The 57,671-nt window shown below is 46.6% G+C and carries 49 protein-coding genes and 1 riboswitch (2 of these 50 cut by a window edge); of the genes, 19 read left to right on the plus strand and 30 right to left on the minus strand.

The genetic code is table 11. The annotated features are described in order from the left end of the window. Positions 1-168: the 3' portion of a uracil-DNA glycosylase gene (ung, locus tag ACRC53_RS08975; RefSeq protein ID WP_438643111.1), read on the plus strand. The gene continues 504 nt to the left of window position 1, outside the view; only the last 168 of its 672 coding nucleotides appear in the window; its start codon lies beyond the left edge, outside the window; its stop codon occupies positions 166-168. A 109-nt stretch (positions 169-277) separates the two neighbouring features. Here ung and cra read toward each other — a convergent pair whose 3' ends face one another. After that, positions 278-1,297 carry a catabolite repressor/activator gene (cra, locus tag ACRC53_RS08980; protein ID WP_438643112.1) on the minus strand — a complete coding sequence of 340 codons (1,020 nt, stop codon included), beginning with the start codon at positions 1,295-1,297 and terminating at the stop codon, positions 278-280. A 297-nt stretch (positions 1,298-1,594) separates the two neighbouring features. Between cra and ACRC53_RS08985 the strand changes: the two genes are divergently transcribed. After that, a complete protein-coding gene (locus tag ACRC53_RS08985; protein ID WP_438643113.1) occupies positions 1,595-2,278 on the plus strand; it encodes an FCD domain-containing protein in 684 nt (227 codons plus the stop codon). Between the two features lie 235 nt (positions 2,279-2,513). On the opposite strand, the gene ilvN is transcribed toward ACRC53_RS08985, so the two are convergent. From ilvN to ACRC53_RS09010, 5 genes are all read right to left on the minus strand, one after another. Further along, positions 2,514-3,008 carry an acetolactate synthase small subunit gene (ilvN, locus tag ACRC53_RS08990; RefSeq protein ID WP_438643114.1) on the minus strand — a complete coding sequence of 165 codons (495 nt, stop codon included), beginning with the start codon at positions 3,006-3,008 and terminating at the stop codon, positions 2,514-2,516. After that, positions 3,008-4,726, minus strand: coding sequence for an acetolactate synthase 3 large subunit (ilvI, locus tag ACRC53_RS08995; protein WP_438643115.1), 1,719 nt, complete (start codon positions 4,724-4,726; stop codon positions 3,008-3,010). Before ilvI ends, ilvN begins: the two co-directional genes overlap by 1 nt. 394 nt (positions 4,727-5,120) lie before the next feature. Beyond that, positions 5,121-6,911 carry an AMP-dependent synthetase/ligase gene (locus tag ACRC53_RS09000; protein ID WP_438643116.1) on the minus strand — a complete coding sequence of 597 codons (1,791 nt, stop codon included), beginning with the start codon at positions 6,909-6,911 and terminating at the stop codon, positions 5,121-5,123. A 205-nt stretch (positions 6,912-7,116) separates the two neighbouring features. Then, a complete protein-coding gene (locus tag ACRC53_RS09005; protein WP_438643117.1) occupies positions 7,117-8,238 on the minus strand; it encodes an MJ1255/VC2487 family glycosyltransferase in 1,122 nt (373 codons plus the stop codon). After that, complete coding sequence (locus ACRC53_RS09010; RefSeq protein ID WP_438643118.1) at positions 8,235-8,741, minus strand: phosphatase PAP2 family protein; 507 nt, start codon at positions 8,739-8,741, stop codon at positions 8,235-8,237. Before ACRC53_RS09010 ends, ACRC53_RS09005 begins: the two co-directional genes overlap by 4 nt. A 421-nt stretch (positions 8,742-9,162) precedes the next feature. Here ACRC53_RS09010 and leuA point away from each other — a divergent pair, with 421 nt between their 5' ends. The 4 genes from leuA to leuD all read left to right on the plus strand — a co-directional run bounded on the left by leuA (position 9,163) and on the right by leuD (position 14,145). Further along, positions 9,163-10,731, plus strand: a complete 1,569-nt coding sequence (leuA, locus tag ACRC53_RS09015; RefSeq protein WP_438643119.1) for a 2-isopropylmalate synthase — start codon at positions 9,163-9,165, stop codon at positions 10,729-10,731. 5 nt (positions 10,732-10,736) lie between these two features. Next, positions 10,737-11,873, plus strand: a complete 1,137-nt coding sequence (leuB, locus tag ACRC53_RS09020; protein WP_438643225.1) for a 3-isopropylmalate dehydrogenase — start codon at positions 10,737-10,739, stop codon at positions 11,871-11,873. Positions 11,874-11,998: 125 nt separating this feature from the next. Then, positions 11,999-13,435: a 3-isopropylmalate dehydratase large subunit gene (leuC, locus tag ACRC53_RS09025; protein WP_438643120.1), complete on the plus strand. Its 1,437-nt coding sequence runs from the start codon at positions 11,999-12,001 to the stop codon at positions 13,433-13,435. 74 nt (positions 13,436-13,509) lie between these two features. After that, positions 13,510-14,145 (plus strand): 3-isopropylmalate dehydratase small subunit, encoded by a 636-nt coding sequence (leuD, locus tag ACRC53_RS09030; RefSeq protein ID WP_438643121.1) that lies wholly within the window; start codon positions 13,510-13,512, stop codon positions 14,143-14,145. A gap of 189 nt (positions 14,146-14,334) precedes the next feature. On the opposite strand, the gene ACRC53_RS09035 is transcribed toward leuD, so the two are convergent. Together ACRC53_RS09035 and ACRC53_RS09040 are read right to left on the minus strand one after the other, a co-directional pair. After that, positions 14,335-14,649 (minus strand): SMR family transporter, encoded by a 315-nt coding sequence (locus ACRC53_RS09035; RefSeq protein WP_438643122.1) that lies wholly within the window; start codon positions 14,647-14,649, stop codon positions 14,335-14,337. Then, entirely contained in the window at positions 14,649-14,993 is a 345-nt protein-coding gene (locus tag ACRC53_RS09040) for a DMT family transporter (RefSeq protein ID WP_438643123.1), read from the minus strand. The genes ACRC53_RS09035 and ACRC53_RS09040 overlap by 1 nt, the downstream gene beginning before the upstream one ends. Before the next feature lie 178 nt (positions 14,994-15,171). On the opposite strand from ACRC53_RS09040, the gene ACRC53_RS09045 reads away from it, so the two are divergent. Further along, on the plus strand, positions 15,172-16,053 hold the full coding sequence (locus ACRC53_RS09045) for a LysR family transcriptional regulator (RefSeq protein ID WP_438643124.1): 882 nt from the start codon (positions 15,172-15,174) through the stop codon (positions 16,051-16,053). Positions 16,054-16,082: 29 nt separating this feature from the next. Here the strand turns inward: ACRC53_RS09045 and ACRC53_RS09050 are convergent, their stop codons facing one another. The 5 genes from ACRC53_RS09050 to rapA form a co-directional block, all read right to left on the minus strand. After that, positions 16,083-16,655 (minus strand): cytochrome b/b6 domain-containing protein, encoded by a 573-nt coding sequence (locus ACRC53_RS09050; RefSeq protein WP_438643125.1) that lies wholly within the window; start codon positions 16,653-16,655, stop codon positions 16,083-16,085. A 225-nt stretch (positions 16,656-16,880) separates the two neighbouring features. Beyond that, complete coding sequence (locus tag ACRC53_RS09055) at positions 16,881-17,351, minus strand: Dps family protein (protein WP_438643126.1); 471 nt, start codon at positions 17,349-17,351, stop codon at positions 16,881-16,883. Between the two features lie 211 nt (positions 17,352-17,562). Continuing rightward, the gene (locus ACRC53_RS09060) at positions 17,563-18,468 is read right to left on the minus strand and encodes a manganese-dependent inorganic pyrophosphatase (protein ID WP_438643127.1); all 906 of its coding nucleotides are present in this window, start codon (positions 18,466-18,468) and stop codon (positions 17,563-17,565) included. A gap of 65 nt (positions 18,469-18,533) precedes the next feature. After that, entirely contained in the window at positions 18,534-19,271 is a 738-nt protein-coding gene (gene rluA, locus ACRC53_RS09065; protein ID WP_438643128.1) for a bifunctional tRNA pseudouridine(32) synthase/23S rRNA pseudouridine(746) synthase RluA, read from the minus strand. 21 nt (positions 19,272-19,292) lie between these two features. Then, positions 19,293-22,205, minus strand: coding sequence for an RNA polymerase-associated protein RapA (gene rapA, locus ACRC53_RS09070; RefSeq protein ID WP_438643129.1), 2,913 nt, complete (start codon positions 22,203-22,205; stop codon positions 19,293-19,295). A 230-nt stretch (positions 22,206-22,435) separates the two neighbouring features. Between rapA and ACRC53_RS09075 the strand changes: the two genes are divergently transcribed. Continuing rightward, a complete protein-coding gene (locus tag ACRC53_RS09075; RefSeq protein WP_438643130.1) occupies positions 22,436-23,815 on the plus strand; it encodes a PhoH family protein in 1,380 nt (459 codons plus the stop codon). Between the two features lie 161 nt (positions 23,816-23,976). After that, entirely contained in the window at positions 23,977-24,744 is a 768-nt protein-coding gene (locus tag ACRC53_RS09080) for a DedA family protein (RefSeq protein ID WP_438643131.1), read from the plus strand. A gap of 182 nt (positions 24,745-24,926) precedes the next feature. Here ACRC53_RS09080 and thiQ read toward each other — a convergent pair whose 3' ends face one another. The 3 genes from thiQ to thiB are packed head-to-tail and all read right to left on the minus strand — an operon-like array spanning position 24,927 to position 28,215. Continuing rightward, complete coding sequence (gene thiQ, locus ACRC53_RS09085; protein WP_438643132.1) at positions 24,927-25,637, minus strand: thiamine ABC transporter ATP-binding protein ThiQ; 711 nt, start codon at positions 25,635-25,637, stop codon at positions 24,927-24,929. Next, positions 25,634-27,244, minus strand: a complete 1,611-nt coding sequence (gene thiP, locus ACRC53_RS09090; protein WP_438643226.1) for a thiamine/thiamine pyrophosphate ABC transporter permease ThiP — start codon at positions 27,242-27,244, stop codon at positions 25,634-25,636. Before thiP ends, thiQ begins: the two co-directional genes overlap by 4 nt. A gap of 2 nt (positions 27,245-27,246) precedes the next feature. Then, positions 27,247-28,215 carry a thiamine ABC transporter substrate binding subunit gene (thiB, locus tag ACRC53_RS09095; protein ID WP_438643227.1) on the minus strand — a complete coding sequence of 323 codons (969 nt, stop codon included), beginning with the start codon at positions 28,213-28,215 and terminating at the stop codon, positions 27,247-27,249. Positions 28,216-28,430: 215 nt separating this feature from the next. Further along, positions 28,431-28,520, minus strand: a riboswitch (TPP riboswitch). A gap of 295 nt (positions 28,521-28,815) precedes the next feature. On the opposite strand from thiB, the gene ACRC53_RS09100 reads away from it, so the two are divergent. Further along, the gene (locus ACRC53_RS09100; RefSeq protein ID WP_438643133.1) at positions 28,816-30,978 is read left to right on the plus strand and encodes a GGDEF domain-containing protein; all 2,163 of its coding nucleotides are present in this window, start codon (positions 28,816-28,818) and stop codon (positions 30,976-30,978) included. 298 nt (positions 30,979-31,276) lie between these two features. Here the strand turns inward: ACRC53_RS09100 and djlA are convergent, their stop codons facing one another. Then, positions 31,277-32,095 carry a co-chaperone DjlA gene (gene djlA, locus ACRC53_RS09105; protein ID WP_438643134.1) on the minus strand — a complete coding sequence of 273 codons (819 nt, stop codon included), beginning with the start codon at positions 32,093-32,095 and terminating at the stop codon, positions 31,277-31,279. 243 nt (positions 32,096-32,338) lie between these two features. Here djlA and lptD point away from each other — a divergent pair, with 243 nt between their 5' ends. The 5 genes from lptD to apaH all read left to right on the plus strand — a co-directional run bounded on the left by lptD (position 32,339) and on the right by apaH (position 38,798). Continuing rightward, a complete protein-coding gene (gene lptD, locus ACRC53_RS09110; protein ID WP_438643135.1) occupies positions 32,339-34,648 on the plus strand; it encodes an LPS assembly protein LptD in 2,310 nt (769 codons plus the stop codon). Between the two features lie 101 nt (positions 34,649-34,749). After that, positions 34,750-36,045 (plus strand): peptidylprolyl isomerase SurA, encoded by a 1,296-nt coding sequence (surA, locus tag ACRC53_RS09115; RefSeq protein WP_438643136.1) that lies wholly within the window; start codon positions 34,750-34,752, stop codon positions 36,043-36,045. After that, positions 36,014-37,033 carry a 4-hydroxythreonine-4-phosphate dehydrogenase PdxA gene (gene pdxA, locus ACRC53_RS09120; RefSeq protein WP_438643137.1) on the plus strand — a complete coding sequence of 340 codons (1,020 nt, stop codon included), beginning with the start codon at positions 36,014-36,016 and terminating at the stop codon, positions 37,031-37,033. The genes surA and pdxA overlap by 32 nt, the downstream gene beginning before the upstream one ends. Continuing rightward, positions 37,030-37,875 carry a 16S rRNA (adenine(1518)-N(6)/adenine(1519)-N(6))-dimethyltransferase RsmA gene (gene rsmA / locus ACRC53_RS09125; protein ID WP_438643138.1) on the plus strand — a complete coding sequence of 282 codons (846 nt, stop codon included), beginning with the start codon at positions 37,030-37,032 and terminating at the stop codon, positions 37,873-37,875. The genes pdxA and rsmA overlap by 4 nt, the downstream gene beginning before the upstream one ends. A 107-nt stretch (positions 37,876-37,982) precedes the next feature. Next, on the plus strand, positions 37,983-38,798 hold the full coding sequence (gene apaH, locus ACRC53_RS09130; RefSeq protein WP_438643139.1) for a bis(5'-nucleosyl)-tetraphosphatase (symmetrical) ApaH: 816 nt from the start codon (positions 37,983-37,985) through the stop codon (positions 38,796-38,798). 58 nt (positions 38,799-38,856) lie between these two features. On the opposite strand, the gene folA is transcribed toward apaH, so the two are convergent. From folA to rplU, 7 genes are all read right to left on the minus strand, one after another. After that, the gene (folA, locus tag ACRC53_RS09135) at positions 38,857-39,354 is read right to left on the minus strand and encodes a type 3 dihydrofolate reductase (protein WP_438643140.1); all 498 of its coding nucleotides are present in this window, start codon (positions 39,352-39,354) and stop codon (positions 38,857-38,859) included. Between the two features lie 110 nt (positions 39,355-39,464). Beyond that, positions 39,465-39,932, minus strand: a complete 468-nt coding sequence (locus ACRC53_RS09140) for a threonine/serine exporter family protein (protein WP_438643141.1) — start codon at positions 39,930-39,932, stop codon at positions 39,465-39,467. Continuing rightward, positions 39,932-40,717 carry a threonine/serine ThrE exporter family protein gene (locus tag ACRC53_RS09145; protein ID WP_438643142.1) on the minus strand — a complete coding sequence of 262 codons (786 nt, stop codon included), beginning with the start codon at positions 40,715-40,717 and terminating at the stop codon, positions 39,932-39,934. The genes ACRC53_RS09140 and ACRC53_RS09145 overlap by 1 nt, the downstream gene beginning before the upstream one ends. A 189-nt stretch (positions 40,718-40,906) precedes the next feature. Further along, positions 40,907-42,085 carry an Obg family GTPase CgtA gene (gene cgtA, locus ACRC53_RS09150; RefSeq protein ID WP_438643143.1) on the minus strand — a complete coding sequence of 393 codons (1,179 nt, stop codon included), beginning with the start codon at positions 42,083-42,085 and terminating at the stop codon, positions 40,907-40,909. 30 nt (positions 42,086-42,115) lie between these two features. Then, the gene (locus tag ACRC53_RS09155) at positions 42,116-43,069 is read right to left on the minus strand and encodes a DMT family transporter (protein WP_438643144.1); all 954 of its coding nucleotides are present in this window, start codon (positions 43,067-43,069) and stop codon (positions 42,116-42,118) included. 77 nt (positions 43,070-43,146) lie between these two features. After that, a complete protein-coding gene (gene rpmA, locus ACRC53_RS09160) occupies positions 43,147-43,404 on the minus strand; it encodes a 50S ribosomal protein L27 (RefSeq protein WP_438623464.1) in 258 nt (85 codons plus the stop codon). An 18-nt stretch (positions 43,405-43,422) separates the two neighbouring features. Beyond that, positions 43,423-43,734: a 50S ribosomal protein L21 gene (gene rplU / locus ACRC53_RS09165; RefSeq protein WP_438623463.1), complete on the minus strand. Its 312-nt coding sequence runs from the start codon at positions 43,732-43,734 to the stop codon at positions 43,423-43,425. 262 nt (positions 43,735-43,996) lie between these two features. Here rplU and ispB point away from each other — a divergent pair, with 262 nt between their 5' ends. After that, on the plus strand, positions 43,997-44,965 hold the full coding sequence (gene ispB / locus ACRC53_RS09170; protein WP_438643145.1) for an octaprenyl diphosphate synthase: 969 nt from the start codon (positions 43,997-43,999) through the stop codon (positions 44,963-44,965). A gap of 288 nt (positions 44,966-45,253) precedes the next feature. On the opposite strand, the gene mdh is transcribed toward ispB, so the two are convergent. Beyond that, a complete protein-coding gene (mdh, locus tag ACRC53_RS09175; protein WP_438643146.1) occupies positions 45,254-46,192 on the minus strand; it encodes a malate dehydrogenase in 939 nt (312 codons plus the stop codon). 142 nt (positions 46,193-46,334) lie between these two features. Beyond that, positions 46,335-47,105, minus strand: a complete 771-nt coding sequence (locus ACRC53_RS09180; RefSeq protein ID WP_438643147.1) for a transporter substrate-binding domain-containing protein — start codon at positions 47,103-47,105, stop codon at positions 46,335-46,337. A gap of 98 nt (positions 47,106-47,203) precedes the next feature. Here ACRC53_RS09180 and argR point away from each other — a divergent pair, with 98 nt between their 5' ends. Beyond that, positions 47,204-47,674 carry a transcriptional regulator ArgR gene (gene argR, locus ACRC53_RS09185; protein WP_438643148.1) on the plus strand — a complete coding sequence of 157 codons (471 nt, stop codon included), beginning with the start codon at positions 47,204-47,206 and terminating at the stop codon, positions 47,672-47,674. 180 nt (positions 47,675-47,854) lie between these two features. On the opposite strand, the gene ACRC53_RS09190 is transcribed toward argR, so the two are convergent. Both ACRC53_RS09190 and mpl read right to left on the minus strand, forming a co-directional pair. After that, positions 47,855-49,237 carry a TrkH family potassium uptake protein gene (locus ACRC53_RS09190; RefSeq protein WP_438643228.1) on the minus strand — a complete coding sequence of 461 codons (1,383 nt, stop codon included), beginning with the start codon at positions 49,235-49,237 and terminating at the stop codon, positions 47,855-47,857. A 307-nt stretch (positions 49,238-49,544) separates the two neighbouring features. Continuing rightward, on the minus strand, positions 49,545-50,909 hold the full coding sequence (gene mpl, locus ACRC53_RS09195; protein ID WP_438643149.1) for a UDP-N-acetylmuramate:L-alanyl-gamma-D-glutamyl-meso-diaminopimelate ligase: 1,365 nt from the start codon (positions 50,907-50,909) through the stop codon (positions 49,545-49,547). 218 nt (positions 50,910-51,127) lie between these two features. On the opposite strand from mpl, the gene fbp reads away from it, so the two are divergent. Beyond that, a complete protein-coding gene (gene fbp, locus ACRC53_RS09200; RefSeq protein WP_438643150.1) occupies positions 51,128-52,135 on the plus strand; it encodes a class 1 fructose-bisphosphatase in 1,008 nt (335 codons plus the stop codon). A gap of 92 nt (positions 52,136-52,227) precedes the next feature. Next, positions 52,228-52,758, plus strand: a complete 531-nt coding sequence (ppa, locus tag ACRC53_RS09205; protein WP_438643151.1) for an inorganic diphosphatase — start codon at positions 52,228-52,230, stop codon at positions 52,756-52,758. 158 nt (positions 52,759-52,916) lie between these two features. Here the strand turns inward: ppa and tamB are convergent, their stop codons facing one another. After that, positions 52,917-56,789, minus strand: a complete 3,873-nt coding sequence (gene tamB / locus ACRC53_RS09210) for an autotransporter assembly complex protein TamB (RefSeq protein ID WP_438643152.1) — start codon at positions 56,787-56,789, stop codon at positions 52,917-52,919. Continuing rightward, positions 56,786-57,671: the 3' portion of an autotransporter assembly complex protein TamA gene (gene tamA, locus ACRC53_RS09215; protein WP_438643153.1), read on the minus strand. The gene runs 842 nt beyond the window's last position; only the last 886 of its 1,728 coding nucleotides appear in the window; the start codon falls outside the window, past its right edge; its stop codon occupies positions 56,786-56,788. Before tamA ends, tamB begins: the two co-directional genes overlap by 4 nt.

Genomic DNA, 57,671 nt, shown 5'->3' on the forward strand with positions numbered 1-57,671 from the left:
AAAAAAGGGCAGATTATTGATCGTCAACGGCACTCTGTATTAATAGCACCGCACCCTTCACCACTTTCAGCACACCGTGGCTTTTTAGGCTGTAAACACTTTTCACAAACTAATCAAATTTTACAGCAAAAAGGGTTAGCACCTATTAATTGGCAACCAGAGATTTGAGCGTTGCTGCAATGCTCAGGTCAACCCTCGCACACCTATCAATAAAAAGAGGTGTGCGAGTTCTTGTCGCATACTGACAGCAAAATACGTATGTAATGTGTTTTGCTCTTTACGTTATCGTATGCAAACGGCTTAATGTGCCACGCCAAGTGAGTTTACGCTGCATACGGGTCATTCCTGGCTGTGGTTTTTCAGCGCCATCTAGACTATCAAGCACCAGTTTTAGTACCGTTTCAGCTACATCACGGTGGCGTTGCGATAGCGACATTACTTTACAACCTAAAAAGTCTAAAAGTTCGTGATCACCAAATGTGGCAATAGTCAGTGAAGAGGGTATTTTGCCATAATGAGCAATGATCTCATCGAGTACACCTTGTAACAGTGCAAACGAGGTTGTAAACAGCGCATCAGGCAGTGGATTATCCTGCAACCACGTTTTAAAACGAGCTGCCGCAGCATCGCGCTCATAACTGGTTGCATGCAGATAAGTGATACTGCGCTTATCCCCTTCACAAGCTTGACGAAATCCTTGCTCACGCAGTTGACTTACCGACAATTCAGGCAGTGCGCCCACATAAACAATCGAAGCAACATCTTTTTGCTGCAACAGCTCATGTCCGAGCACTTCAGCATCAGCACGGTCAGCCCCCACAACACTGATAAAATGCTGGGGATCAAGCGCACGGTCAAGTGCGATAATGGGTAGATCGCGCCCTGCCCACTGTTGATAAAATGTATGGGTAGATGAAAGTGCAGTCGATACGATAAGTGCATCAACTTGACGTTGTAACAAGTGGCTAACGCAGCGCATCTCGTTATCTGTGTTATCTTCTGAGCAGGCAATCAGTAATTGATAACCATGCTGACGCGCACGGCGCTCTAAATGGTTAGCAATACGGGTATAACTGGTGTTCTCTAAGTCTGGGATCACTAATCCAATCGAACGGGTACGCCCTGCCCGTAAACCCGCAGCGACAGCATTAGGCTGATAGTTATGCTCGCGCACTACCGCCATGACTTTCTCTACCGTTTTATCACTCACACGGTACTGTTTTGCTTTACCATTAATAACATAACTGGCCGTAGTACGTGACACTCCGGCTAATCTGGCGATCTCATCTAATTTCACAACGATCCCCTTTTGATGAGATTTACACATAGCTAAAGATCTAACCGCATAATCACTGCTCTATGCAATATTTTTTTTATTTTAACCCCATGTATTGAATGCTTTATTTATTTACTGAGAGTCTTGCGTTAAAGAGTGCACAATAAACTCTTAGCTGCTCACACTTTCTATGTAATTTTTTGATATGCAATAGTAGCCCTGTTATAAAAACGGCATACTCAACAGTAAAAAACAACCGAATCTCATTTATTCACCCTTATTATTCATTGATCTGTATGTTGTTTTTTGGGGGCAAGCGTGTCGAGTCAAACCATTACTGATAAAATATTCCATATTATAAAAAAAGACATTCTGTTGGGGATATTAAAGCCAAGTCAAAAACTGGTTGTGGCTGAACTTAAAGCGCGTTATGGCGTTGGCGCATCTCCCATTCGTGAAGCACTCATTAAATTATCATGGTCAAAGTTTGTCTGTATTGAGCCGCAAAAAGGCTGCTGGGTTGCACCGGTGTCTATCGCTGAATTAGAAGATATTCTTGAAACACGGCAAATTTTAGAACGTATTTTACTGACAAAATCAATTGAACAAGGTGGTGAGGAGTGGGAACTCAATGTACTCACAAGCCACCATAAATTGGCGAGAATTGATGATCCAGCAAACCCAAATATTGATTATGATGAGTGGGAAATCAGGCACAATCAATTCCATCTTGCACTATTTAGTGGCAGTAATAACCCTAAAATGCAGGAGTTTTTGCAAAATATCTTAGAGCAAATTGCCCGTTATCGACACGTGTGGGTGAGTGTACATTTAGATTATGATAAGCGTTACCATGATAATGGTGAGCACGAAAAATTGATGCAAGCCGTGCTTAATCGCGATACAGCACGTGCAATTATGCTAACGGAACAGCACTCTAGTCGTGCGTTTGATCTGTTTAAAAAATCAATTCAACAACTTGAGCATATTGATATCGTGTAAACTTTACGTCTAAATAGCACGGATTGATATCTACAAAATAGATAGCATAATAATCAAAAATGAGTCTGGATAAAAAATAGCGTTATGTATAAAAATAAAGTCAGGTTATTTTATTAATCAATATTGGCATAACATATAACACGTGGGTATATAACGACCCACGTGTTATTTTACGCTCAAAAGAGATCTCTACATGAAAAAGAGAGCGTCAATATACTCTCTATATGTATTGAAATTAACCAAATACCGAACGTTCACCACGCGAAATACCTACAACACCAGAGCGTGCCACTTCAACAATCTCTGTATAGCCTTTTACCGAAGCTAAGAATGCATCTAGCTTTTCACTCGTTCCGGTTAATTGCACGGTATAAAGCACTGTACTGACATCAACAATCTGTCCACGGAATATATCTGTAATACGTTTCAGTTCATCCCGCACTGCTGCTGTGGCTTGCATTTTAACTAACATTAATTCACGTTCAACATGTGGGCCTTGTGTTAAATCACTGACCTTTAATACATCAATTAACTTATGCAGTTGCTTCTCAATTTGCTCTAATACATTCTCTTCGCCCGCAGTCACAATGGTTATTCGTGAAAGTGTTGGGTCATCAGTGGGGGCAACTGTCAGGGTTTCGATATTATAACCACGCTGGGAAAACAACCCAATAACACGGGATAATGCCCCAGACTCGTTCTCTAATAGTACCGATAAGATCCTGCGCATTATGTTCTCTCCGTTTTACTTAGCCACATTTCATTCATTGCACCACCGCGTACTAGCATCGGATAAACATGTTCGGTTTCATCGACACTAATATCCACAAACACCAGACGGTTTTTAATCGCTAATGCTTGCGCTAATTTGGGCTCTAACTCTTCAGGTGTGTGAATCGCAATGCCGACATGCCCATAGGCTTCAGCAATTTTGACAAAATCAGGCAAAGATTCCATATAAGAGTGTGAATGGCGACCGGAATAGATCATATCTTGCCACTGCTTTACCATCCCTAAAAAACGGTTATTAAGATTGATAATCACCACCGGAACATCGTATTGCAGTGCAGTTGAAAGCTCTTGAATATTCATCTGAATACTGCCATCACCGGTTATACACACCACTTGTTCATGTGGCAGCGCCATTTTCACGCCGATAGCAGCAGGGAAGCCAAAGCCCATTGTGCCTAGCCCACCGGAGTTAATCCAACGGCGCGGTTTAGCAAACGGATAATACAGCGCAGCAAACATCTGATGCTGCCCAACATCAGAGGTGACATAGGCATCGCCCTGCGTCAGTTTGTACAAGGCTTCAATGGCCGCCTGCGGTTTGATTTTTACGCTATCACGTGGGAAATCAAGGCACTTACGGGCACGCCACTGACTAATTTGTTGCCACCAGTCGGCTAGCACTGCCGGATCATGAGCGGTATGGTGCTCATCTAACAATGTCAGCATTTTCTTCAGCACATTTTCAGCACAACCGACGATCGGAATATCAACCGCAATGGTTTTCGAGATCGAGGTAGGATCAATATCAATGTGCAAAATCGTGGCATTCGGACAATATTTTGCCACGTTATTGGTGGTGCGATCGTCAAAACGCACACCAATCGCAAAAATCAGATCTGCATTGTGCATCACCATATTGGCTTCATAGGTGCCGTGCATACCCAGCATACTGACACTTTGCGGATCATTACCGGGAAATGCGCCCAGCCCCATTAACGTGGTCGTTACAGGTACATTTAACTTGTGGGCAAACGCTGTCAACAATTCACTGCAATTAGCCCCAATGACACCACCACCGGCATAAATCACCGGCTGGCGGGCAGCAAGCAGCGCTTGCAGACCTTTTTTAATCTGTCCGGTATGCCCTGTCACATTCGGGTGATATGAGCGCAACTCCACACTTTCAGGATAACTGTATGGCAGCTTATTGGCGGGATTAAGAATATCTTTGGGTAAATCAACCACCACCGGCCCCGGGCGGCCGGATGCAGCAATATAGAAGGCCTTTTTCATCACCAACGGGATATCTTCAGTGCGTTTGACCAAAAAGCTGTGCTTCACAACTGGGCGAGAGATCCCGACCATATCGCACTCTTGAAACGCATCATTACCAATCAGGCTGGTTGCTACCTGACCGGAGAGCACCACCAGCGGAATCGAGTCGGTGTAGGCTGTGGCAATGCCGGTAATGGCGTTTGTTGCCCCTGGCCCTGATGTGACCAGCGCCACCCCTACTTGCCCGGTTGCCCGCGCATAGCCATCGGCCATATGCACGGCCGCTTGCTCGTGGCGAACCAGCACATGTTCAATGCAGCCTAGGGTATGCAGTGCATCATAAATATCGAGCACAGCTCCCCCCGGATAACCGAAAACATGTTTAATGCCCTGATCGTGCAGTGCTTGCACCACCATTTCGGCGCCTGACAACATCTCCATACGTCTGTCTCCCGGTCGGATTCGATTCCTAAGCTTCCAGCATGGTTGCTTATCTTATTGATTACTAAGCATCTATTAATTTTCAGTGGTGGTATTAATGTTTTTTTTACCCCGTTTCACTCTGTAATTCACCTGATACGAGCAAAACCACGGCCTAACTCACTTTAACGTTGATTTTGTAACAAAGTCCATCATTACAGCACGTTAATTAGCCACAAGATGAATGCAAATATGAAATAGAGTGATAACACAGGGTTAATTAATAAAATACAGAGGAATATTTCAATCAACGGGAAAGAAGCAAAATCTTCTTATGGGCTAGATTACTGCATAAAAAAAACCACCTTGCGGTGGTTTTCCATGAGAACAGAGTGCAAGTCACTATTGATTCGCACTATTCGTACATAGAGTCAATTTCACGCTGATAACGCTGTGAAATAATCTTCCGACGCAGTTTTAGGGTTGGCGTGAGTTCGCCGCTCTCCATCGTGAAAGCATCTGGCAGCAGTGTGAAACGTTTTACTTGCTCAAAACGTGCCAGCTCTTTCTGAATACTTTTCAGACGTTGCTCAAACATTTCACGGATCTGGCCATTTTTCAGCAGCTCCATACGATCGTGATATTTAATGTTTACGCTACGCGCATAATCTTCTAAAGATTCAAAACAAGGCACAATTAAGGCTGAAACAAACTTACGGGTATCAGCAATCACGGCAATTTGTTCGATAAAGCGATCTTGCCCCAACGCCCCTTCAATCATCTGCGGCGCGATATACTTTCCGCCCGATGTTTTCATCAGATCTTTAATGCGCTCGGTGATAAAAAAGTTTCCGTGCTCATCAACTGCGCCTGCATCACCGGTTTTTAACCAGCCATCTGCGGTAAAACTGTTTGCCGTCTCTTCCGGTTTATTGTAGTAACCGCGCATAACTGATGCACCGCGCACCTGAATCTCATTCTCTTGGTCGGCAACAATGCGCACTTCTAAGCCCGGCAGTGGCGTACCAATAGAACCAAACTGGTACTCGTCATCTTCCCAGCAGGTGACAGTCGCGCAGGTTTCGGTCATACCGTAACCGTACTTAATGTTGATGCCGATTGACTGAAAAAACAGGTTGATACCGTCATCAAGTTTTGCACCTGATGTCGGTAAAAAACGGGTGCGGCCACCCAGAGCGCCGCGCAATTTGCTCAACACCAATTTATCAGCGAGACGGTAACTTCCCTGCAAAAACGCACTAGGGCGACGTTTTTGACGCAGACACCAAAAATATTGCTCACCGATTTTTACTGCCCATTTAAACAGCATACGGCGAATAAGTGGCGCTTTTGCCACTTTATCGTGAATAGCACTGAATACTTTCTCGTAAAACCGTGGGACTGCACACATCACCGTTGGGCGCACAGCTAACATTGCCGCTTGTGCTTTTTGTGGATCACGTAAAAAGACATTTGTTGCACCACGGTGTAGCACATAAAAACACCATGCGCGTTCAAACACATGCGACAACGGTAAAAAGCTCAGTGAAACATCATCTTCCGTTAAGCTTAAACGATCATCGTGTAAATGCAGCTGTGTGGCCATGTTACGATAATCAAGCATTACCCCTTTCGGTTCACCGGTTGTTCCTGAGGTATAAATTAGGGTAAATAGATCATCTAAACGGCGATCAGCAATGCGCGTTTCTAATTCTGTATCAAATTCTGTTGTGCCTTGCTGCCGAAAATCGGCCAAATGACAAGCAATGCTGCACCCTTGTAAATCAACAGTGGGATCAAGTGCAATAATATGAGTGAGCTGTGGGCAAGTCTCTTGCAAAGCAATAGCCGCATTCATCTGTGCCTGTTCGCCAACAAATAAAATACGAACATCGGCATCATCCAACACATACGCTGTTTGCGCGGCGGTGTTAGTTGGGTAAATCGGCACTGTAATGGCACGCAGGTGCAAAATGGCCAAGTCAGTGAGTGTCCACTCAGCCATATTTTGGGAAAAAATGGCCACGCGTTCTTGTATCTCAACACCGAGACTCAATAATGCACGGGCGGTAGCGCGTAGGCGCTCATTGGCTTCCTGCCAACAGATGTCAATCCACGCGTTGCCTTGCTGATCTTGCATGACAACCTTAGCGGGATTACGGGAAATCTGACCCTGGATACGCTCTATCAGGTGATAACCTTTCATCTTCGGACCTTAAATTCGTAGGTGAGCTTCAGCGTACACATGTACGCTTAGATGACAATAAGTGTAACTGAACTTGTCGATAGAAGAAAAGGATTTAAACAGCCGTTTATGAGTAAGCACTCACAAAGTGCATAAAATAGAACAACATGCTCTTTTGCTGATTAAAACACTCTTTTTTAGACAAGATAGACTTTTTAAGTTCGATTTATAGCCCAAACTCAGTGTGAAGATTCAATTCTGGTAGCGAGAGATCGCTGTCGAGCGGAGTACAATCTTGCAGGCTTTCAACTACACTTTCTGGAAATTCAACACTGCGCCATAAGTTTTTTTTCAGCGCAACAAGATCACCTGATGCCCCTTCTGCAATCCAATGAGCCACTGCGTTTGCAACATCAGGAAAAACGACTCGGCCAATAGCATGGCTACGTAACCAATGGTGCAGCGCACCCTGATCGAGCTGATTTAAGCGAGTTGCCAGCCCCATAATATCGAGCGTTAATGCATTACTCTGCTGCTCAAACTGCCCCTGTAGCGGTTTTACCAGCAGCTTTTTTCCTAGCGCCATCGCTTCAGAAGGCAGTTCAAAACCGGCATTGGCAATCACCCCGTGGCAACTGGCCAATGCTTGGCGAAACCGTGCGTGGGACAGCGGGTATAAACCGATATTTTTGTGCTGTTTTTCTTGCTTCACGGCAGGATGAAAACAGTCAAATTTGGCATGTCGGCACGCACTGAGCCAATATAGGATGCTGTTTAAATTTTCAAAGGGCAGATATACCAATACCTGCCCATTATCGCTGGCGGTTAGGGTTGTATTGCTATCAATAATCGGCGGTAGGATCTGGCAATCATGGTGAAACCAGTGTAAGCCAATGGCCTGTTGTACCGGTGCAAAATGGCGCATTAGCTGGCGATTAAACAGACTATCACCCTCTTTGAGAATAGGGTATTGAAAGGCAGCCTGATGGCTAACCGTCAAGCTCGGCACACCGGCACGCTGTGCCGCCCATGCACTGACCGGTTCAAAATCACTGAACACCAGATCATATCCACGTAGATCGAGAGCCTGAATATCGCGCAGCAGTTGTAACAGATGGTTGTGGCGAACGGTTTTTCCCAGTGCAATTTTGCCGTGCTGTGAAACAAAGCTCAGCCCTCTGCGGGTCTGATAGCGGCCAAAAATTTGCATATCAAAGTAGTCATCGGGGTTACGCCCTGAGCAGATCACATCCACCTGAACACCTTGTTGCTGTAATGCTGGCACTAAGACGCGACCACGTGACAGATGGCCATTTCCCGTGCCTTGTATCCCGTATAAAATTTTCATGCCCACTCCAGCGCCAGCGTTGCACAGCCCAACCCCAAAATTGCACCGGCAATAATGTCTGTCAGAAAGTGTACGCCAAGCAGTACGCGTGACAGGCCTACCAGCAAGGCCCAACTTAAGGCGATGGGTAACCAGAATGGATAGTAAGCGGCCACTAACCCTGTCATTAAAAACGCGGCGGCAGTGTGGCCTGACGGCAGGCTATAACGATCAGAGGGCACAATAAAACAGGGAAGATTCAGTGGTCTATCACGCCGGATGCTGTTTTTCAGGAGCCAGTAAATCGGCAGCTCAACTGCAAATGCCAGACAACCGGTGCGAAAAAAATGCGTACCCGCATGAGGTTCAGTGTAGTAAAGCAGCACGCCCACCAGCAGATAGAGTGGGCCATCACCGGTACGCGACACCATACGGGAGACGCGGGCGATAGCGTGGTTGAAACGGTGGCATAAACAAAAGGTTGAAACCGCCAGATCAAAACGCCGCAAGGATAAACGCACCATAGACTTCTCCTGATTGAACCGAGCAGACTTGGCTTTACTCTATAAACCCCAGATGACAATTCATTGATAGTTTTGCAGCAGTTTTATTTCCCTGATTCAACCATTCCAATCAAACTATTGACAAGTGCATAACATCTGAAGTATCACATACGCATTGCGGATATTTTATCGCCTACTAAGCCCTTTTTAGCCCTTACTCTTAGTAGGTCAATATAAATACATGAGAATACGACCATGAATGCAACTTTGCTGCTACTTAACCTACTCCTACTCGCTGCTTATCAGCGCGGGTCAGCTCAGGGTTTGTTCAAGTAGCAACAAGAACGGTCAGCAAACCAAATCCCCGAGCCCGCGCAGTCAGCGCGGGCTTTTTTTTCCGGCTGACCGCAGGGATAGCACGACAGCAAAAGGAATTTTTATTATGAGCAATCAGGTCATTATATTCGATACCACGTTACGTGACGGGGAACAGGCATTACGTGCCAGCCTGAGCGTCAAAGAGAAGTTGCAAATTGCCTTTGCGCTTGAGCGTTTGGGCGTAGATGTGATGGAGGTGGGTTTTCCTGTCTCTTCACCGGGCGATTTTGAGTCAGTACAAACCATTGCCCGCAATATCAAACACAGCCGAGTCTGCGCACTGGCCCGCGCGGTCGATCAGGATATTGATGTTGCCGCTGAGTCATTGAAAGTGGCCGAAGCCTTTCGCATTCATACCTTTATTGCCACTTCAACGTTACATATCGAAACCAAGCTTAAGCGCAGTTTTGATGATGTGCTTGAAATGGCGGTACGCGCAGTAAAACGTGCCCGCCAATATACCGATGATGTGGAGTTCTCTTGTGAGGATGCAGGGCGAACACCGATTGATAATTTGTGCCGCGTGGTTGAAGCCGCCATTCGTTCCGGTGCTAAAACAATCAACATTCCCGATACGGTGGGTTACACCATTCCGAGCCAGTTTGGTGGTATTATCGAAACTCTGTTTAACCGTGTACCCAATATTGATCAGGCGGTGATCTCGGTGCATTGCCATAACGATCTGGGGTTGTCAGTCGCCAATTCGATTGCAGCAGTACAAGCCGGTGCGCGGCAAATTGAGTGCACCATGAATGGGATCGGCGAGCGAGCCGGTAACTGTTCACTCGAAGAAGTGGCGATGATCATCAAAACCCGTGCTGATTTACTGGAGGTACACACCGGTATTCGCCATCAGGATATTCACCGCACAAGCCAATTGGTCAGCCAGTTGTGCAACATGCCGGTACAGGCAAACAAGGCCATTGTCGGCGCGAACGCCTTTGCCCACTCTTCTGGCATTCATCAAGATGGCATGCTGAAAAATAAATCGAACTACGAAATTATCACCCCAGAATCTATCGGGTTAAACCAAAATCAGTTAAACCTGACCTCGCGCTCAGGCCGTGCCGCAGTGAAACACCGCATGGAAGCGATGGGCTATTCAGAAAGCAATTACGATATTGACTCACTCTACGCCGCCTTTTTGAAACTGGCCGATAAAAAGGGGCAGGTGTTTGATTATGATCTAGAGGCGCTGGCCTTTATCAATATGCAGCAGGAAGAGTCAGAACATTTTTGTCTGAACTACCTGAGCGTGCAATCAGGCGGCAGCGTGATGGCCACCGCATCAGTACGCCTAAAGGCCGGTGATAACGAATATACCGAAGCGGCCACGGGCAACGGGCCGGTCGATGCGGTCTATCAGTGTATCAACCGGATTACCGGTTATGAGATAAGCATTGTGAACTACCAACTATCGGCCAAGGGTCAGGGCAAAGATGCGCTTGGTCAGGTCGATATCGTGGCCGATTATCAGGGCCGCCGCTTCCACGGTGTCGGGCTGGAAACTGATATTATCGAATCTTCTGCACAGGCACTGATCCACGTTATCAACGCCATTCACCGCGCTCAGCGGGTTTCTCAAGAGACACAACGCATTCACCAACAACGGACAGAGGCAGCACAATCATGACAGGGATGACAACAAACGCCGCGGCAAATCACTACACTATCGCCGTATTAGCCGGAGACGGTATCGGGCCAGAAGTGATGCAAGAAGCGATTAACGTGCTGGCCGCAGTGCAATCACATTTTGGTTTCAGCTTGGCATACAGCGAACACCCTGTCGGCGGCATTGCCATTGATCTGCACGGCACACCGCTGCCGGCAGAAACACTGTCGGGCTGCGAAGCGGCCGATGCCATTTTATTTGGTTCTGTCGGCGGGCCAAAGTGGGAACACCTGCCCCCTCAGCAGCAACCCGAACGCGGCGCGTTACTGCCTCTGCGCAAACACTTCCAACTGTTTTGTAATCTGCGACCCGCAACCCTGTATGCGGGTTTAGAAGATTTTTGCCCGTTACGGGCCGATATTGCTGCGCGCGGTTTTGATATTGTCTGTGTACGCGAGCTCACTGGCGGGATCTACTTTGGCCAGCCTAAAGGCCGGGCCGGTGAAGGTGCGCAAGAGCACGCCTTTGATACCGAGATTTACCACCGTTACGAAATTGAGCGAATTGCGCGCATCGCCTTTGAATCGGCGCGTGTTCGCCGTGCCAAAGTGACCTCGGTGGATAAAGCTAACGTACTGCAAAGCTCAATTTTATGGCGGGAAGTGGTCAGCAGCATCGCCAAAGAGTACCCCGATGTGCAGCTAGAACACATCTATATCGACAACGCCACTATGCAGTTAATTAAAGCCCCTGATCAGTTTGATGTATTACTGTGCTCAAATATTTTTGGCGATATTTTGTCAGATGAGTGCGCCATGATCACCGGCTCCATGGGCATGCTGCCCTCTGCCAGTTTGAACGAAAGCCGCTTTGGGCTATTTGAGCCAGCCGGTGGCTCTGCGCCAGATATCGCCGGAAAAGGCATTGCTAACCCAATAGCCCAAATTTTATCTGCCGCACTGATGTTGCGCTACAGCCTCGGACAAGAGCCCGCGGCACAAGCCATTGAACAAGCAGTGACCGCAGTATTGGCACAAGGCTGGCGCACAGCGGATCTGGCTGGCGAACAAACGGCACTGAGCACCGCTGAGATGGGCAGTAAAATTGCTGCCTATATCACTGAGCATGCCGGTGCAATAGCGCACGTAGCCGAAACCGTTTAAGGCAAAGCGAACCACAAAAATTTTGCACTTCGCTGAGATTTCACTGAAGACCATCAGCAAGTTACAAAGCGTGACTCGTGAACCGTAAAACATACCGGCGCGGTAGCGCCACAAGGATGTAAATCATGGGAAAAACATTGCCCCCAAAAACGTTGTACCAAAAATTATTCGATGCCCACGTGGTGCATGAAACTGCCGGTGAAACACCGCTGCTGTATATTGACCGCCATTTGGTACATGAAGTCACCTCACCACAGGCATTTGATGGTCTGCGTGCCATGCAGCGTGCTGTTCGCCAACCTAGCAAAACTTTTGCCACGATGGATCACAACGTCTCGACTCAAACCCGCGATATTGCCGCATCCGGTGAGATGGCACGTATCCAGATGCAAGAATTGGCAAAAAACTGCACTGAATTTGGCATCACCTTGTACGATTTAGATCACCCCAACCAAGGCATTGTGCATGTGATGGGCCCAGAGCAGGGGCTGACGCTGCCCGGTATGACCATTGTTTGTGGAGACTCACACACCTCCACCCACGGGGCATTTGGCGCGCTGGCATTTGGTATTGGAACATCTGAAGTAGAGCACGTATTAGCTTCACAAACCCTCAAGCAAAGCCGCGCTAAAACGCTGAAAATTGAGGTGCAGGGGCAAGTTTCTGGCGGGATCACCGCAAAAGATATTGTACTGGCAGTGATTGGTAAAGTCGGCCATGCCGGAGGCACTGGGTATGTCGTGGAGTTCTGCGGTGAGGCCATTACTGCCCTGAGCATGGAAGGCCGCATGACAGTGTGCAACATGGCCATTGAGCTAGGTGCAAAAGCGGGGCTGATCGCCCCAGATACCACCACCTTTGCCTATCTGGAAAACCGCCCGTTTGCCCCACAAAGCGCAGACTGGGCAGAAGCCGTGGCTTACTGGGCTACGCTGCGCAGTGATGCCGATGCCCATTTTGATCACACCATCACCCTGTACGCCAGCGAGATAGCCCCACAGGTGACATGGGGAACCAACCCCGGTCAGGTGATTGCCATTGATCAGCCGATCCCCGCGCCGACATCATTCAGTGATGCCAATGAACGCGTATCGGCAGAAAAAGCATTGCACTATATGGGGTTGCAGGCAGGCGAAAAGCTGTCAGATATTCGCATTGATAAAGTATTTATCGGCTCTTGCACCAACTCACGTATTGAAGATCTGCGTGCCGCGGCCAGCATTGCTAAAGGGCATAAAGTGGCCAACGGCGTACAAGCGTTGGTCGTGCCCGGCTCTGGTCTGGTTAAGGCGCAAGCCGAAGCCGAAGGGCTGGATAAAATCTTCATTGATGCGGGCTTTGAGTGGCGGTTGCCCGGCTGCTCTATGTGCTTGGCGATGAACAATGATCGCTTGGCCGCCGGTGAACGCTGCGCCTCTACCAGTAACCGCAACTTTGAGGGGCGACAAGGGCGTGGCGGACGCACCCATCTGGTCAGCCCTGCAATGGCTGCCGCTGCCGCAATCAAAGGGCATTTCACGGATGTGCGTAATTTCGCAGATAACCTGCCACAGTTCGGTTAAGCCCCGATTTGATTTATCCCTATACGATGGCCCGTGCACAACAGATGCTTTGCACGGGAACCAAGGAGTGACACATGACAGGATTCACGCAACATACCGGCATTGTCGCACCGTTAGATGCCGCTAATATCGACACGGATGCGATTATTCCGAAGCAGTTTTTACAAAAAGTGACCCGTACCGGCTTTGGTCAACACCTGTTCCACGACTGGCGTTTTCTCGATGATGCCGGTACACAGGAAAATCCAGCGTTTATCCTCAATCAACCTGAATATCGCCGAGCCTCAGTCTTACTGACCCGTGAGAACTTTGGGTGTGGATCGTCGCGTGAGCATGCGCCATGGGCACTGGCCGATTACGGTTTTAAAGTGATTATTGCGCCAAGCTTTGCTGATATTTTTTACGGTAATGCCATCAATAACCAGTTGCTGCCAGTACGTTTAGCTGCCGCTGATATTGATGCGTTGTTTGCCCATGTAGCTGACAAGCCAAGCGTACAATTGACCATTGATCTGACCGTGCAAACGGTGTCAGTGTGTAGCGCAGATAACAATACGGGTAGCCATAATGATGCCAACATCTACCCGTTTATGCTTGATCCGTTTCATCGTCACTGCCTGCTCAATGGTTTAGACAGCATCGGCTTAACCTTGCAGCATGCGGATAAAATCAGTGCTTACGAAAGCCATCAACCGGCTTTTTTACGCTGAGATGAATGCGGTATCTTGCAATGTGCGCTTTCTCTTTTAAATTTAATAAAGGGAAACGGGAAAGCAAGCAAACCGCAGTGCCATTAACATACGGCCATTAAATGCGATCAAAAAAGCGGATAAGCGATGACTCTTATCCGCTTTTTTATATCTGGCTTACATGAACCTGACGTAAACCGCTGTAAACCATTATGCCGAATGCATCACCACAACCGAGGTAGCAATCACCACAATACCAGCCCAACCAATCGGTTTGAGTTTCTCTTTAAAGATAACCCAACTACCAATGGCTGTGCCTAAAATACCGATTGCTCCCCATGATGCGTAGGCTACGGCAAGATCCATACCCCGAACGGCTTCGGTCAATAACGTAAACGCACTCATAACCAGTAAAAGAGAGAGAAACCCCCAACGTTTACGTTGAAAACCTTTCGACTTATTTAGCGCCATATTCGCGGCAACGTCGAGCAGAGCGGCGGCAATAATAAATCCGATATGTAACATTATGCCTCCTCCTGCTGTGGGTGGCTTTCACCGGCATTCACCATAATAATACCGGTGACGGCCAGTGCTAACCCAATCATCTCTTGCAATGAGAGCGAGTAGCCAAAAATAAACACCGAAATCAGTGTAATTAAGGTAACACCAACCCCTTCCCACAACGCGTATGCAATACCAATAGGTATTTTTTTGATCGCTTTAGAGAGGAAAAAATAAGATATTCCGATCCCTGCCCACATAGGCAAATAACTGAAAAATGAACCATTTTCGACGATTTTATTGATAGATGATGTTCCTGCAACTTCGGTAATAATAGCCAGTAACAGAAACATCCATGCGAATAACATGTGAGTACCCTTTAATATCCTTAATGCCCCGTGATCTGCTGATAACGTTTGCGGCACAGCGTTACTCTAGCCCTCCTGCTCGTTATATACTAATCGCTCAGTGTCAACTTTTCCGACGCTCGTGTTTGACAATTTGTTTACACCCTCTAGGATCATCCACTGATGTCTGGAGTAGCCGATGAAGTTCTCGCAGTTAGAAATGTTTGTAGAGGCCGCTAATAATGGCTCAATCACTGAAGCGGCACGCCGTTTAGGTAAAAGCCGCAGTACCGTGAGTACCGCAATCAGTGCACTGGAAGACAGTTTGGGTGTCAGCCTTTTTGAACGCGGTTCAAACTTAACGGAATTGACCGTTATCGGTGAACAAATTCTGGATGACAGTGAGCGTATTTTACAAATTGCGAATATCATCGAACAAAAATGCCAGCACTACGCCACCGGTGCCGAAGCCTTGCTGCGCATCGCGCGCGATGATGCATTGTCAGAAGTTTTCTGGCGACGGCTATTAGGGCAATTAAAACAACAATTTGCCGGCACCAGTGTCTCTTTGGTGTTGGCATCACCGCCGGAATTACCTGCGCTGGTTGAAGAGGGAATTGTTGATGCTGCGTTTGGTTTACTGACTCAAGAGCAAGAGAACTCATCACTGAAAATTGAGGTGCTGCATCCGCTGCGAACCATGATGGTGGTGGAGAAAAGCCATCCGCTGGCGCTGTTAAAGCGGGTTCAGCACAATGACCTAGAGTCACATACACAAATTACGCTGTCATATGTGGATGATGAATCAGTGAAAACGCTGCAACCGGTCAGTGGTGATCACATCGGGCTCTCTTGCTTTGAGATGATCCGCGATGCGGTGGTTGATAAGCTGGGCTGGGCTATTTTACCCACGCCATTGGTGCAAACTCCGTTACGTTATAACCAGTTACAGGTACTTAAACATAAATTTAGTATGCAATGGCGTGATTATGCAGCGTATGCATCCCCTGCTGCTTACCACGGTAAAGTATTGTCATGGATTCAGCAGGAGATCCAAAAAGAGCTCGAGTCTTACGATTAAGGGATACTGTTCACTTATCACGCTTAGGCTTATTTTGGCTGACGACGACACCAACCGATAAAGTGTAACAGTGCCATACCACCGTGCCCAACAACGTAGGCCTCTATCAGGCTGGTAAGGGTTTTATGCAGTGATTTGAGATCGAGTGTCCAGACAGAGCCACTACACCAAAGCACAAACCAAGCAAGCCCTGATAATACAACCAGCACTAATGCCCCTAATCCTAACCCCTGAATACATGTTGCTACGCCTTTAGGCTGTGACTCAGGCAACTGAAACTGAAACAATACTCGGAGATCAGCCGTGAGTTGCTCTGTATCCCCCCATAAATATGGATAAAAATAGCGGAAGCCACGAGTTTTAAAGCAATACCACAGTAATAAGGCAATCAGTGGCAACAATAAAATACCACTAACAATATGCATCCATGTACAAAGTTGAATAAGCCAATCAGCGCGAATTTGCTGGTCTGGTGTGAAGTGCATATCATTGCTATTGATGATTTGCAAAACCACCAACAAGGCAATACCTATGTGCAATACACGTAAAAAAAGGGGCTGGTTTTGCGCTAAATAACGCCAAAAGCTGGAAAAAATACGCACTTTATACCCTTTTATTCTGGCAATATGGTTTAAAAAGAAAACAGTAATTGCCTGACTATAGGGGATAAAAACAATAAAATCTGTGTGGGGATGTAACAATATGCAGGAAAACGACAGCCCTAACAAAGAGGTCTGCCGTTATAAAAAAAGGGTAATATCAACCAATATAGCCTATAGCGCGATCTACATTTCTCTTTATCACTACAGCAATATTAGTATGATCACTTACTCTTCAAGTGTACTGCGCAGCATCCACGCCATTTTTTCATGTGCAGAGCAGCGATCATCAAGTAATGATGCTGTTGCACCATCCATCACCTCGCCGGTGAGTGGATAAATACCGCGAATACGTTCGATGACTGTTGCATGGCCTTGCAGCAAAAAGGCAATCATCTCGTTATTACTTAAGTTTGATTTTGGCTCTGGTAAACGGCTCATTTTTTGGTATGCACTCAATGAACCTGGTGCTTCAAAGCCTAATTCCCGAATACGTTCAGCAATATCATCTAATGCATTCCAAATACCTGTGTACTGCTCTTCAAACATTTGATGAATCGGCAGGAAACGCATACCCTTCACGTTCCAGTGAAAATAGTGCGTACTCAAGTAAAGGCTAAAACTTTCAGCCAAAAGGTGAGCGAGACTGTCAGCGATCTGTTTTCTGCTTGCATCAGGAATAGAGATATCAACTTTCATGACCAGTGCTCCTTATGGAATAACTCGGCGATAGCGCCATTACAGTTACCATATAACTGGCCCGTGTATCTTTCTGTAGGGAAGTGCGTATATCTGCGTCAGAGTGCGACAAGTTTTGTCTAAAAAAAAGCGGTCTTTATTAGACCGCTTTTTTCATTGCCATAAGATTAACCACTGTAGTGCAGTGTCAGCACCCGCTGTATCAAAGTAATCAGGCTAGAACTTGTTGCAGCCAAGGCCAACCCTGCTTTTTACGGCTCAGGGTATTTTGCATCATCAGAACACCGTTATCAGCGTGTGCTTCTAACTTTGCTGACCATTCGCCCTGATACAGCAGACGGGTGGTTGCCGTGGTAATGTCGGTCAGCATCAGAGCAGCCAGTACCAGCGAATCTTCGCTGCAACGGCGCTGCAAATCGGCATTCAGCGCATCGATCATGTCATCAACTTGCGCCAGTGTTGCCAGCTCAATCTGGCCAACCACGACGTTATGCCCATTAAGTGGATAGCCTTTCAGATCTTTTTCAACCAGCTCTGCTGCGCTCAAACCTGCAATATCGGTTTTAGCAATCAGCAGCTCAGTGATAAACGCATCCAAATCGCTGATCTGTGCCAGTTCAGCCAGCGCATAAACCGCATCTTTATCTTTTTGTGTGCACGTTGGTGAAGCAAACCCTACGGTGTCACTGATGATGGCAGACATCATCAGGATCGCCAGTGGGCGGGTAATCGGTGCATTTTCCATTTTGAACAGGTTGAACAAAATGGTATTGGTGCAACCTACTGGCCAAATCCACGCTTCCAGCGGCTGTGCGGTAGTCACATCACCTAAACGGTGGTGATCAACAATACCCAAAATTTCAGCTTGGGCCAGATCGTCTGGGCCTTGCGCCATATCAGAGTAATCTACCAGCCAGACTTGTTGTCCGGCTACGCCAGTACACATCTCAGGCTGCTCAACACCCGCTTTATTTAAGATGAACTGGGTTTCACGGTTGATATCACCCTGACGAACGGCTTTGGCATTCAAACCGCGAGCTTGCAGCAGTGCAGTTGCTACCAGTGCCGAGCAGATGCTATCGCTGTCTGGGTTTTTATGACCTACTACTTGAATCATATTACTTCCTTTCACTCTTTCTTTTTGTTTGGCGCGAGTGTTGTGCTCGCTTATTTTGGCTGATTTCAAAAATCAGGATGGCAGCAAAACTGTAACGGCTCACCGGTTTTCGGGTGCGTGATATTCAGCTCTAGCGCATGTAATTGCAAACGATCAGCCATGGCCTGTGCTTGTGCGTTGGCATAAAAGCGATCACCCAAAATCGGATGCCCCAGTGCCAACATGTGTACCCGCAACTGGTGTGAACGGCCGGTAATAGGGGTCAGTTTAACACGGCTTGTTCCATCTAAATCACGACTGAGCACCTGATACAACGTCTGAGCTGGCTTACCGGTCTCATGACACACCTTCTGCTGCGGACGGTTCGGCCAGTCACACACCAGTGGTAAATCTATCTCACCGCTATCGTGTTCAGGATGCCCCCAGATTCGGGCGATATACGCTTTTTTAGGCTCACGCTCACGAAACTGACGTTTGAGCTCACGCTCGGCCTGTTTGGTTAATGCCACCACCAGCACACCACTGGTCGCCATATCAAGACGATGCACCGATTCAGCCAGCGGGTGATCCTCTTGGATCCGCTGCATAATGCTGTCGCGGTGCTCAGGCGCGCGCCCCTGCACTGACAACAGCCCGCTCGGTTTGTTGACCACCATGATGCTGGCATCCTGATAGAGGATCTCCAGCCAAGGGTCAGTCGGCGGATGATATGACTCCAGCGGCGGTGCGCCGCTGGGGGCGGGTGGTTCTCCCGCCAAATAAGCTGCTTTACGCTGCCGTTTGGTGCTGCTCGATTGTGCCATGTGATTACCTTTGCTAAACACTTATTGATGCGTAACCACAACCACACGCAGCGAATCTAACCGCCAGTTGGCTTCATCAAGGTGCTGCATCACTTGCTTACGGCCCAGATCCAGCACAGTCACTTCATCATCACGGATGTTCGGGTTCACCGCTTTAAGAGCCAGCATGCGATCGAGTTCAGCAGTCATCACGTTATCAGCCAGTTGACGCGCGGCATCAATTTCAATGCGCGCCAGCTCAGTGGCTTTCGGCTCGGCCAGTGTCAGCATCGCGTGGATCTCTTTTTGTACCGCATTGACCAGTTTGCTGCCGGTATGACGGTTCACTGGGCTAAGTTGGCGGTTCAGTGCTTCAAACGCGACCGATTGCGATAGATCATTACCGTTGGCATCCATCAACAAACGAATTGGGCTTGGCGGCAGGAAACGAGTCAATTGCAGATGTTTTGGCGCTTGCGCTTCAACCACATAGACCAGCTCCAGCAACAATGTTCCGGCTGGCAGAGCTTTGTTTTTCAACAATGATATTGCGGTCATACCGGTATCACCGGACAAAATCAGATCAATGCCGTTACGCAGGATTGGATGTTCCCATGTCAAAAACTGGGCATCTTCACGCGACAAGGCCACATCACGATCAAAGGTCACGGTACAGCCGTCTGATGGCAAACCCGGAAAATCAGGCACCAGCATATGGCCAGTCGGTTCAAGCACCAGCATGTGCTCACCACGATCCTCTTGCTGCACCCCAATAATATCAAACAGGTTCAGCGCAAAACTGACTAAGTCAGTACCACCATCTTGCTCGCCAATTTTCTCGGCCAACGCTTGTGCTTCTGTGCCCCCATTGGAGTGCATCTCCAGCAGGCGATCACGGCCCGTTTCCAGCTTGGCTTTCAAGCTATCGTGCAGCGCGCGGCTCTCAGCAATCAGCTCATCAAACCCTTCCGTACTGCTTGGGTCGGCCAAAAACGGAATCAAACGCTCAACAAACTGATCATACACTGGGCGTCCGGTCGGGCAGGTGTGCTCAAACGCATCGAGCCCCTCATGGAACCAGCGCGACAGCAGCGCCTGAGATGTGCCTTCAAGACAAGGCACATGAATGGCGATATCGTGCCGCTGACCAATACGGTCAAGACGGCCAATCCGCTGCTCAAGCAGATCCGGATTCATCGGTAAATCAAACATCACCAACTGGCTGGCAAACTGGAAATTGCGCCCTTCTGAGCCAATTTCAGAGCAGAGCAGCACCTGCGCGCCCTCTTCTTGCTGTGCAAAGTAGGCCGACGCTTTATCACGCTCGATAATGGATAAACCTTCATGGAACACCGCTGCACGAATCGCTTCACGCTCACGCAGTGCCTGCTCTAAATGCACCGCGGTTTCGGCTTTCGCACAGATCACCAGCACCTTGTCATCACGGTGATTTTTCAAGAATGTCAGTAGCCACTCAACCCGTGGGTCAAAGTTCCACCACGTGGCATTTTCACCTTCAAATGCCTGATAAATTTGTTCGGGATAGAGCATCTGCAACGCACGATCATCAATCTTGCTTGATCCCATCATACGCGCAACGCGAATCGCGGTTTGATACTGGCTCGGCAGTGGCAAAGTGATCTGGTTTACGCTGCGCTGCGGGAAGCCTTTCACACCCTGACGGGTATTGCGGAACAGCACACGGCCAGTACCGTGGCGATCCATCAGATTACTGATCAGCGTCTGGCGAGCACAGATGCGCTCCGCTTCATCCACACTCTTGGCGTTAATCACTTTGAGCAGCGGCTCAACATCTTGCTCTGGCAGCAGCTCGGTTAGCAGATTTTGTGCTGCAACCGTCAGCGGCTTGCCACTGGTAATATCAGCAACGGCATCGGCAATCGGCTGATACTGCTGCTGCTCGGCGACAAACTCTTCGTAATCATGGAAACGATCAGGATCGAGCAAGCGCAAACGGGCAAAATGGCTCTGCTGGCCCAACTGCTCTGGAGTTGCGGTCAGCAGCAACACGCCCGGAATATTCTCCGCTAAGGCTTCAACCACCTGATATTCACGGCTCGGTTTCTCTTCATCCCAAACCAGATGATGAGCTTCATCGACCACCAGTAGATCCCACTCAGCATCAACGGCCTGTTCGCAACGCTGGCGTTTTTTACGGATAAAATCGAGCGAACAGATCACCAACTGTTCGGTTTCAAACGGGTTCTCGGCATCCAGCCCCGCTTCGGCGCAACGCTCTTCATCAAACAGCGCAAAACGCAGATTGAAACGGCGCAGCATTTCCACCAGCCACTGATGCTGTAAAGATTCAGGCACCACCACCAGTACACGCTCGGCACGGCCAGAGAGCAGTTGCTGATGAATGATCATGCCCGCTTCAATGGTTTTACCCAAACCCACTTCGTCGGCCAGCAGAACACGCGGCGCATAACGGCAGCCCACTTCATGGGCAATATAAACCTGATGCGGGATAAGGCTGGCACGCACGCCGCGTAATCCACGCAGTGGTGAACGGAACTGATCGCGCTGATGGTTCAGTGCGCGATAACGCAGCGCAAAGCGATCCATCCTATCAATCTGACCGGCAAACAGACGGTCCTGCGGGCGGCTGAAGGTCAGCTTATTGTCCAGCATCACCTCACGCAGGGTGACATTCGCCTCTTCGGTATCGACGCGTGTACCGATGTAGGTCAGTACTCCGTGTGCTTCCAGCACCTCTTCGACACACAATTTCCAGCCTTCATGACAGCTGATTGTGTCGCCTTGATTGAACATGACGCGGGTTACCGGCGCATCAACGCGGGAATAAACGCGGTTTTCACCGGAAACAGGAAACAGGATAGTCACGGTACGGGCTTCTATCGCCACGACCGTACCTAAACCCAACTCACTCTCAGTATCACTGATCCAACGTTGACCAAGTGCAAAAGGCATAGTGCGGACTCAACTCTCTTCTTTGGGGTGGGTGCGGGAAAGGGCGTTATGGTAATTCAAGGTCGGTTTCCCGTCACGGATTTATCCATATTCAATAATTTAAAAACGGTGCAATTGTCACAAGCATGTCATGAAGTATGCGTTTGATTGTTGATACGTTGCTACACTTAATAATAGGGGCAACATCCGTGCAAAGAGCGCACTGTTTTAACACTAATAAGGAGATTACTATGGGCACAGACGAACGAAAAATTTTCGTCCTCGATACCAATATTCTACTCCATGAACCCCAATCTATCTTTTCGTTTCAAGAACACAATGTCATCATTCCAATGACTGTACTTGAAGAGCTCGACAGGATTAAGGATAGTAAACGCGACGTATCGCGCGAGGCCAGAGTCGCGATTCGTATGCTCGAAAGTGTATTTCTTGATGCCACTGCCGAAGAGATCGCCGCCGGCGTTCCACTTAGTAAACACGGCGCACAGGCATCGGGTTGCATCGCAATTTTTGCTGATTATGGCCTCGATGAAACAGCTCTCGCCTTCCCACATAAAGAGGGCGATAGCCGTATTCTCAATGGCGTATTATACCTGCAAAAGCAGTATGCGCCTCAACCGATTATTTTAGTCACCAAAGATATTAACATGCGCCTGCGTGCCAAAGGCGCGGGTGTGCTGCGGGTTGAAGATTACCGCACTGATCAACTGATTGACGATGTTCGCTTTCTAACGAAAGGTTTTCGCCACCTTGTGGGCAATTTTTGGGATAAAGTTGAAGTCTGCCAAACCCAGCATGAAGGGCGAGAGACTTACCATTCGGTTGATGCGTCACTCGTTCCAACAGCGCATATCAATGAATATCTGTTTGATGATACTGAACACTTTGCTGGCCGCATCTGTGCTATTGGCGAAGATCGTGTCACGTTTCGCGATCTTGGCCGCGAGAAAATGATGCATCGTCAGGCCTGGGGTATCCACCCGAAAAATATGTATCAAGCCATGGCACTGCATGCCCTGCTCGATCCCTCCATTGATCTGGTGATCTTAACCGGCCCTGCCGGTAGCGGTAAAACCTTGCTGGCCATGGCCGCGGCACTTGAGCAGGTGATCGAGAAAAAGATGTTCGACAAGATTATCGTCACCCGCAATACGCCGGATATCGGCGAATCCATTGGCTATTTACCGGGCACTGAAGAGGAAAAAATGATGCCATGGTTGGCCGCCATTACCGATACTCTAGAGGTGCTGCATAAAAACGATCACAACACCGAAGCTTCCATCAAATATATTCAGGATAAAGCCAATATCCAATTTAAATCGATTAACTTCATGCGTGGGCGCTCAATTCAAAACGCATTTGTCCTGCTTGATGAGTGCCAGAATTTAAGTGCGTCACAGCTAAAAACCATTATTACCCGCTGCGGTGAAGGCACTAAAATTGTTTGTTCGGGCAATCTGGCACAAATTGATAGTGCCTATCTCACGCCCGTAACGTCGGGATTAACCTATATTGTTGAGCGTTTTAAAGATTTTGAAGGCAGTGTCAATCTCTACCTCAATGGCGTAATACGCAGCCGTTTAGCCTCTTATGCTGAGGAACATCTGTAAAACTGCCGTGGGAGCAAAACAATCTCTGGTTTTGCTCCCTTTTCTGCTGTTTTATTCTGCCTTTATAGTGCCGATTGACGCTATGAAGCCTGCCTTGCACAATACTTCCCTATAAAATACTGACTTGTCAGTTTGTTCTGACCAACCACATTGAGATACCGATGGATGCTTTACTGACACATGTACAACTCTATGCAGCACAATATGCACTGAGCGCAGTTTTTCTTGCTGCACTGATTGAGTCAATTGCGGTGATTGGCTTACTGATCCCAAGTTCAATCATTATGACATCAATTGGTCTGATGATTGGCCACGGTGAGGTTAACTTTTGGCTGGCATGGCTGTTAGCAGCACTTGGCTGTATGGTAGGAGATTGGGGATCATTCTTAATTGGACACTACTTCACTGTACCCTTGCGTAAAGCACGCCCACTGCAACGCTATACCAGCCAGATTAGCAAGATTGAACATGCACTGCATCAGCACAGCATGTTAACTATTTTCTGGGGGCGACACATTGGCCCAACGCGCCCAATTGTACCATTAGTGGCAGGGATGCTAAATCTGCCAGTACAAAAGTTCGTTTTGCCCAATTTTCTGGCCTGTGCAACGTGGCCACCGGTCTATCTGTTGCCCGGCTTACTCGCTGGTGTTGCATTGGATATTCCTCATGGCCAAGATTTAGGTCTATTCCGTTTTTGGTTGATAGCCTGTACAGTGAGTTGTACCTTAGCTGTGTGGTGGTGCTGGCGTTATTGGCGTGCCGATCGCCAAAAAGAGGATTTTTTTAGCCGTATATTAACCCCAACACGCTTGCGCATTTTAGCCCCGCTTGCGTTGTTGGCGGCAGTTATTAGCACTCTGTTATTGCTAAAACAACCCATGATGCCACTGTATGCCCAGCACGTTTGGCAGATAATCCGACTCTAAACAGCATTAAAACGTACGAACAGTATAAATGCGCATTACCATTTGCTATGGCCACTGAGTATTGCCACTTAATTCTGTTGTTAGAGGCATTATCCGCTATAACAACAGGATTAAGTGCATAAGCGTTTATTGTCAACGATACATCGCGAATCATTTAACACGCATTATTTATCACTGATGATTTAGAGCAAACCCTCGACATGAATCCCCAGTATCCGTGCTGCGGGGTTTTTTCCCTGCACTAATGTTTGCGTACTGCCATCGTAATGAATGTTGCCATCGACAATGAGCAGTGTGCGTGGTGCTATCCGCGCCGCATCCTCTAGATTGTGTGATACCATCAGTAACGTCAGGTTCGCTCGCTGGCAGGCTAACTCGACACATTGCAACATGTCAGCCCGCAAGGCCGGATCCAGTGCTGAAAATGGCTCATCGAGCAGCAAAATTGGGGTATCGCGCACCAAACAGCGCGCCAGTGCCACCCGCTGACGTTGACCACCTGAGAGCGTATCTGGCCGTCGATCTAAATATTCACTCAGCCCAACATCTTCAACCACCTGTGCCAAACGCTGGCGCTGTGCCTCATTGAGCCTTAACCCCGGATTAAGCCCTAAGCCAATATTTTGCCGCACAGTTAAATGATTAAACAGATTATGCTCTTGAAATAGCATTGATACTGGGCGGGCGGCAATGGGCAAGTGCGCCGCATCTACCCCGTTTAAGCAAAGTTGGCCGCTATTAAGCCGCTCAAAACCAGCAATAAGATTCAGCAGGGTGCTTTTTCCTGCTCCGCTTGGGCCAAGAATTGCGACCCGCTCTCCGGCGTTTATCTGTACATCAAAACGCATCGGCAGATGGTCATAAATAAACAGGCCTTGGGTTAACGAAATCATGATGAAGACTCTGCGCGCTGCCGTGGCAGGCGTTCAAAAAAGGTAAACAAGCCAAAACAGAGAAGCATCAACAGCAGTGCTGTCACTGCCGCATCATGGCTGCGATATGCGCCCATCTGTTGATACAAATACAGTGGTAAAGTCCGCAGATCATCACTGCCGAGTAATGCTATCACGCCAAAATCACCTAGCGACAACACACACGAAAATGACATCGCCAACGAGAGTGGGCGAGCCAATGCACGCCACTCCACCCAGTACAAACGTTGCCAGCCCTGTATTCCGAGTGACGCACACAATCGGTTATACTGCACGGCCAGATCCCACATTGGTACACTGAGGGTTTTGAGTACATACGGCAGTGCCATCAATGCATTACAGATAACTACCAGCAGCATGGCGTGTTTAGCCAGTGCTGGGTAGGGCTGCAATAATAAAAACAGGCCAGTGGCCAGCACTAAACCTGGCATGGCCAAGATGAGCATACCCGATAATTCCAGATGCGCAGCCCAACGGTTCTGACCCTGCATCCGTAACTGGCGGCTTGACCAGAGGATCATCATCCCCAGCACCACGGCCAGCGTGCCTGTACCCAATGCTATCTGCAATGAGGTTAACAGTGCTTGCCAAAGTGCAGCCTGACGTAATACTGACCCGATCGATAAGTTCAAACCACTAACAAGCACTGAGAGCAGCGGAGGTAACAATAATAACAGTGCAGCACCAATTAGCAGCAGATCGCCAAACAAGCGGCCTCGGTGTCGAGAGTGCTCATGCCAAACCCCACCATTACCCGCCGCTGCCGGCAACGTGCCAGCCAAACGTTGGCTGATCACCACTAAACCAAGACAAATAACCATCTGCAACAGGGCCAGTAATGCCGCTTGCCCCAGATCAAAGTCATAGGTTAGTGCCTGATAAATCGCCAGCTCAATACTGGTCGCTTTTGGCCCTCCACCCAGCGCCAATACTACCGCAAAACTGGCAAAACAGAGCATAAAAATTAAGCTGGCTGTTGGCAATAACTGGCGGCGCAGATAGGGCCACTCGACAAACCGAAACTGCTGATGCGCACTCATACCTAATTGCGCTGCAAGACGGCGTTGTTCAAGGGGAATAGCTTCTAAGCTTTGTAAGAATAGTCGGCAGGCCAACGGTAAATTAAAGAACACATGTGCCAGTAAAATCCCCTGCAAACCGTATGGTGAAAAACGGTAGTGAACCCCTAACCAGCGGCACACCTGTGCTAACCAGCCGTTTTGCCCGTACACACTAATTAAACCAAATACCGCCACTAACACAGGTAACACTAATGTCAGTGAAAACAGCCGTATCAGTAAAGCGCGCCCGATAAATCGCCTGCGCGCCAACGCTTGTGCCAAAAAAAGAGCAGGTAGCACAGAAAGCAAGGTTGATAACCCTGCTTGCATCAGGGTGAAACGCAGCACATGTTGCAAATAGGGGTCAGCAAATACAAACATTGGTCTCGTGATTGGGGCATGTTGCCACAAACTCACCAGTGCACTGGCTGCTAATAACAACAATAACAAGGCAGCCACAACGCCGGGCCACCACTGACAAAGAGCATGCCGCTTTTGTAATAACAACATCACTGACTGACGGCAGTTTGCCATTCTCGTATCCACGCTTTACGCTGTTTTTCCACATCCTGAGAGGAAAATGCCAACGTTTTCTTTGGTGTTATCACCTGCTCAAATCCGGCTGGCAGTGGAATATTGGTGACAGGCAGCATCCAGTTAGCAGTTGGCATCTGCTGTTGAAATGTGGGCGTTAAAATAAACTGCAAAAACTGCTGTGCCAGTTGTGGCTGCTGGCTACTGGCCAACTGTCCGGCTACCTCAACTTGCATATAGTGCCCCTCGGCAAAATTAGCGGCAGCATAACGTGCATCTTTTTCACTAAGCAGATGATACATCGGCGAGGTGCTGTAACTGAGTACCATATCCGCCTCACCTTTGAGGAACAGACCGTAAGCCTCACTCCAGCCTTTGGTCACTGTGACTGTTTTTTTCGCTAACTGTTGCCACTTTGCGGCAGCTTTTTCACCGTACACCGCCTTCATCCACAGCATCAACCCCTGCCCTGGCGTACTGGTTCGCGGGTCTTGGTAGATAATTTTCCACGGCTGAGGGCTATCAATTAATTCGCTTAAGCTGCCTGGGGGGTGAGGTAATGTCTCTTTGTTGTACACAAACGCAAAATAACCATAATCATAAGGAAGAAAAAATGGATTATGCCATCCCTTAGGCAGCGTGAGCGCATCGGTATTGATGGATAAACGGGCAAACAGCCCGGTTTTCTCAGCCTCAGCCACTAAATTATTATCAAGCCCTAATACCACGTCAGCCTTACTGCGCGCGCCCTCCATTCGCACCCGATTGAGAATCGAAACACCATCATCAAGCGCAACAAACTTTAATTCACACCCGCCACACTGTGCTTCAAAGGCTTTTTTTACCGCAGGGCCGGGGCCCCAATCAGACGCAAACGAGTCATAGGTATACACTGTCAGCGTTTTCCCCGCATACTGGCCGATATCAACATGCTTTGTAGGCATTGGCACTGGGTTCGCTGATAAAGAGCCTGTTTTTGGGGATGCAGAAGCCGTATCTGCAGCCATTGAGGGTAACGCTACTGACAACAATAGCGTGGCGAATACAGCATGAAAGCGAATGGCAGAGAGAGACTCTGTAGCAGACGTGAATATTGACACTTTGCGCTCCTTACAACCGTGTGGGAGTCGGCAAAGGTTTTGGTGGCTGCAGGCAAGTACCGGCAACCCTCCCCAATCCCTCCGCCGGTATTAACCGGATCAGGTTCGACGGGTGTTATCTCAGCCATCAGGCACCCCGTTGAGAACGCCGCTATTGTAGTCACAAGTCTCTGATTCGCCAACTCTAATCCCGATACTTGCGGCATACCGCTTTAATTGATAATCACAATATACACAGTGCTGCTTGATGATATTGCCTTGTGTATTATAAAAATAAAGTACTCTTAAATTGAAACAGCACCCTATATATGAAACACAGTGTTATAAAATAAATGTGGAAAAAATCGACTTACCGCTCAAAATCAGCATTAAATTCCATACAATAATCGACTCTCTGTGTGATTTATATAATGCTAATATCCCGCATGGTCTTAAGGATATGAGATGATCCCGCACGGTATGCTACAGCAATGGATTTTTGCTCACGATCAACGTTCACTCATTGATCTGGCCTTACCTGAATTGGCACTCTTGCTTAATGCAGAGCAGTGTTGGTTATTTAGTGGGCGTGAAGATCCAACACTGCTTGATAGCTGGCCGTCAAACACTCCCCATGACAACCTATTTAGCCATTGCGCCTTGATCATACATACACATCAATTAACCCAAGATGGGATTTATCAGGCATTTACCGATGATCCTACTTTGCAAATTTGTCGTTTGAGTGGAAGCCATGAGCACACTCAAATCCTCGTCTGGAAGCGTAACGTAGCGAACGTAGCCAGTGCTGATCCCTCAACACAGATCTGTGCATTACTCTTTTTTGGCCAATTGCTGCAAAAACACCGGACAGAAACCCAAAGTAGTGCCGAGCGCACGAAACGCGATCTGCAAGAAGCGATGCTCGCCAAGCAGCTCAATGACTTGCGCAACCAAGTCAATACGATTCGGGAGTTGCAACAACTGATGAGTGCCATGGTATTGTGCCGTGAACTTGATGAGCTTTATCAACTGACGGTAGAGCAATTGCGTTCTGTTTTACCCGGTTGTCGTAGTGCATTAATGCTGTACGACCCCGCCACGGGCCAAGTTCAAGGGACATTTGGCACCGATAATCACGGAAATACAGCCGATGAACGCGACATTATTTACAACTATCGCGATCAAACAGATACCTTTAATAATACGCTACGCAGTCAAGACCAAGAGTTGGTGATCAAAGAAAATGCACCCCTCTATACCCAGAATAAGATTGTGGGGGTTGGTTGGAATGCGATGCTCGTTCTACGCGATGAAAATGGCCCAATTGCCTGGTTTGCGCTCGATAACCTGATTTCTCAACGCCCGCTGACTGCAGCTCAACAAGTGTTGTTGATCACCTTTGGGCGCATGGTCTCTTCCGTACTAGTACAAATGCTACGTGAAAAACAGCTGCGTTTTTTACACGAAGGCTTGCTTGCTATGGCAGAAGCAGACAACATTTTATTGGCGTGTAAAGTTGCTGTAGAAAAGGTAAAAACCCTAGGGGTTGATCGCGCTGCAGTGATGTTATGGGATCAAAACACCCATCAGCTTTATGGCACTTATGGCTGTGATGAACTGGGCAATCTGCGTGATGAACACCATCTGCAAATTGACCCTTACTCAGATCCGATTATTGCCCCTATGCTGACAGTACAAGATTACTTTATGGTTCGGCGAGATGCTCCCTTATTTAATGACAGTAACCTCATTGGCATTGGTTGGCATTTAAGTGCCGGCTTATGGCACGGTGGGCGTTTTTTTGGCGCAATTTTTGCCGATAACCTACTTAGCCGCCGTGTAATGACAAGCCACCAGCAAACTATTTTGCACCTGTTTACCGCTGTCGTGGCCAGTTTGTTGGCTCGTTTTCAAAGTGAGCAAGATCTACGGCATCTTAATCTTTCGCTTGATAATCAAGTACAAGAGCGTACACAGGCGCTCAATGAGGCAAATCAACGCTTACTTGATCTCTCTTACCATGATCCGCTAACAGGCCTTTATAATCGCCGTTATTTCGATCAAATCATTCAACAAATGATGGAAGAGCCTACTTCACCGGGTTTGATTTTAATTGATATTGACTCATTCAAAGCATTTAACGATATTTATGGCCACCCCGCAGGCGATGAGTGTTTACGCAGTTTCTCTGCCGCTTTAAGAAATAGCATGCATAACTGTACTGTAGCCCGTTTAGGCGGTGAGGAATTTGCCGTTTTAATTCCCGCTGCACAACAGCATGAGTTAACCGAGTTGATTAATGAACTCATGAGTGTCACTGAACAACTAGCGATTCCACATCGGGGCTCGCCCTTTGGGTTGTTAACGTTTTCAGCAGGTTATGCTTGTGGAAAAAATCGCACTATTTCCGAGCTATATCATACTGCAGATAAAGCGTTATATCGGGCAAAACAGCGAGGCCGACACTGTGTAGTCAGAGCGACTGACTCTGACAACCTCACCGATTTTACGGAAGAAACCACGCATATTACCCGTATTAAACAGCACAAAAACACTGTGCATAAAACCCAAAAAGAGCCATCGCTTGCCCCTTTAAAACACCATACTGAACTCAATCAAGTCTAGCTCTATGTATACCGCAATGTGGTCACCGTGGTAGCGGTTAAACATATGTTCAAAGCATACAGTGTGCATTATCAAACTTTATTAAACCTAACAGGCTCTTGTGTGATAACACAAAGAGCCTGATTAGAGCGATATATAGCATCATAGATGAGCGTACGTTATACAATACGCTCTCATGCAATACTCTTTCACCGAAAGATAAAGGTATAGCCGCAATATATTACTATCTCTGTATTGCTATCCTTTTCTTAATTAGCAAATGTCGTTCGAGCTCATCTTAATTAACGGTAATAAGCGACTAACGAAAACCACGCTCACGGCGAATAAGATCATATGCAGCTTGAATATCTTGGGCTTTTTGTTTAGCCAGCTCCATCATCTCAGGCGGTAAACCTTTTGCAACCAACTTGTCAGGGTGATGCTCATTCATCAGCTTGCGGTAGGCTCGTTTCACAGTTTGATCGTCATCACTGCTACTAACGCCTAAGACCTTGCATGCATCTGCCAGCGTTGGGCCATTAGCATTGCGCGGAGCCCAACCCTCTTGCTGTGAACCTTGTTGACCACGAAACTGTGAGCTGCCCTCTAACATAGATAACAGTTGCTCAAATTGACTGTGCGAAAAGCCTAGCTCTTCTGCAATAACATACAAGACATCGCGCTCACCAGGGTGCAAAGAGCCATCAGCAAACGCCGTTTGCAACTGGATCTCCATAAACATTTTAAGCAGATCAAAACGGCCAAAACAGGCACGACGAAAATCGCGTAAAGTTTGACGAAGTGGAAAATCAGCCAGTTTGCCATCACGAAAAGCTTCTTGCGCAGCTTTACGCGCCTCACCATGCAGGCTCATCCGATCCATCATCGCATTTGCCATTTGAATATCCGCTTCAGTGACCCGCCCTTTTGACTTGGTTAAGTGCCCCATCGTTGAAAACGTGGCATGAAAAAAGAGCGACTGACGCGCCTGCTGATTGCTAAAATAGCCTTGAAAATTGGCCTGTGCGACAACTCGCTTATCAATTTGATGGCCGATTAATAATCCAAAAAAAGCACCAACAGGCCCGCCAGCGAGCGATCCGAGTGCAATACCGACTAATTTACCCCACAACTGCATTCCTGCCCCTCTTAAACCCTGTCACTGTGGTTGAAAACATGCACTAAAAAATTTGTTTTAGTACTCATCGTTGTACTAAATAAGTATTTTTCTCATCAATAATTTGCGCGGTATACTAACGGCCATAAACAAATAATCATAAATGTGCCGAGTAACGTAAAATTGCTTTATCATACTCTGCATTCAGCTCAATTGCTTGCGGGCATTATGGCTCGTTCAGGTTGTAGGACCTTTTAAACTGGTATGAAAAAATTTCTTCCGACAATCTTAGCTTCAACCATCGGTGCAATACTGTTTAGCCCGCAAACATTTGCTGATTTGCGTAGTCAATGCTTATCTGGTGTACCGCATTATACCAAACCCCTTGTCGAGGGCGATCCAAACGCATTGCCTGTGACTATTTTGTCTGATGATGCCAATGTCGATTACCCTAATCGTGCCTTTTATCAAGGGAATGTGAATATTGACCAAGGTAATCGCCAGCTCACCTCACACGAGGCAGAAGTTACCCAACAACTTAAAGATGGTAAACCCATCAAACGTGAAATGACGGCCCGTGGCAATGTGCACTATTTTGACCCCACAATCAGCCTAAAAGGGCCACGTGCATGGTCAGATTTAGACAGCAAAGATACCGATGTTGATCAGGCCAGCTATCAGTTTGTTGATAAACAAGGGCGCGGCACAGCCAAAGTGCTGAAATTACGAGAAAACCGCTATAACATCATGAAAAGTGCCGAATTTACTACCTGTCTTCCTGAAGATGACAGTTGGAGTATTGCAGCATCAACCATGATACAAGATCGCCAAGAAGAAGTCGCAAAACTGTGGAATGCCCGTTTTCAAGTGGCAGGAATACCGATTTTCTATACCCCGTATTTACAAATTCCATTAAGTAATAAACGTCGTTCGGGGTTTTTAGTTCCCTCGTTTAAAACATCAAATAAAAGTGGCGCTCAACTGGATATTCCTTTCTATTGGAATATTGCCCCTAACTATGATGCCACTATTACACCACGTTACCTGAGTAAGCGTGGCACAGAGTTGATGACAGAGTTCCGCTATTTAGGTGCACCAGGGGCAGGTACAATTGCCGTTGATTACCTTCCACACGATGCACTGCGCCATGACGAAGCCCGCTACCTCACTTATTGGGGGCATAGCGGTGTGATCGATCAGGTTTGGCGTTTTAACATGAATTACACCAGAGTCAGTGACCCACACTACTTCTCTGATTTACAATCGCCTTACGGCAGCACTACAAACGGTTATGTTACCCAGTCAGGTAGTATTGGTTATGCTGATCCTAATTGGATGGTGAACTTATCAGCCACACAATTTCAGGTCTTTAATACCCAGATAGCCAGTGTTTACCGTACCTCACCACAGCTAGACGTGAACTACTACAACACCAGCTTGCTCAATAATCGGCTCAATACCCACGTATTTGGCCAAGTTGTACGTTTTGAAAACAATGACTCGGCAATGCCAACGGCAACACGGGTACATTTAGAGCCAAGCGTGAGTTATCCCATAACAGGGCGTTGGGGAAGCATTGAAACAAGTGGCAAACTGTATGCTACCCACTATCAACAAAATATTCCTACTCAGTATCAAAACCAAATGGACTCTTCTGTGTCGCGCTTTATCCCACAAGGAAAAGTCGATGCAAAAATGGTTTTAGAACGTAATGCGGTCTTGTTAAATGGCTATACACAAACGTTAGAACCCCAAGTTCAATATTTGTATCGCCCCTATCAAGATCAGAGTGGGATCGGCGCACCAAATACCCTTGGGTATGACTCTACGGCATTACAGCTCGACTATTTAGGGATGTTCCGTGATCGCCGTTACAGTGGTTTAGACCGTATCTCATCAGCAAACCAAGTTACAACCGGTTTAACCACGCGTATTTTTGATCAGGATCTTAACGAGCGTTTTAACTTTGCTATCGGGCAGATTTTTTACCTGTCAGCACCGCGTATTACTGACAAAACACAGCATGCGGCACGTACCTCCGCGTGGGCTACAGAATCAAACGTACTGTTTAATGATAATTGGAGCGCCAAAGTTGGCGTGCAGTACAACCCACAAGGTAAACAAGTCGCAGTGGCCAATACCGCGCTTGAATACCGTAAAGATAGCGAACGTTTAGTGCAACTCAACTACCGCTATGCAAGCCAAGATTACATTAACAATGCATTGCCAAATAAAAACTATGACCATAACATTTCTCAGCTAGGCCTAGTTTCTGCTTGGCCGATTACAGATAAGTTCAGTGTTGTAGGCCAGTACTATTATGATACTGGATTAAAGCAGTCGGCAGAACAGATGCTAGGATTACAATATAATACCTGCTGTTGGGCCGTAAACTTGATGTATGAGCGCAAAACGATTGGTTACAACAATCAGACACATGTCAGTTCGTACAATAACTCTTTTTCATTCAATATTGAGATTCGTGGCCTTGGCAATAGCCACCCAACGGGTATCAGTACGATGTTGAGTAGTGGTATTCTGCCATATCAACGTCCATTTACATTGAGCAACTAATTTTAGTTTATACATCACCCGATGATGTACGTACGCTTAACTGCAATAACAGATATTTACCTTATTAATTAAACGCTGCAAAGCGCAGGATGGAAAGGCGAATGAAGAACTGGAAGACGTGGTTTTCACTACTGGCAATGGTCAGTACCAGTGTGATTGCCGCCCCGCAATCAATTGATCAGGTAGCTGCAATCGTCAATAACGGTGTGGTATTACAAAGTGATGTCAACAGATTGATGCAATCTGTCAAACTCAATGCTCAGCAATCAAACCAACAGTTACCCGATGATGCCGCATTGCGCCACCAAGTACTTGATCGCCTGATACTGGATCAAATTCAACTGCAATTAGCCAGCAAAATGGGGATCAGTGTCAGCGATGCCGATCTTGATAGTGCCATTGCAAATATTGCTGGGCAAAACCGTATGAGCGTTGCACAGTTGCAGCAAAACTTGCAAGCACAAGGCATTAATTACGCTGATTACCGTGAACAAATCCGTAAAGAGATGCTGGCAACCGAAGCACGTAATGCCCAAGTGCGTAGCCGAATCAATATTCTGCCGCAAGAAGTTGATACGCTGGCAAAACAAATTAGCCAACAAGCACAAAAAGGCCAAGAGTATAATCTGAGCCATATCCAAATCCCATTGCCAGAAAACCCAACTCAAAGTGAAGTGGATGAAGCACAAGCTAAAGCCGATCAAATCATCCGTGAACTGAAAAAAGGTGCGGACTTCTCGAAACTGGCAATTGCAAACTCTTCTGGGCCAAAAGCACTAGAAGGGGGTAATTTAGGTTGGGTACGTCCGCAAAGTATTCCGACTCTTTTTGCAGAAAAAATTACCAATGCCACAGCAGGTTCTGTGGTTGGCCCATTCCGTACGGGTGTCGGCTTCCATATTCTCAAAGTAAATGCCGTGCGGGGTGAAGAGCAAAGTGTACAAGCTACTGAAGTGCATGCCCGCCATATTTTACTGAAAACCTCAGTGATGCTCAGTGATGACCAAGCACAAGCGGAGCTACTGAAAATGCGCACAGAGATCTTAGATAAGCAAGCAGACTTTGCTACGCTGGCAAAAGAGTACTCACAAGACCCAGGCTCTGCTGCACAAGGGGGTGATTTAGGCTGGTCTTTACCTGATGCATTTGTTCCGCAATTCCGTAACGAGCTTGATAGCCTGCAACCTGATCAAATCAGTCAGCCATTTAAAACACCGTTTGGCTGGCACATTGTACAACTGCTTGGCACTAAAAAAGTTGACCGTACCGATGCAGCAATTAAAGATCGTGCCTATCGCATGCTGTTTAATATGAAATTTGCAGAAGAGACTCCGGTCTGGTTGCAAGAACAACGCGCTGCTGCGTATGTTAAAATTGTCGACCCAAGCGATGAATAATCGCGCTCCACGTATGATCATCACCCCCGGCGAGCCAGCCGGGGTTGGCCCTGATCTTGTCGTGAAATTAGCGCAACAGCCATGGCCTGTACAGCTTATTGTTTGTGCAGACCCTACGCTACTACAGCACCGAGCAATCGCTTTAGATCTCCCACTAACGCTCATACCGTATGATGCAAGCACGATAGCCTACCCACAGGCTGCCGGAACGTTGACAATATTAGCTGAACCGCTACGCACTCCAGCCATTGCCGGAGAGCTTAATGTTGCAAATGCAACTTATGTACTTAACACACTTGCTCGTGCCGCTGATGGCTGCCAACATGGTGAGTTTTCGGCGCTCATTACAGGCCCAGTTCATAAAGGCATTATTAATGAATCGGGTATCCCGTTCAGTGGGCATACTGAGTTTTTTGCCGAGCGCGCAGGGTGCAATAAAGTGGTGATGATGCTGGCAACTGAAACATTACGGGTTGCATTAGCAACAACACATTTGCCACTACGCGACGTTGCAGATGCGATTACGGCCGATAGCTTGCATGAAGTGATCCAAATCTTGCACCACGATTTACAGCATAAATTTGGCTGCGCTCATCCACGCATTTATGTGTGTGGTCTAAATCCGCATGCCGGAGAGAGCGGGCATATGGGAACAGAAGAGATCACGACTATCGAGCCCGCGTTACAACTGTTGCGCCAACAGGGGATTGATCTCATAGGCCCACTGCCTGCCGATACCCTATTTCAAGATAAATATCTGCACGATGCTGATGCAGTACTGGCCATGTATCATGATCAAGGGCTACCTGTACTTAAGTACCAAGGGTTTGGCCGTGCAGTCAATATTACACTGGGGTTGCCATATATCCGCACCTCAGTCGATCACGGAACGGCATTGGATCTTGCCGGTACCCGACTTGCTGACGAGGGGAGCTTTCGGACGGCGCTCTCTCTCGCGATTACTATGACGGATTCACAAACACAATGAATGACAGTGTTCACCTTGGCCACCGTGCCCGTAAACGTTTTGGCCAAAATTTTCTTAATGATCTCTTTGTCATTGATAGTATTGTTGCTGCAATTAACCCACGAAATGATCAAGCGATGCTTGAGATTGGCCCTGGCCTTGCTGCACTAACCGAACCTGTAGCCCGCGATCTTGATCATATGACAGTCATTGAGATCGATCGCGATCTGGCTGAACGCCTGCGCAATAATCCAAAATTAAAAGACAAACTAACCGTACGCCAGCAAGATGCAATGACTGCCGATTTCAGCCAGATTTCCGCTGAATTAGGGCAAAAACTGCGTGTATTTGGTAACTTGCCCTACAACATCTCAACCCCATTGATGTTCCATCTGTTCAGCTTTACTGACAGTATCAGCGACATGCACTTTATGCTGCAAAAAGAGGTGGTAAATCGTCTGGCGGCAGGCCCAAACAGCAAGGCCTATGGCCGTTTAAGTGTGATGGCTCAGTATTTTTGCCAGGTGATTCCTGTGCTCGAAGTACCTCCGCATGCGTTTAAACCAGCACCAAAAGTTGACTCTGCCGTAGTACGCCTGATCCCACATACAGAAAAGCCATATCCAGTACAGAACTTGCGGTGGCTTAGTCGTGTAACCACCGATGCGTTTAATCAACGTCGAAAAACGATCCGTAACGGTCTTGGTCATCTGTTTAGCGTTGAACAGCTCGAAGCTCTCGGTATTAACCCCAGTTTACGGGCAGAAAATATCACCGTTGAACAATACTGTATGTTGGCAAATTGGTTGGATAAAAATCCACCACAAGCTGCCGATGCACATGCGGCGCATGATCCTCGTTAATCGCTTACATCGAATACCAATAAACGCTGATATCACCAGCCGACTGCTGATATCAGTGCTTTTTCTCCTCCTCACTCAACAAGCAAAACAGTAAGGGATCAATAGCAATGGCAACGTATCTGGTCGGTGATCTGCAAGGTTGCTATGATGAACTTTTAGCCCTACTCGAACAGGTAGAATTTAACCCACACAGTGATGAGCTCTGGTTAACCGGTGATTTAGTTGCTCGTGGGCCGAAATCCCTTGAATGTCTGCGTTTTGTACGTGGGTTAGGCTCGGCAGCTCACACCATTTTAGGCAACCATGATCTGCATTTGCTCAGTATTGATGCCGGACTTGCCAAAGCCAAACCACGTGATCACCTGCAACCAATTTTAGAGGCTTCTGATCGCCATGAACTGATGTATTGGCTGCGTCAGCAACCTTTGCTACTCGCACACCCAATTTATCCATTTATCATGGTGCATGCCGGTATCTCGCCAGATTGGGATCTAGGCACCGCGACGGCCTGTGCCGCAGAGGTGGAACAGGTTCTACGTAGCCCACAGTATCAGGCGATGCTCAGCATGATGTATGGCAATTTGCCCGATAAGTGGTCACCGGATTTACAGGGTGATAACCGCCTACGTTATATCATCAATGCCTTCACCCGTATGCGTTTTTGCTACCCTGACGGGCGGCTTGAAATGCACTGTAAACTGCCTGCAGAGCAAGCGCCTGCACCACTGCTGCCGTGGTATCAGTTGCCCAACCCACTACTGGCTAACCATCGGGTAGTTTTTGGCCATTGGGCTTCACTGCTTGGCAAAACCAACCAACCTGCAGTCTATGCACTCGATACCGGTTGTATTTGGGGAAATCACCTAACGTTGCTGCGTTGGGATGATCAGCAGTACTTTCAACAAGCGCGGATCACCGCATAAATAATGTTGTGATTGCTATATTGCTATATTGCGATCACGATGTTGTGCATTATGATGCTTACTTCGTGAGCATAGGTTGACGCGCCAAAATGGTAAACCGATAGGCATGCGGATTTGCGGCATCTGCGGTGTGCACTTCGCTGAAAACTTCATGCCACTCTGCGGTATCCCATTGCGGGAAGCGGGTATCACCATCAATCTTGGCATCAATCAGTGTCAGATACAGGTGTGAGGCCAGCGGTAAAGCTTCATGGTAGACATGCCCACCACCAATAATCATCACTTCTGGCACTTCTCCGGCGAGTGTTAGTGCTTCTGGCAAAGAGCAAGCCCATAACACCCGATCATCATTGCCCATTTGACGTGATAGCACAATATTTTGCCGCCCAGGTAGGGGTCTCCCGATCGATTCATAGGTTTTCCGCCCCATAATGATCGGTTTTTTCAAAGTATTGGCTTTAAACCATGCCAAATCAGCAGGCAAATGCCATGGCATTTGATTATCCAGACCAATCACCCGGTTAGCGGCCATTGCCGCAATTAAACTTATTTTCATCTCGGCCACTCTTTTGCAGTCGACTGTCATTCTTAGCCGCATCATAGCAAATCAGGCCATCAGAATCAGTGCACTATTTTTTATATGGCTTTCTTAGATTACCTACCCTCTTAGACTACTGGCCGACGGCGATAAAACAGCAAACCAGGAATAGCCAGCCCCAACGCCAGTGCTCCGACAATGAAAAAGCTTTGCAAAAAGTGTGTCACCATCTGCGACATCAGTTCATGGCTATAGCCCTGATGGTTTATCTCAACCAATGCAATCATCGCTGTATAGGCTTTTACCCCCGGAACCATTGGGATCACTGCTGCAACCGTAAAGACCTTCGGATGTGCTAAATAGCGGTGTGACCAGTGAACACCAATCATGCCAATAGTGGTTGATGCTGCCAGTGTGCTCCACTCAATTGGAAACCCATAATGCAGCAGCAAAAAGCGCATGCCATGCCCTAATGCGCCTAACATGGCACAATAACGTAGTGCGCGTTCCGGAACATTGAACAGCAAGCCAAACCCAACGGCAGGAATAGCGGCAAAAAACATATCCTGCACCAGCATCCACACTAAGTTGGCCATTATAACCACCCCCTGACATCCCACAGAGCCATTGCCATAACAATGCCTGCACAAGTAGCAAAGGTCAGTAAGGTTGCCATCATCCAGCGGGCGAGCCCCATATTGACATGCCCTTTAACCATATCTGACAACGCATTAATCAACGGAAACCCTGGCACTAATAATAAAACACTGGATGCCATTGCTAATGAAGGTTGATTACCTAATGAGTACATCAACCCTATTGAGGAGATCGACGTAGCCACAAAGGCTGTCAGACAAAAGTTTACCAGTGGATTAAAGTGCCGCAATGCCAGTTCTTGACGCACCAGCATCGCAATCGCGCTGGCAATAAATGTCACCACAAAAACGGTAGCATCGCCTCCTGATAAGTGTGAAAAGCTGGCACAGGATAACCCCACCATCACAACAACCCACGAGCGCGGGTAACGCAACGGTTTAATTCTTTCTAGCCGTTTACGCACTTCTACCACAGAGAGTAACCCCCGTTCAGCCATGATCAGGGTACGCTGCACCTCAGTGACCACTTGCATATTAATCCCCCGGTCCACATTGCGTCGAACAGTGGTAATACAACGCCCTTCGTTCAACGTGGATAACACAATAGCATTGGCAGAAATAGAGCTTTCAACACTCTGTACACCCAACGCCAATCCTAAACGTTCAGCCACCTGCTCTACGAGTGTACTCTCTGCCCCATGCTGCAATAGCAGTAATGCACTTTGCACACATAACCGTGTGATTTCGCGCTGTATATCAGTTTCTTCTCTCAGATCTTGATGCATTCCTTGCTCACTCCCATACCTGATCTGAATAATCATAAAATAACATTTTGTGACATTAAACCGTTTTCCGGGATAAAAAAGGCTGATATAGCGCAAAAAAAAACCGCATTCTGTGAACAGAAGCGGTTTTTTACTGCTGCCTTGTTTACCCTAAAAATAGCGTCAACAAGCCAGTAGGAAAATCAATGATTACGGCTTATAGATAGTCTCTACATCGTACTCATCTTCATCCCAATCATCATCATCGAGATCATCCGAGTCATCTGCACCTTCCCAGACATCACTTAGCTGTTCGCGGTGGTAATCATCCCACTTGAACTTCACCTCTTCAGTGACAACCTCTGGTTCGACATCTGCTTTTGGTAGGCTCTCAATCAACTGCATAATATCCCAGCACAGTGGCGTAACATTCTTACCTGTAGCGGCGGAAATAGTGTAGTAATCCTCATCCCAACCCAAATCAGCGACGATCTTGTCGATCCGCTCTTGTGCCTCTTCTTCGCTCATCAGGTCAACTTTGTTGAACACTAACCAACGTGGTTTAGACGCTAAGAGCTCACTGTATTGCTCAAGCTCTGAAACAATAATACGTGCATTTTCTGCCGGATCAGAACCATCAATAGGGTTAATATCAAGAATGTGCAGCAGTACACGGCAACGTTCAAGATGTTTTAGGAAGCGAATACCTAAACCTGCACCTTCTGCTGCACCTTCAATCAAACCTGGAATATCTGCCACTACAAAGCTGCGCTCACTATCCATACGCACCACGCCCAAACTTGGGATCAAGGTAGTAAATGGATAATCAGCCACTTTCGGGCGAGCGGAAGAGACCGCGCGAATAAAGGTCGATTTCCCAGCATTAGGCATGCCAAGCATGCCGACATCCGCTAACAGCATCAGCTCTAAACGCAGCTCGCGCTTTTCACCTTTAGTACCACTGGTTTTCTGATAAGGTGTACGGTTTACTGACGATTTAAAACGCGTATTCCCTAAACCGTGATAACCACCTTTTGCAACCAACATTTTTTGGCCATGCTGTGTTAAATCGCCAAGCGTTTCACCCGTCTCTTCATCTACAGCACGTGTGCCCACTGGAACTTTCAACGTAATGTCTTGACCACGTTTTCCCGTACAGTTACTGCCCCGACCATTCTCACCACGTTCTGCGCGAAAACTGCGCTCAAAACGGTAATCAATCAGGGTATTTAAGTTCTCATCAGCAATGATAAATACATCACCACCATCACCGCCGTCGCCACCATCGGGGCCACCTTTCGGGATATATTTTTCACGACGGAAGCTGGCACAGCCATTACCGCCATCGCCAGCATCAACGCAAATTACCGCTTCATCGACAAACTTCATGATCGTCTCCGTGCAAAAGTGCAAACCGGGTTATTTCACGACTGCTACCGGTGCTATCACAGCACGTTGAGGCAGCAGACGGTGGCCGATCGCAGAAAACATAGCGCCGGCAACCACCACCAACGCACCAAGATAACCCAGCATATTCAGCGGAGCTGCGGCAAATTGTGCCGGAGCCCACACACTCAATAGCTCTAAAAATAGTATGGTGAACAGTGGCGCTAACGTCACTATTGCACTCACTTTAGCCGAATCCCACTTCGCCATCGCTTCTGCAAATGCACCGTATCCAACCAAAGTGTTAATACAGCAAAATGCCAGCATTGCCCATTGACGCGCATCCATCGCGAGTGCTTGTTGCGGTTGTGCTACTGGTGAAAATAGTAGGGCACTGAGCACATACAAGGTCAATAAAATCTGCGGGGAGGAGAGACGACGCAATAAAACTTTTTGTGCCAAACCGTATACGACCCAAACCAGTGCAGCGATAACAGCTAACAATACACCCAATGTATAGGTGCTTAAACTGGTAAACAACTCGTACAATCGAGCATTAAAAAACAACAACATACCGCTGACCAGCAGCAATAGACCAATCACCTGATGCCGTTGTAGCTGCTCTTTTAACACCACGACACTGGCTATTAATAGCAGTACCGGAGCAAGCTGAATAACCACTTGTACAACGGCTGGGCTAAGAAATTGCAACGCACTGTTAAATAATAGGAAATTACTAGCAAGCCCTAAGGTTGCCGCTAGAATCAACCACCGATAGTGTCGCCACAATAGCGCAGGTGAGGGTAAATTACCGCGAACAGCCAGCCAAATACCTAATCCAATCGCTGCCGTGGTAAAACGAAACCACACAATGGTATAGGGATCGACAACTTCCAACGCCTGCTTCATGGCTATTGGCAGCGCCCCCCAAAAAATGGCGGTCAGCAGTGCCAGAAAAAATCCTAGCATCGCATGCTGTCGCATCATACAGGTTCCTGATAGCTGATATAAAAAAGCCCCGCAACTGCGCGGGGCTCTTCCTGTGAACCGGTCAAGACCTGTAATTAGTCAGCAATGATGCTCACATATTTACGGTTATTTGGACCTTTCACTTCAAATTTTACTTTACCGTTAGCAGTTGCAAACAGAGTGTGATCTTTACCACAACCCATGTTTACACCAGCGTGGAACTTAGTACCACGCTGACGAACGATGATGTTACCTGCCAAAACAGATTCACCACCAAAACGCTTAACACCTAGGCGTTTGCTCTCGGAATCACGGCCGTTACGTGTAGAACCGCCAGCTTTTTTATGTGCCATTTGTCCGTTCTCCTAAACTTAAGCGCTGATAGCTGTAATTTTGATTTCAGTGAACCACTGACGGTGGCCCTGCTGCTTACGGCTGTGCTTACGACGACGGAACTTAACGATCTTAACTTTATCGCCACGACCGTGAACGACAACTTCAGCTTTAACCATACCGCCGGCTACGAAAGGTGCACCGATTTTGATATCTTCGCCATTAGCGATCATCAGCACTTCTTCGAATGCAACTGATTCACCAGTTGCTACGTCCAGCTTCTCCAGGCGAATGGTTTGGCCTTCGCTTACTCGGTGTTGCTTACCACCACTTTGGAAAACCGCGTACATATAAAACTCCGCTCTTTTTCGGCACCGCAGACTTGATCTAATCAGTCAATTTGGGTGCTCAATAAAACTATTCAATAGGGCGCGAATTTTACGCAAAAAGCCGCTCAATGGCAAGAGCTCTTCTGGCAATATCGGAGAAAAATTCTCCAACTTGCCCTTGCGCGTTTCCGTTCCTCGTTTTTAAGGTACAATCCATGCAGACCAGGTTTTATGATGGACTGATCTTCCCCCTATGATAACAAAATTAGAAGACTGACGGACTATGAAGCTTGAAGAGATTCGCGCCTTAAGCAATGCTGATATGGAAAATGTGAATACAGCTATTTTGCAGCAACTCAATTCAGAGGTCGCCCTGATTAATCAGCTCGGCTATTACATTATCAGCGGAGGGGGAAAACGGATCCGGCCAATGATTGCGGTTTTAGCCGCACGGGCACTGGGTTATCAAGGTGATGGGCATATTACTGCCGCAGCATTTATTGAGTTTATTCATACTGCAACCTTGTTGCATGATGATGTGGTTGATGAGTCAGATTTACGTCGAGGTAAAGCAACTGCTAATGCTGCATTTGGTAATGCAGCCAGTGTGTTGGTAGGAGATTTTATTTATACCCGTGCCTTTCAGATGATGACTCACTTAGGTTCACTCCGCGTTTTAGATCTCATGGCCGCGGCCACTAATGTGATTGCCGAGGGTGAAGTGCAGCAGTTAATAAACTGTAATAACCCTGATATTACTGAGCACGATTATATGCAGGTAATCTACAGTAAAACTGCACGATTATTTGAAGCAGCAGCACAAGTCTCGGCAATTTTGGCCAACGCGACTAAAGAACAAGAGCATGCTATGCGTGATTATGGCCGTTATTTAGGTACTGCATTCCAGCTTATTGATGATCTGCTCGATTACAGTGCCGGTGAAGAGCTAGGTAAGAATCTGGGTGATGATCTCAATGAAGGTAAGCCTACCCTACCGCTATTACATGCAATGCAGCACGGCAATCCTGAGCAATCGGCAATGATTCGCCATGCAATTGAACAGGGTAATGGTCGTGATTTACTTGAACCTGTTCTTAATACAATGCAACAGTGCGGTTCACTTGAGTATACGCGTCTACGTGCCGAAGAGGAGGCAGATAAAGCTATTCTGGCGCTTGCATGCATTCCACCTAGCCCATACCGTGAAGCTTTAGAGGGGTTAGCACATTTGGCTGTCTCTCGTAACCACTGATTTTTTTCCGTTAATCTTTTGCACGTGAATATCCGCCGTGTACGACAATGTGCCTTATACTGGAAGGTATCAATTTACGGTGCTTATTGGATTTTAATTAGCCACTGAACCAAACGATCTGTGCAGATCTTGTTTGATCACTTATCGCTAAGATGAATACGTTCAGATCGTGATAAGAAGCTATAGCGCAATAGATTGAGTTACGGTAGCTTAAGTCAAAGATAAAAAAGGCTGCATAAACTATGCAGCCTTTTTTATCGCTTTTAACCCACTCTTTTTGGTATTAAATTAACCGTTAACAAATGCTTCACCGAGTGCAATTTCATCACGCAAAGTAGGTAGCATGCTCTCAAGAGCATTTTGTTCGAACGCACTGAGTGCACCAATCGGTAAATAGTCTTCAATACCGTTAGGGCCTAGCACAACCGGCTGTGCAAAGAAGCGCGCATATTGCCCGTCGCCTTCAACATAACTGCACTCAACAATGCCTTTCTCGCCTTGCATAGCACGCAGCAGTGATAAACCAAAGCGTGCTGCGGCTTGACCCATCGAGAGTGTCGCTGAACCGCCACCCGCTTTTGCTTCAACAACTTCAGTGCCGGCGTTTTGAATACGTTTGGTCTGCGCGGCAATTTCGTCATCACTGAAAGTAACACCTTCAATTTGTGATAACAGAGGCAAAATAGTCAGCCCTGAATGGCCGCCAACAACGTGAACGTCTAAATCGTGTGGTTGCTTATTTTTTAACTCAGCAACAAAGGTATTAGAACGGATCACATCTAATGTAGAGATCCCAAACAGTTTACGCTTATTGTAAACACCGGCTTTTTTCAGCACTTCTGCCGCAATAGCAACTGTAGTATTAACCGGGTTGGTGATAATACCCACACAGGCTGTAGGGCATACAACCGCTACTTTTTCAATCAGGTTGCGCACAATACCCGCATTTACATTGAACAGATCTGAACGATCCATACCCGGCTTACGCGCGACACCCGCAGAGATCAGCACAATATCCGCACCTTCTAATGCAGGGCTTGGATCTTCGCCTGAGAAACCTTTGATCTTGACTGCTGTGGGAATATGGCTGAGATCCACTGCAACACCCGGAGTTACAGGGGCAATGTCATACAAAGAAAGATCAGAACCTGCTGGAAGTTGAACCTTCAACAGCAGCGCCAGAGCTTGACCGATGCCACCTGCTGCACCTAAAACCGCAACTTTCATCCTTAATGCTCCTTGTAAAATCCTATTGTGTTGGGTATTCAAGATAACTAGACACTAATCGAACATCACACTAAACACAATCTGTTAACACACAGATTGAGAGTTAGCGCAAAGCGGGTTGAGTGTTGCATTATCCCCCGATTTAGTGGTGTTTCGGTTGTACGGATAACGCGGGAAAATAACGTTGATGCAAGGTGGCTAATGAGCCATCAGCACGCATCGCATCGAGTGCACGATTTAATTCACGCTGTAAAGCATGGCTCTGTTTTGGTATCGCAATGCCTAACCCTTGCCCAAAATAGTCGCGTGAAGTGTAAGCCTGCCCCAAAATTTTCCAGTTTTTTTTGTTGTGCTGACTTAACCAATTTAATGCGACAGCTTGATCAGTAAATACTGCATCAATATTACCGGTTGTCAGATCTGAAAATGCTTCTTGGTAACTGGCATAAGGTAATGGTGTAATATCTGCACCTAAATGACCATCTACCACAAAATTCATGAGTGTTGTTCCTGTTTGTACTCCAACAAGGTGCTCTTTTAGCACATCGAGCCCTGTAATATTATCCGCATTTACCACCAATATCGCTGCATTCTCTAAATAAGGCTGGGTAAAGTTCATTAATTGTAAGCGGCTATGATTAATATCTAAAGCGGCAATCGCGGCATCATATGCACCAAGGCGTAGACCTGATAGAATAGTATTAAAGGGTTGTTCTACAAACTCACAACGGCGTTGTAGCCTGTCACACAGGGCCATTGCCAGTTCAATATCAAATCCCGCTAATTGCCCTTGTTCGTTGTGATATTCAAAAGGTGGATACGTTGGATCAGTGGCAAAACGGATAGACATTGGTTCATCGGCCTGTGCACAAAAACAGCACAAGAAACTTATTGAAACAAGAAAACGCACCATTTTACACCTTATGCAGATAATCTCAGTTGTCTGAGTATTGAAAAAAAATGAATTTTTATGCAGTATAACCGCTGTTTTTTTGCATTTGGGAGCCCATAATGCGTAGCTCAGATAAGCAAGACCAACTCATTCGCGCATTTAAAGCTCTTCTGAAAGAAGAGAAATTCAGCTCGCAAGGTGAGATAGTTCAAGCATTATTAGATCAAGGTTTTCGTAATATAAACCAATCTAAAGTATCACGCATGCTGACCAAATTCGGTGCAGTGCGTACACGTAATGCGAAGATGGAGATGGTTTATTGCCTACCCGCAGAGCTTGGTGTTCCAACAACATCTAGCCCATTGAAAAACTTGGTGCTAGATATCGATTATAACAGCGCACTGATCGTGATAAATACCAGCCCAGGGGCAGCACAGTTAATTGCACGAATGCTCGACTCGCTTGGTAAAGCTGAAGGTATTTTAGGAACGATTGCTGGTGATGACACGATTTTTATCACGCCTTGCCGTACCATTAAAATTGAAGTTTTATACCATTCGATTCTAGAGTTATTCGAGCAACACGCTTGATACGCTGACCATGACCATGACCATGACCATTGTAATGGTACTTCGGTTTCATATAAAAAAAGCCCAAATGGGCTTTTTTTATTATCTCTTTTTTACGCTATGTCTTTCCTATTATACTGATATATTTTGGTTTTTATCAGTATTCACGTTGTGATTATACGGTGATATTCAATAACACCATTAATCACGCCAATAGGCTGGTGACATAAGCACAAGAAAAGGGAAGATCTCTAAACGGCCAAATAACATGGCTAACATCATTACATATTTTGATGGCTCTTTTAGACCACTAAAATTTGAGCCCGATGCACCATAGCCAATGCCCATGTTATTGATACAACCCGCAGTAGAGCCAATTGCTGTATCGAGTGTTTCACCAAATGCGGTCAGTAAGAATACAAAAATCAGTGTCATCATGACATATAAAAAGAAAAATCCGAGAACGGCTAATCCTTGGCGATCATGAATCGGTTTTCCTGCCATTTTCAGTGAGACAACGGAGCGCGGATGAATCAATAATTTAACCTCTTTAATACTTTGCGCAACCAACACCAAAATCCGCAATGCTTTAATGCCACCACACGTTGACCCAACGCAACCGCCAAAAAAACTTGCCCCAATAAGCAAGAATGTGACATCAACCGGCCAGTCTGGATAACCTGCTGTTCCTAAACCGTTATCCGTCATCACTGACATTGACTGAAAAAAACCGTGATAAAAAGAGGCCCATAAATCAAAGGTATTCGAGCGGTATAACCCCCAGACTGTGTAGGCAACCACACAAAAACAGACCAAGATATAGAGCCTGAACTCAGGGTTACGGCTAATAACTTTCAGGTTACGGCGCTGAAAAGCGATAAAATAGAGCGCAAAGTTAATGCCAGCCAGAATAGAGAAAATACCGGCAACCAGCTCGACACCGGCGCTGTTAAAGTAGGCCACACTTTCGGTATACGTTGAAAAACCACCGAGTGAGATCGTGGCAAAACCATGACAAATAGCATCAAACCACCCCATCCCCACGGCTCGAAAACTAAAAATACAGGCAAAAGTGAGCGCACAATAGACCACCCATAGGCTCTTGGCGGTATCAACAATACGCGGTGTCATTTTTTCATCTTTCATGGGGCCAGGCATTTCCGTTTGAGCCAGCATGCCGCCCACACCAATAAAGGGAAGTACGGCAATGGCTAAAACGATAATGCCCAATCCACCAAAAAAGTTTAATTGCGCGCGATAATACAACAAGCTTTTAGGCGCATGGGTGACATCACTTAAAATCGTTGCACCCGTGGTAGTAATACCCGAAATACTCTCAAACAATGCATCTGTTAAGCTAATATGGATACCCTTTAGCATGATCATGGGTAAGGTGCTAAAAAATGAAAACACCAACCAAAAGATCAATACCACCAAATAGCCATCTTTCGTTCCCAATTGTGACTTATTATTCTTCGTTAAATAATAAGTTATTAAACTTAATAATAGGGATATTACAAATGATTTAAAATACGCGGCTGACTCACCATCGCCCTCATAAATAGCAACAAATATTGGAATTATAAATGTGACGGAATAAAGTGCTAGCAAGTAGCTATTTATCTTTAAAATCGCCTTAAATTTACCGGCTGTAATCATGCAAAAACCTTACTCTATTTCAGGCAATTAAAGCGTAGAACAAAATAATTCATTAAAACTGACGGGTAACGTTCTTACTCAATGTCAGGGTACTGAAAAGCGGAGCTATCGTGCAACAATTACGCTTATCACACAAATAGTTTAGTGCCTATTTGTGTGTAGAAAAGTGTGCTACTTTCCATACACACAAATAATGCTCAGTGTGTGTGATTAACTCTGACGGTGTCTGAAGCTATGCAGAGCGTTGTTCAAGTGCTGCCAGTAGCTTTTGGTGAATCCCACCAAAACTGCCATTACTCATCACCAAAATATAGTCACCTTTTTTGGCTGTACGCATGATCATGGCCACTAACGTATCGACATCTGCTGCCCAATGTGCAGGCTGTACACAGGCTTCTGCTACCTCAGTCACCATCCAAGGGATATTGGAAGGTTGCAGTAAGAACACTTCATCGGCACGCCCTAAAGCAGGGGCTAAATCTTGTTTTTGTACACCCAGTTTCATGGTGTTAGAGCGCGGTTCAAGCACAGCTAAAATACGGGCTGTACCACCAATTTTAGCGCGCAGTGCGGATAAAGTGGCGGTAATGGCTGTGGGGTGATGGGCAAAATCATCGTAAACAGTAATGTCAGAGACACAACCTTTGAGCTCTAAACGGCGGCGTGCATTGATAAACTGGCTTAATGCAGCACAAGCATAAGCAGGCTCAACCCCAATATGGCGAGCTGCAGCAATCGCCATCAGGCCATTATGCATATTATGCTCACCTACCAAGCCCCAATGCACTTCGCCAACATACTGTTGATCAAGCTGAACACTAAATTGTGCGGCATCATGGCTGAGTTTTTCAGCTCTCCACTCACCGTTTTCACCGGCACTTTCAACTTCACTCCAGCAGCCCATATTCAGTACTGCTTTTATGTTGTTATCATGCTGTGGCACGATCAGTTTGCCGTTATTGGGTACAATTCGCACTAAATGGTGGAACTGTTTTTGAATTGCGTGCAAATCATCAAAGATATCAGCATGATCAAATTCAAGATTATTGAGAATTAACGTGCGCGGGCTGTAATGTAGAAATTTCGAACGTTTATCAAAAAAAGCACAATCATATTCATCGGCTTCTATCACGAAAAATGGGCTATTGCCCAGCCGAGCAGATACATCAAAATTACCCGGCACACCGCCAATTAAAAATCCAGGCTCATAGCCACAGTGTTCTAAAATCCACGTTAACATGCCTGCTGTGGTGGTTTTCCCATGTGTACCTGCAACGGCCAGTACCCAGCGATCACCAAGCAGATGATCATGTAACCACTGCGGGCCGGAGGTGTAAGGCAGATTGTTTGCCAGCACATATTCAACGCATGGATTACCACGCGACATGGCGTTGCCAATCACCACGCAATCAGGTTGTGGGGTTAATTGTACGGGGTCGAATCCTTGAATAATATCAATGCCTTGCTCTTGCAATAATGTGCTCATGGGCGGATAGACATTATTATCCGAACCGGTCACAGTGTGCCCTTGTGCACGTGCCAATAGAGCTAATCCGCCCATAAATGTGCCACAAATGCCTAGAATATGAATATGCATAGCTCGCTGTTCTCACTTTTATCATTTATCGTGCATTCTACTCTTGTCTGCAAACGAGAGGAAATCATGCTATCAAAGCGCAGAAATGTTCAACAGTGCAGGATATTTTTTATCATTATCGCTAAAATTGTGAACAGATACGCAAACGTTTGGTTTTAATACCTGCAAGCGATATCACTGTATACCTACTCACATGATAAATAATCAGGAAGATGACAATGAAAACACTTGGCGAATTTATCGTCGAGAAACAGCAGGATTTTCCCCATGCAACGGGAGAGCTGACTTCTCTGCTGGCCGCAATCAAACTGGCCGCAAAAATTATTCATCGTGATATTAATAAAGCCGGTTTGGTGGATATTTTAGGGGCAAATGGCCTTGCTAATGTGCAAGGTGAAAGCCAGATGAAGCTGGATGTTTATGCCAATGATAAGTTGAAAGCGGCATTACAAGCACGCGGAGAGGTGGCCGGTATTGCCTCAGAAGAGGAGGACGATATTGTCATTTTTGAAGGTGATCGCGGTTGTCATGCTAAATATGTGGTGTTGATGGATCCACTCGATGGCTCATCCAACATTGATGTGAATGTGTCAGTTGGAACAATATTTTCAATCTATCGCCGCATTACACCTGTAGGAACACCGGTAACACGCAAAGATTTCTTGCAACCGGGTCATCAACAGGTAGCCGCTGGTTATGTGGTATATGGTTCATCAACCATGTTGGTGTATACCACTGGCCGTGGCGTACACGGTTTTACTTATGACCCGAGTTTGGGTGTTTTTTGTCTATCGCACGAAAATATTCGTATTCCGCAACATGGGGTGATTTATTCCATTAATGAAGGCAATTACATCAAATTTCCACAAGGTGTAAAAAAATACATTAAGTATTGTCAGGATCACGACACTGCCAGTAAGCGCCCCTATACCTCGCGTTATATTGGCTCACTAGTAGCAGATTTTCACCGCAATATGCTCAAAGGCGGGATCTATATCTACCCAAGCACAGCAAATAGCCCAAAAGGGAAATTACGTTTGTTATACGAGTGCAACCCAATGGCTTTTTTAGCCGAGCAAGCGGGAGGCCGTGCAAGTGATGGTACGCACCGCATTTTAGATATTATTCCTAGTGAGCTACATCAGCGTGTGCCTTTTTTTGTTGGCTCGCAGGCAATGATGGATGATGCCGAGCGTTTTATGCGTGAACACGCTGAGAATACATAAGCTAATTGCGCTGCATTTTTCATCTTTTTATTTTAATCGAGATCGTTATACTCGTTGCGTTAACCACAATCTCTTTCAACAAGGAATTTGACATGAGCTTAAGCAAAGTACCAGCAGGAAAAAACTTGCCTGATGATCTCTACGTTGTGATTGAAATTCCGGCAAATGCTGATCCTATTAAATATGAAGTCGATAAAGAGTCTGGTGCTATTTTTGTTGACCGCTTTATGTCAACGCCAATGTTCTACCCGTGTAATTACGGCTATGTAAACCATACGCTGTCGCTCGATGGTGATCCGGTTGATGTTCTTGTCCCAACACCTTATCCACTGCTGCCTGGCTCGGTGATCCGTTGCCGACCTGTGGGTGTTTTGAAGATGACTGATGAGTCTGGTGAAGATGCCAAAGTTGTAGCGGTACCGCACAGTAAACTGAGCAAGCAGTATGAGCATGTGCAAGATATTGGTGATTTGCCTGAGTTATTACGTGCTCAGATCACCCATTTTTTTGAGCGTTATAAAGAGCTAGAGTCAGGTAAGTGGGTCAAAGTAGAAGGTTGGGAAGGTGTTGAGGCTGCCAAAGCTGAAATTCTCTCTTCATTTGAGCGTGCAAAAAAGGCGTAATGCTTATTGATTCGTGATCTATCACTGAATAAGTACTGACGGTCTTACTGATATTAAGATCATTATTATGAAACACACCGCTCAATGAGCGGTGTGTTTTCGTTTTCAAGTTATCATGAAAATACTATTTTACGGTGCTGATTCACCCTTTATCTGGTTTAAAACTCAAACTGATAAAGAATATCAAATGCCTGATTCAAGCCTGAAATTGCTTGTAAATACAGACTTGGCATTAAGCGATAACGCAATGTAAGTTCAGCTAATGAGTCAAAAATACCCACACCATATTTCACCTGTAGCCCCGGCAGAATATAACCACTCACCACCACTTGTGAGTTATCGCCAGCACCTTGTGTATCTAGAGAGAGATCACTAATACCAAATGCTTGGCCAATCTGCCCAACTAACTGGCTACCTTGTGATAAGCCAATGCCAATCAATGCTGAGGTCATCGCTCCGCTATCACCATCACCGTTATCCAACGGCTCTCCACGCAACAAGTATGAAAGTGCTTCTGCTTGTGACATGGCAGGCTCAGAGAAAATCGTCAATACAGGGCTATCAGCCAAGCCCGTAATACGTAAGCCTGCAACCACGTTATTTTGTACCGACTCAGGGTTACGGATAGCTTCAATATTAAGCATCGGCTGTTCTGGTGGGCCAACAAACAATAAGAGCCCTTTTCGAATCAGTAAATCTTGTCCAAATGAGTGATAACGGCCATCTGCCAGATAGACTGTGCCACGAATCGCCGGCCCCTGTGCATTTTGCAATACATGTAAATTACCATGCAAACGAGCCTTTAGACCAAATGCATCTAAACGAATGTCATCGCCTAAACGGATCATCAGATCTGTTTTTATTGCAGCACCAGGGTTAGTTTTTTCTACTGGCTGTAGTTTATTATTCAGTATGACCAAATCTGATGAGCTGTCTACCGCACTCTCTGGCAAGCTATCTACTTTAATGCGAGCCCACGGGATTTGTACTGAGCCAGTTAGCTCAATTTGTGTTGGTGAGGCACTAAAGGTGAGATCAGGCGTGACATCTAATCGCACCATCGGAGGCAGAGCAACCCGCAGACGGTTTGCATTGGCTTTGACCTGCGCACTCCACTGATCAGGTTTTTGCCAGTTAGCTTCACCACTTAAATTAAGTACACTCTCAGGTGTTTTTAATGCTCCTGACAGCGTTGAACTTGTACCTAAAAAACGAAGGGTTAAATTACCACCGGTAATATCGACAGGTAACCATGCACCTGTTAGCTCTGGCGCATTGAGGCTCAGATCACCACGCAATAATGGCTTTAAGAGTGAGCCGCCAAGTTGCAAGTTTGCGTTAATATCACCTTGTGCTTTTTCGCTTTTCTCTAGCATCGGTGAAAGCATACCTAAAGAAAGCTGATTGATTTTGATGCTGCCACCTAATTGGCGACTGCCCGCAAGATCATTGATCTCAATACGGTTATCTAAGCTACCATTCCCTTTAATTTGAATTTGATTGGTCAGAAGCAAACGCCCTTTATCAATATTCAGATTCAGAGCCAGTGTACTCAAATCTATCGGTAGGCGACGGCCCATTAACCACTGAACAAAAGCAATATCGTTACTATTGATACTCGCTTTGACTGTAGGCGTTGCTTCTCCTGCACGCCAGCGGATCTCACTTTGCCCCTGTAATTGCCCTTTTAAACGCATTTGGTCGCCTAAAAAAGGTTTAAGCATTGCTAAATCAAAACGACGTAAAGCAATTTGTGCCTGCCCACTCGCACCGACTGTTGCCGTTTGTGGTAAACAGATTTCCGCGTTAGGATTCGTTAAACATAAAGGGCTAATCGTCAGTTGTTGTTGGCTATTTTTATATACCAATGTAACAGGTGCTTGCAGTGCCCACGGGCCAATCGGTGTTTGTGCCTCGGTTTGGCTCAGTGTACCTTTCCAACTCATATTGTTACGATCAAAGCTGCCGTTTAACCGTAATCCGGCTGAAACGGGCTTACCTTGCATGGCAAAACGTAACTGATGTTGACGCTCATCACCTGTAGCGGTCAGTGTCAGTGTATTAACAGATAAATCTCCTTTTATCATGTTCTGTAAACTGATCTCGACATTGCCTTTAATCTGCTGATGAGAGTCTACTTTACCTTTAGCTTGTAAGCGGGCAATTTGCAGATCTTGCCAACGTAAACGGGTTGCCGTGAGATCGATATCTGCATTGGGTGTCATGAGCGCCCCTCGTAGCTGTATCCGACCTTTTACCTGCCCACCCAACGCAGGTAAAATGCCATCTAAGCGTGGCGCATTGATCTCTGTGTCTAAGTTCCAGTTTTTATCAATAACCCCTTTTGCTAGAAGGTTATTTCCCCCAACATTCAGTTTTAGGGTCGAAATATTCCATTTCCCTGTACTGCGACCACTCACTACAGCTTGTAAATCCAAGGGTTTTTTCAGTGCTTGCCCTTTGATGTTAAAAATAGGCACATCAATAGCCCATGCTTGGCTTTGTAATTCACCTTTTGTACTCACATGACCATTGAGCTGTGCTGGATAAGCTGGCCACTGTTTAGTAGTATTCAATGCATTAAGATAGAGATCGGCGCGCCATTTTAGTAATTTTGTCCATGCCAACGAGCCTTTTAATTGTGCATTGCCCCCTAGTGTATCAAGACGTAAATGTTGAACAACCACATGGGTCAGATCGCCTTGTGCTACTAAACCGATTTTACTCGCGGGCAAATCAGTACCATTGACAGCTACATTCACCTTTACCTGATAGTCTTTAGCACTTCCAGTCAGTTTCAAGGCTAAATTTTGCACACTATAATCTGCTGTGCCGGTTAATGGCCATGCGAGTCGCTTACTCTCTACTGAGAGTTGTAAAGGTAGACCCGCTGTAGCCAATTCGGTATGTAAAGATGCTTGGGCTTGTACATCACCACGCAGGGCTAATGCTATATTGAGCTGTTTATAGAGTGCACCACTCACCGTAAGTTGTACTTGCTGTTTTTTCAAAGGCGCAATGGCAAGATTTGCGTTCAGGGCTAACTGGAGAGGAAATGCTTTTGCCAGATTCATTGTACCTGACAATGAGGCATGGCCTTGCGGCAAGGTCACTTGTAAAGTTTGAATCGTTACTTTGTTATCAACGCTATGTGCGCTTAAAAGCAAATCATCAATACGTTGTGGTGTTCCTGTATCAATCAACGTCTGTTTTGCGTGGATCTGCTCGATAGTCAGATCAACAGGTAAGGTGATAACAGGTAACGTTGGTAATAGCGGTTTTGCAAACAAGTCTGTCAGTTGTTGCGCAATATCCTCTGAGACTGGTGGTGGCGTTTTATCCGTCGCCTTCATCGTTTTACTAGCAACATGCTTTTGAGCTGTATGCTTTTCTACTGCATGATCAGGTGTCATGGCATTGTTCGCTGTTATCGCCAAATTTGCACTTGTCGCCAAAGGGCTTGCAGTTGGTATGTCTGCAACGGCTGAAACAGTTTTAACATGCAGACCATTAAATTCTGTCGGTTTCAAGGTCACTAACTGCTCACGCCAGTGCGCAGCACTGGTAAAGTGCGCCAGTGAAATTTGCGTATTATCAACAGAGACGTTGATATTATCGAGCTGCAACAGTTGCAAACCCAATGGATATGGCGTTGAAATGCGGGTTAATGGCGTGGATTTTGAGGGTGCAGATGCAGGTAACAATGCCGTATTAATGGCAACATTCACATTGTTTACTGTGAACTGACGAATACAAACCTCGCTGCGGCGTAAACAGCGCAAATCCAATTGTAATACAATATCGCCGACAGCCACATCTACACCAGGCATACGGTATTCTACCCCTTGCAAGTGAATACCACGTGACCAATTACCCGATGCGACTTGAATATCTAATCCAGGAACCCAACGAGCGGCGCTATGAAATACAACTCGTAATCCAGATTCCGTGCCCAGTAAACCAACCAATATAGCAATCAGCAAAAATAGGGTAATTAAAAAGCCAATACTTAATTTTTTTAATGCACTCATAACTCTGGCCCCAGAGAAATATAGAACTGTACGCCGGAGCTCCCTTTAGCAAGGGGATGTGCAATATCAATACGCACCGGGCCAAGTGGTGATCCCCAACGAACACCGACACCTACGCCCGATTTGAGCTCATCATGGCTAAATTTATTCGTCGCAAAACCGGTATCGTAAAAAACTGCGCCCCACCAATTACCACTGACATTATATTGATACTCAAATGATCCGGTGGCCATTCTTGATGCCCCGGTTAGTTTTCCGTTGCTATCAACAGGCGAGATAGATTCATACCGATAACCACGAATGCTGCGATCACCACCGGCAAAAAAGCGTAAAGAGGGGGGGACTTTATCAAAATCGCTACTCTCTAACCAACCAGCTTCAAAACGAGAGACAAAACGATGCTTATTCGCATAAGTTCGGATCCACGTGCTGCGGCCACGGAGTTGCAACATATCAATATCGGATAACCATGCAGTGTTGGCATAGTAAATACCAAAAATCTGTGAGTCTCCCCAATATGGCATTAAGCCACCGCGTGAGCGTGTACGGGCAAACTGCACACCAGGATAGAGCAAGAAGGTATCAGCCTGCTGTAAGCCCTGCTTAAAACTGCTGTAACTGGCATTTAAGGTCAGTGTGTGTTGCCAACCTGAAGAGACATTCCAATATGATCCGATACTGGTCGAAATAGACCGATCGAGCGTGTCATTATTGTCTTTTGAATCAATTTTACTGTTGAAGGTGTAGAATTTCTCTAGCGGATTATCACGCGTAGGAACGCGATAACCAAACTCCAGTGTTTGTTCGAGGTGTGATAACCCCATTTTTGTTTCAGAGCTATGCCCCAGTTTATTAATCCAAGGTTTATTCCACGTGACATTT

It is taken from the genome of Plesiomonas sp. (assembly GCF_051652165.1).
Lineage (GTDB): Bacteria > Pseudomonadota > Gammaproteobacteria > Enterobacterales > CAMTGL01 > Plesiomonas.

What these genes read in the sequence shown, in the direction of transcription:
- ilvN (WP_438643114.1), bottom strand. Translation starts at nt 3,008, where the DNA reads ATGCGCAGGATCTTATCGGTACTATTAGAGAACGAGTCTGGGGCATTA.
- ilvI (WP_438643115.1), bottom strand. Translation starts at nt 4,726, where the DNA reads ATGGAGATGTTGTCAGGCGCCGAAATGGTGGTGCAAGCACTGCACGAT.
- ACRC53_RS09000 (WP_438643116.1), bottom strand. Translation starts at nt 6,911, where the DNA reads ATGAAAGGTTATCACCTGATAGAGCGTATCCAGGGTCAGATTTCCCGT.
- ACRC53_RS09005 (WP_438643117.1), bottom strand. Translation starts at nt 8,238, where the DNA reads ATGAAAATTTTATACGGGATACAAGGCACGGGAAATGGCCATCTGTCA.
- ACRC53_RS09010 (WP_438643118.1), bottom strand. Translation starts at nt 8,741, where the DNA reads ATGGTGCGTTTATCCTTGCGGCGTTTTGATCTGGCGGTTTCAACCTTT.
- leuA (WP_438643119.1), top strand. Translation starts at nt 9,163, where the DNA reads ATGAGCAATCAGGTCATTATATTCGATACCACGTTACGTGACGGGGAA.
- leuB (WP_438643225.1), top strand. Translation starts at nt 10,737, where the DNA reads ATGACAACAAACGCCGCGGCAAATCACTACACTATCGCCGTATTAGCC.
- leuC (WP_438643120.1), top strand. Translation starts at nt 11,999, where the DNA reads ATGGGAAAAACATTGCCCCCAAAAACGTTGTACCAAAAATTATTCGAT.
- leuD (WP_438643121.1), top strand. Translation starts at nt 13,510, where the DNA reads ATGACAGGATTCACGCAACATACCGGCATTGTCGCACCGTTAGATGCC.
- ACRC53_RS09035 (WP_438643122.1), bottom strand. Translation starts at nt 14,649, where the DNA reads ATGTTACATATCGGATTTATTATTGCCGCCGCTCTGCTCGACGTTGCC.
- ACRC53_RS09040 (WP_438643123.1), bottom strand. Translation starts at nt 14,993, where the DNA reads ATGTTATTCGCATGGATGTTTCTGTTACTGGCTATTATTACCGAAGTT.
- ACRC53_RS09045 (WP_438643124.1), top strand. Translation starts at nt 15,172, where the DNA reads ATGAAGTTCTCGCAGTTAGAAATGTTTGTAGAGGCCGCTAATAATGGC.
- ACRC53_RS09055 (WP_438643126.1), bottom strand. Translation starts at nt 17,351, where the DNA reads ATGAAAGTTGATATCTCTATTCCTGATGCAAGCAGAAAACAGATCGCT.
- ACRC53_RS09060 (WP_438643127.1), bottom strand. Translation starts at nt 18,468, where the DNA reads ATGATTCAAGTAGTAGGTCATAAAAACCCAGACAGCGATAGCATCTGC.
- rluA (WP_438643128.1), bottom strand. Translation starts at nt 19,271, where the DNA reads ATGGCACAATCGAGCAGCACCAAACGGCAGCGTAAAGCAGCTTATTTG.
- rapA (WP_438643129.1), bottom strand. Translation starts at nt 22,205, where the DNA reads ATGCCTTTTGCACTTGGTCAACGTTGGATCAGTGATACTGAGAGTGAG.
- ACRC53_RS09075 (WP_438643130.1), top strand. Translation starts at nt 22,436, where the DNA reads ATGGGCACAGACGAACGAAAAATTTTCGTCCTCGATACCAATATTCTA.
- ACRC53_RS09080 (WP_438643131.1), top strand. Translation starts at nt 23,977, where the DNA reads ATGGATGCTTTACTGACACATGTACAACTCTATGCAGCACAATATGCA.
- thiQ (WP_438643132.1), bottom strand. Translation starts at nt 25,637, where the DNA reads ATGATTTCGTTAACCCAAGGCCTGTTTATTTATGACCATCTGCCGATG.
- thiB (WP_438643227.1), bottom strand. Translation starts at nt 28,215, where the DNA reads ATGCCTACAAAGCATGTTGATATCGGCCAGTATGCGGGGAAAACGCTG.
- ACRC53_RS09100 (WP_438643133.1), top strand. Translation starts at nt 28,816, where the DNA reads ATGATCCCGCACGGTATGCTACAGCAATGGATTTTTGCTCACGATCAA.
- djlA (WP_438643134.1), bottom strand. Translation starts at nt 32,095, where the DNA reads ATGCAGTTGTGGGGTAAATTAGTCGGTATTGCACTCGGATCGCTCGCT.
- lptD (WP_438643135.1), top strand. Translation starts at nt 32,339, where the DNA reads ATGAAAAAATTTCTTCCGACAATCTTAGCTTCAACCATCGGTGCAATA.
- surA (WP_438643136.1), top strand. Translation starts at nt 34,750, where the DNA reads ATGAAGAACTGGAAGACGTGGTTTTCACTACTGGCAATGGTCAGTACC.
- pdxA (WP_438643137.1), top strand. Translation starts at nt 36,014, where the DNA reads ATGTTAAAATTGTCGACCCAAGCGATGAATAATCGCGCTCCACGTATG.
- rsmA (WP_438643138.1), top strand. Translation starts at nt 37,030, where the DNA reads ATGAATGACAGTGTTCACCTTGGCCACCGTGCCCGTAAACGTTTTGGC.
- apaH (WP_438643139.1), top strand. Translation starts at nt 37,983, where the DNA reads ATGGCAACGTATCTGGTCGGTGATCTGCAAGGTTGCTATGATGAACTT.
- folA (WP_438643140.1), bottom strand. Translation starts at nt 39,354, where the DNA reads ATGAAAATAAGTTTAATTGCGGCAATGGCCGCTAACCGGGTGATTGGT.
- ACRC53_RS09140 (WP_438643141.1), bottom strand. Translation starts at nt 39,932, where the DNA reads ATGGCCAACTTAGTGTGGATGCTGGTGCAGGATATGTTTTTTGCCGCT.
- ACRC53_RS09145 (WP_438643142.1), bottom strand. Translation starts at nt 40,717, where the DNA reads ATGCATCAAGATCTGAGAGAAGAAACTGATATACAGCGCGAAATCACA.
- cgtA (WP_438643143.1), bottom strand. Translation starts at nt 42,085, where the DNA reads ATGAAGTTTGTCGATGAAGCGGTAATTTGCGTTGATGCTGGCGATGGC.
- ACRC53_RS09155 (WP_438643144.1), bottom strand. Translation starts at nt 43,069, where the DNA reads ATGATGCGACAGCATGCGATGCTAGGATTTTTTCTGGCACTGCTGACC.
- rpmA (WP_438623464.1), bottom strand. Translation starts at nt 43,404, where the DNA reads ATGGCACATAAAAAAGCTGGCGGTTCTACACGTAACGGCCGTGATTCC.
- rplU (WP_438623463.1), bottom strand. Translation starts at nt 43,734, where the DNA reads ATGTACGCGGTTTTCCAAAGTGGTGGTAAGCAACACCGAGTAAGCGAA.
- ispB (WP_438643145.1), top strand. Translation starts at nt 43,997, where the DNA reads ATGAAGCTTGAAGAGATTCGCGCCTTAAGCAATGCTGATATGGAAAAT.
- mdh (WP_438643146.1), bottom strand. Translation starts at nt 46,192, where the DNA reads ATGAAAGTTGCGGTTTTAGGTGCAGCAGGTGGCATCGGTCAAGCTCTG.
- ACRC53_RS09180 (WP_438643147.1), bottom strand. Translation starts at nt 47,105, where the DNA reads ATGGTGCGTTTTCTTGTTTCAATAAGTTTCTTGTGCTGTTTTTGTGCA.
- argR (WP_438643148.1), top strand. Translation starts at nt 47,204, where the DNA reads ATGCGTAGCTCAGATAAGCAAGACCAACTCATTCGCGCATTTAAAGCT.
- mpl (WP_438643149.1), bottom strand. Translation starts at nt 50,909, where the DNA reads ATGCATATTCATATTCTAGGCATTTGTGGCACATTTATGGGCGGATTA.
- fbp (WP_438643150.1), top strand. Translation starts at nt 51,128, where the DNA reads ATGAAAACACTTGGCGAATTTATCGTCGAGAAACAGCAGGATTTTCCC.
- ppa (WP_438643151.1), top strand. Translation starts at nt 52,228, where the DNA reads ATGAGCTTAAGCAAAGTACCAGCAGGAAAAAACTTGCCTGATGATCTC.
- tamB (WP_438643152.1), bottom strand. Translation starts at nt 56,789, where the DNA reads ATGAGTGCATTAAAAAAATTAAGTATTGGCTTTTTAATTACCCTATTT.